Annotated in this window: 43 protein-coding genes and 1 pseudogene; 21 read left to right on the forward strand and 23 right to left on the reverse strand. The window is 65.8% G+C overall.

Translation table 11 applies throughout. The features are described 5' to 3' along the window. Positions 1–710: HD-GYP domain-containing protein (locus DTS01S_RS29880; protein WP_156493780.1), on the forward strand; the 710-nt coding region annotated here is incomplete at its 5' end. A 42-nt stretch (positions 711–752) separates the two neighbouring features. Here DTS01S_RS29880 and DTS01S_RS30625 read toward each other — a convergent pair. Continuing rightward, complete coding sequence (locus tag DTS01S_RS30625) at positions 753–1,280, reverse strand: hypothetical protein (RefSeq protein ID WP_139223887.1); 528 nt, start codon at positions 1,278–1,280, stop codon at positions 753–755. A gap of 130 nt (positions 1,281–1,410) precedes the next feature. Between DTS01S_RS30625 and DTS01S_RS21165 the strand changes: the two genes are divergently transcribed. Further along, positions 1,411–1,689, forward strand: a complete 279-nt coding sequence (locus DTS01S_RS21165; RefSeq protein ID WP_017405049.1) for a hypothetical protein — start codon at positions 1,411–1,413, stop codon at positions 1,687–1,689. Positions 1,690–1,749: 60 nt separating this feature from the next. Here the strand turns inward: DTS01S_RS21165 and DTS01S_RS29885 are convergent, their stop codons facing one another. Both DTS01S_RS29885 and DTS01S_RS31515 read right to left on the reverse strand, forming a co-directional pair. Then, entirely contained in the window at positions 1,750–3,066 is a 1,317-nt protein-coding gene (locus DTS01S_RS29885) for an IPTL-CTERM sorting domain-containing protein (RefSeq protein ID WP_254788047.1), read from the reverse strand. Between the two features lie 207 nt (positions 3,067–3,273). Then, a pseudogene (locus DTS01S_RS31515) lies at positions 3,274–3,684 on the reverse strand (hypothetical protein); the annotation flags it as partial. 188 nt (positions 3,685–3,872) lie between these two features. On the opposite strand from DTS01S_RS31515, the gene DTS01S_RS21175 reads away from it, so the two are divergent. Together DTS01S_RS21175 and DTS01S_RS21180 are read left to right on the forward strand one after the other, a co-directional pair. Next, positions 3,873–4,217 carry a hypothetical protein gene (locus DTS01S_RS21175; protein WP_017405051.1) on the forward strand — a complete coding sequence of 115 codons (345 nt, stop codon included), beginning with the start codon at positions 3,873–3,875 and terminating at the stop codon, positions 4,215–4,217. Between the two features lie 199 nt (positions 4,218–4,416). After that, on the forward strand, positions 4,417–5,556 hold the full coding sequence (locus tag DTS01S_RS21180; RefSeq protein ID WP_017405052.1) for an SH2 domain-containing protein: 1,140 nt from the start codon (positions 4,417–4,419) through the stop codon (positions 5,554–5,556). 212 nt (positions 5,557–5,768) lie between these two features. Here the strand turns inward: DTS01S_RS21180 and DTS01S_RS21185 are convergent, their stop codons facing one another. The 7 genes from DTS01S_RS21185 to DTS01S_RS30630 form a co-directional block, all read right to left on the reverse strand. Then, positions 5,769–6,458, reverse strand: coding sequence for an ANTAR domain-containing response regulator (locus tag DTS01S_RS21185; protein WP_017405053.1), 690 nt, complete (start codon positions 6,456–6,458; stop codon positions 5,769–5,771). Between the two features lie 2 nt (positions 6,459–6,460). After that, positions 6,461–7,609, reverse strand: a complete 1,149-nt coding sequence (locus DTS01S_RS21190; protein WP_016445955.1) for a transporter substrate-binding domain-containing protein — start codon at positions 7,607–7,609, stop codon at positions 6,461–6,463. 80 nt (positions 7,610–7,689) lie between these two features. Beyond that, on the reverse strand, positions 7,690–9,420 hold the full coding sequence (locus DTS01S_RS21195) for a nitric oxide reductase activation protein NorD (RefSeq protein ID WP_061288694.1): 1,731 nt from the start codon (positions 9,418–9,420) through the stop codon (positions 7,690–7,692). A gap of 12 nt (positions 9,421–9,432) precedes the next feature. Further along, on the reverse strand, positions 9,433–10,290 hold the full coding sequence (locus tag DTS01S_RS21200) for a CbbQ/NirQ/NorQ/GpvN family protein (RefSeq protein WP_061288696.1): 858 nt from the start codon (positions 10,288–10,290) through the stop codon (positions 9,433–9,435). A 72-nt stretch (positions 10,291–10,362) separates the two neighbouring features. Further along, positions 10,363–11,400 carry an aliphatic amidase gene (locus DTS01S_RS21205; protein WP_012205469.1) on the reverse strand — a complete coding sequence of 346 codons (1,038 nt, stop codon included), beginning with the start codon at positions 11,398–11,400 and terminating at the stop codon, positions 10,363–10,365. A 307-nt stretch (positions 11,401–11,707) separates the two neighbouring features. Beyond that, positions 11,708–13,117 (reverse strand): GntP family permease, encoded by a 1,410-nt coding sequence (locus DTS01S_RS21210; RefSeq protein ID WP_013802523.1) that lies wholly within the window; start codon positions 13,115–13,117, stop codon positions 11,708–11,710. A 21-nt stretch (positions 13,118–13,138) separates the two neighbouring features. Beyond that, the gene (locus DTS01S_RS30630) at positions 13,139–13,651 is read right to left on the reverse strand and encodes a hypothetical protein (RefSeq protein WP_139223886.1); all 513 of its coding nucleotides are present in this window, start codon (positions 13,649–13,651) and stop codon (positions 13,139–13,141) included. 110 nt (positions 13,652–13,761) lie between these two features. On the opposite strand from DTS01S_RS30630, the gene DTS01S_RS21215 reads away from it, so the two are divergent. Next, positions 13,762–15,996, forward strand: coding sequence for an NADP-dependent isocitrate dehydrogenase (locus DTS01S_RS21215; RefSeq protein WP_016454629.1), 2,235 nt, complete (start codon positions 13,762–13,764; stop codon positions 15,994–15,996). A gap of 155 nt (positions 15,997–16,151) precedes the next feature. Here DTS01S_RS21215 and DTS01S_RS21220 read toward each other — a convergent pair whose 3' ends face one another. Together DTS01S_RS21220 and DTS01S_RS21225 are read right to left on the reverse strand one after the other, a co-directional pair. After that, positions 16,152–16,499 carry an RNA recognition motif domain-containing protein gene (locus tag DTS01S_RS21220; RefSeq protein ID WP_016445960.1) on the reverse strand — a complete coding sequence of 116 codons (348 nt, stop codon included), beginning with the start codon at positions 16,497–16,499 and terminating at the stop codon, positions 16,152–16,154. 111 nt (positions 16,500–16,610) lie between these two features. Continuing rightward, a complete protein-coding gene (locus tag DTS01S_RS21225; protein ID WP_016445961.1) occupies positions 16,611–16,820 on the reverse strand; it encodes a hypothetical protein in 210 nt (69 codons plus the stop codon). 315 nt (positions 16,821–17,135) lie between these two features. Here DTS01S_RS21225 and DTS01S_RS21230 point away from each other — a divergent pair, with 315 nt between their 5' ends. From DTS01S_RS21230 to fur, 6 genes are all read left to right on the forward strand, one after another. Then, positions 17,136–17,579, forward strand: a complete 444-nt coding sequence (locus DTS01S_RS21230) for a Fur family transcriptional regulator (protein ID WP_017405058.1) — start codon at positions 17,136–17,138, stop codon at positions 17,577–17,579. 66 nt (positions 17,580–17,645) lie between these two features. Next, positions 17,646–18,866 carry a zinc metallochaperone GTPase ZigA gene (zigA, locus tag DTS01S_RS21235; RefSeq protein WP_026062298.1) on the forward strand — a complete coding sequence of 407 codons (1,221 nt, stop codon included), beginning with the start codon at positions 17,646–17,648 and terminating at the stop codon, positions 18,864–18,866. Between the two features lie 95 nt (positions 18,867–18,961). Continuing rightward, complete coding sequence (gene folE2, locus DTS01S_RS21240) at positions 18,962–19,852, forward strand: GTP cyclohydrolase FolE2 (protein ID WP_016445964.1); 891 nt, start codon at positions 18,962–18,964, stop codon at positions 19,850–19,852. A gap of 44 nt (positions 19,853–19,896) precedes the next feature. After that, a complete protein-coding gene (gene ykgO / locus DTS01S_RS21245) occupies positions 19,897–20,046 on the forward strand; it encodes a type B 50S ribosomal protein L36 (protein WP_013802515.1) in 150 nt (49 codons plus the stop codon). After that, entirely contained in the window at positions 20,043–20,603 is a 561-nt protein-coding gene (locus tag DTS01S_RS21250; protein WP_016445965.1) for a gamma carbonic anhydrase family protein, read from the forward strand. Before ykgO ends, DTS01S_RS21250 begins: the two co-directional genes overlap by 4 nt. A gap of 17 nt (positions 20,604–20,620) precedes the next feature. Beyond that, positions 20,621–21,070 carry a ferric iron uptake transcriptional regulator gene (gene fur, locus DTS01S_RS21255; protein WP_016454632.1) on the forward strand — a complete coding sequence of 150 codons (450 nt, stop codon included), beginning with the start codon at positions 20,621–20,623 and terminating at the stop codon, positions 21,068–21,070. Here fur and DTS01S_RS21260 read toward each other — a convergent pair. From DTS01S_RS21260 to DTS01S_RS21290, 7 genes are all read right to left on the reverse strand, one after another. Further along, a complete protein-coding gene (locus DTS01S_RS21260; protein ID WP_017405060.1) occupies positions 21,057–21,842 on the reverse strand; it encodes a DNA alkylation repair protein in 786 nt (261 codons plus the stop codon). The two genes, fur and DTS01S_RS21260, sit on opposite strands and share 14 nt — an antisense overlap. Further along, entirely contained in the window at positions 21,839–22,330 is a 492-nt protein-coding gene (locus DTS01S_RS21265; protein ID WP_016445968.1) for a MarR family winged helix-turn-helix transcriptional regulator, read from the reverse strand. The genes DTS01S_RS21260 and DTS01S_RS21265 overlap by 4 nt, the downstream gene beginning before the upstream one ends. 23 nt (positions 22,331–22,353) lie before the next feature. Further along, positions 22,354–23,886 carry a PepSY domain-containing protein gene (locus DTS01S_RS21270; RefSeq protein ID WP_017405061.1) on the reverse strand — a complete coding sequence of 511 codons (1,533 nt, stop codon included), beginning with the start codon at positions 23,884–23,886 and terminating at the stop codon, positions 22,354–22,356. A gap of 14 nt (positions 23,887–23,900) precedes the next feature. Continuing rightward, complete coding sequence (locus tag DTS01S_RS21275) at positions 23,901–26,108, reverse strand: TonB-dependent receptor (RefSeq protein ID WP_017405062.1); 2,208 nt, start codon at positions 26,106–26,108, stop codon at positions 23,901–23,903. 98 nt (positions 26,109–26,206) lie between these two features. Beyond that, positions 26,207–26,578, reverse strand: coding sequence for a DUF2946 family protein (locus DTS01S_RS21280; protein WP_013802509.1), 372 nt, complete (start codon positions 26,576–26,578; stop codon positions 26,207–26,209). Positions 26,579–26,587: 9 nt separating this feature from the next. Next, positions 26,588–27,037 carry a DUF192 domain-containing protein gene (locus tag DTS01S_RS21285; protein WP_016445971.1) on the reverse strand — a complete coding sequence of 150 codons (450 nt, stop codon included), beginning with the start codon at positions 27,035–27,037 and terminating at the stop codon, positions 26,588–26,590. A 215-nt stretch (positions 27,038–27,252) separates the two neighbouring features. Then, on the reverse strand, positions 27,253–27,474 hold the full coding sequence (locus tag DTS01S_RS21290; RefSeq protein WP_016445972.1) for a hypothetical protein: 222 nt from the start codon (positions 27,472–27,474) through the stop codon (positions 27,253–27,255). Positions 27,475–27,683: 209 nt separating this feature from the next. Between DTS01S_RS21290 and icd the strand changes: the two genes are divergently transcribed. Then, positions 27,684–28,946, forward strand: a complete 1,263-nt coding sequence (gene icd, locus DTS01S_RS21295; RefSeq protein WP_012205489.1) for an NADP-dependent isocitrate dehydrogenase — start codon at positions 27,684–27,686, stop codon at positions 28,944–28,946. A 66-nt stretch (positions 28,947–29,012) separates the two neighbouring features. Here icd and DTS01S_RS21300 read toward each other — a convergent pair whose 3' ends face one another. Continuing rightward, complete coding sequence (locus DTS01S_RS21300; protein ID WP_061288698.1) at positions 29,013–29,780, reverse strand: DsbA family protein; 768 nt, start codon at positions 29,778–29,780, stop codon at positions 29,013–29,015. Positions 29,781–29,797: 17 nt separating this feature from the next. Between DTS01S_RS21300 and DTS01S_RS21305 the strand changes: the two genes are divergently transcribed. The 3 genes from DTS01S_RS21305 (at position 29,798) to mnmH (ending at position 32,976) form a co-directional block, all read left to right on the forward strand. Further along, the gene (locus DTS01S_RS21305) at positions 29,798–30,505 is read left to right on the forward strand and encodes a retropepsin-like aspartic protease family protein (protein ID WP_061288701.1); all 708 of its coding nucleotides are present in this window, start codon (positions 29,798–29,800) and stop codon (positions 30,503–30,505) included. 47 nt (positions 30,506–30,552) lie between these two features. Beyond that, positions 30,553–31,671, forward strand: a complete 1,119-nt coding sequence (locus DTS01S_RS21310; protein WP_061288703.1) for a serine hydrolase domain-containing protein — start codon at positions 30,553–30,555, stop codon at positions 31,669–31,671. 240 nt (positions 31,672–31,911) lie between these two features. Beyond that, positions 31,912–32,976: a tRNA 2-selenouridine(34) synthase MnmH gene (gene mnmH, locus DTS01S_RS21315; protein ID WP_026062968.1), complete on the forward strand. Its 1,065-nt coding sequence runs from the start codon at positions 31,912–31,914 to the stop codon at positions 32,974–32,976. 40 nt (positions 32,977–33,016) lie between these two features. On the opposite strand, the gene DTS01S_RS21320 is transcribed toward mnmH, so the two are convergent. Beyond that, positions 33,017–33,652, reverse strand: coding sequence for a LysE family translocator (locus DTS01S_RS21320; RefSeq protein ID WP_016445977.1), 636 nt, complete (start codon positions 33,650–33,652; stop codon positions 33,017–33,019). 126 nt (positions 33,653–33,778) lie between these two features. Here DTS01S_RS21320 and DTS01S_RS21325 point away from each other — a divergent pair, with 126 nt between their 5' ends. Beyond that, complete coding sequence (locus DTS01S_RS21325; RefSeq protein ID WP_047219014.1) at positions 33,779–35,308, forward strand: aminotransferase-like domain-containing protein; 1,530 nt, start codon at positions 33,779–33,781, stop codon at positions 35,306–35,308. 112 nt (positions 35,309–35,420) lie between these two features. Beyond that, complete coding sequence (locus DTS01S_RS21330) at positions 35,421–36,218, forward strand: hypothetical protein (RefSeq protein ID WP_370671642.1); 798 nt, start codon at positions 35,421–35,423, stop codon at positions 36,216–36,218. Positions 36,219–36,229: 11 nt separating this feature from the next. Here DTS01S_RS21330 and DTS01S_RS21335 read toward each other — a convergent pair whose 3' ends face one another. Together DTS01S_RS21335 and DTS01S_RS21340 are read right to left on the reverse strand one after the other, a co-directional pair. After that, on the reverse strand, positions 36,230–36,565 hold the full coding sequence (locus DTS01S_RS21335; RefSeq protein WP_016445980.1) for a cupin domain-containing protein: 336 nt from the start codon (positions 36,563–36,565) through the stop codon (positions 36,230–36,232). 100 nt (positions 36,566–36,665) lie between these two features. Next, positions 36,666–37,118 carry an SRPBCC family protein gene (locus tag DTS01S_RS21340; protein ID WP_061288705.1) on the reverse strand — a complete coding sequence of 151 codons (453 nt, stop codon included), beginning with the start codon at positions 37,116–37,118 and terminating at the stop codon, positions 36,666–36,668. Between the two features lie 221 nt (positions 37,119–37,339). On the opposite strand from DTS01S_RS21340, the gene DTS01S_RS21345 reads away from it, so the two are divergent. The 4 genes from DTS01S_RS21345 to DTS01S_RS21360 are packed head-to-tail and all read left to right on the forward strand — an operon-like array spanning position 37,340 to position 41,240. Further along, positions 37,340–38,323: a Bug family tripartite tricarboxylate transporter substrate binding protein gene (locus DTS01S_RS21345; RefSeq protein WP_026062419.1), complete on the forward strand. Its 984-nt coding sequence runs from the start codon at positions 37,340–37,342 to the stop codon at positions 38,321–38,323. Positions 38,324–38,334: 11 nt separating this feature from the next. Then, positions 38,335–39,639: a CaiB/BaiF CoA transferase family protein gene (locus tag DTS01S_RS21350; RefSeq protein WP_017405550.1), complete on the forward strand. Its 1,305-nt coding sequence runs from the start codon at positions 38,335–38,337 to the stop codon at positions 39,637–39,639. Next, the gene (locus DTS01S_RS21355; RefSeq protein ID WP_012205502.1) at positions 39,624–40,019 is read left to right on the forward strand and encodes a cupin domain-containing protein; all 396 of its coding nucleotides are present in this window, start codon (positions 39,624–39,626) and stop codon (positions 40,017–40,019) included. Before DTS01S_RS21350 ends, DTS01S_RS21355 begins: the two co-directional genes overlap by 16 nt. Before the next feature lie 57 nt (positions 40,020–40,076). After that, complete coding sequence (locus DTS01S_RS21360; protein WP_012205503.1) at positions 40,077–41,240, forward strand: acyl-CoA dehydrogenase family protein; 1,164 nt, start codon at positions 40,077–40,079, stop codon at positions 41,238–41,240. Positions 41,241–41,267 lie beyond the last annotated feature (27 nt).

Below are 41,267 nucleotides of genomic sequence, written 5' to 3' on the forward strand. Positions count from 1 at the left end.
CCATACTTGCCGGACATTCAAGACGCGTTGCGGATCTAACCCGCCGAACCGCAAGTATTATGCAGCTAAGTGAAGCAGAGCAGCAGAATGCTTTTGTCGCTGCGCTCATTCATGATATCGCTCATATTACTCTTCCCGATGGGATGTTAAGCAAGCCCGTCCCAAGTTTAAGTCATGAGGAACTGGATAAGTATAGAAACCATAGCAGTTTGGGAGAGCAACTGCTTCTGTCGATAGATGATGCGCATCTTGTCGCTACTCTCGTCAGGTCTCACCATGAGCGATTCGATGGAGCAGGTTACCCTGATGGCCTAAAGGGGAAGGATATTCCAATAGGTGCTCGCATAATTGCGGTTGCTGATTTTTACGATGACCTGATGGTGGGGCATTTGAGCAGTAAGCCGCTAACTTGCGCAGAGGCAAGAACGCTCATTTCGCATAGTAGAGGAGCACAATTTGATCCAGAGGTTGTGGATGCTTTCTTGCAAATTGTGATTCAGGCGACCCCTGCTCCCGACCCGGCTCCAATTAATGTTCCCTGTTCAGAATTGAGGCCAGGGATGATTTTGGCTCAAGACTTCGTATCGAGGGAAGGCTTGGTCTTGCTTACAGCAGGTCGAGTTTTGACGCCAGAGTTGATACGCAGAATGCAATTGCGTGTTGATCTTGGTCGAAAGTTTCCAATTCGTGCTGTAGCGACGGCTGTTTGATTGGATTGAGTAATTATTTTGGTCTGGACTTGGTCCAGTTTTTTATAGCCTTCGCTCTCTGGTTGTTTTTGAGAATTTGAGTAGAATTTCTCCATTGGTTGTAATTGCTTGTTTTTCTGATATGTCAGCTATAAGTGAAGGCGGTACTTCTGTTGAATACAGCTTGTTTTTGCTTATTCTGTATAAAATCCTCGTTTTTCCGACTATGAATTCATCTCCTTCGATTATTCCTATATACCGGCCATTTTTTGTATAGGCTTTCCACCATCCGCCTTCGATCATTTTATGCCTCGCTGTGCTGTGATTTATTATTGGCGCCACCATGCCAATTCTTGAGCATGAAATGTTATTATGAAAGCCGCTCGATATTTCAATTGATGCAAAATTTGACAAAGTAATTGATTTTGATAATTTATTATCAAAATCACGCTTGGCAAGAGTAATATCTGGATATACGTGGAAACACGGATGGTCACTTGGCGTAAATCTCGACGTCGTGCCTACCAAGGCTGCCACCTTCGGCAGGATGAGCAAGGAGCACATGCAGGCGCCGCAGTGGGAGCGCATCAAGCGGGATTGCTGGAGCCGGTCCTCGCTGCGCGTCCGTAGGACTCTCGCCACCGGAATCTTGCCCAGGGACCGACAGCCTGCAGCCTGTTGCTGGCACACCATGACAGCTCTGAAGCAACAGGAGCAATGAATGGCGATTTCAGAAAAGATCCAGGACCTGCGCAAGTGGGATGACTCTCGCAAGGGATTCACGGGAGAGCATTGGCTTGTGCTCGGTGCCGGCCTCATGGCGCTGCGCCATGCCCGGCGCGCGGAAAGTGGCATGGGCCGCCTTGTGAGTGGTGCGCTGGGCACGGCACTGATAGCGCGCGCGGCCACGGGCCGCGACGGTGTATTGGGAACGGCAGGACGATTGGCTGCAAAGCCCACCCTGGCCGAGCGCCTGCTGATCGCCGCGCGCCGCCTGTAGACGCCCGGACAAAGGAAAGGCCCGCAGTTGCGGGCCTTGCTTTTTCAGGTCAGGCCTGCATCAGCGCTGGCGGCGCATGCGGCGCAGGCCGAATATTGCCAGCAGGGCAGACATCAGGATGGCGCCCCATTCGCTGAGCGTGGGAACGGCTGCTGCGCCGCCTGTTGGGGCTGCTGCCAGCACGGGCACGAGCGGATCGGCGATCACGCCCACGGCAGGGTTGGTGTCACCAGGGCCGTTGTCCGTGATGGTGTAGGTCACCGTGGTGCGCGCGCTGTCCACGATCACGTTCAGCGCGGTCGCAGGGTCAAACCAGCCGCCGACACCATCGGGCTTGCGGAACTGCACGCCTTCGGGGAGAGCGCTGGGATAGGTGAGAGTCATCGTCACAGATCCGGTGCAGTTTTCGGCGCTGAAAGCGAACTGTCCGCTGGGCGCTTGTAGGTTCGGTGGGGTGGAGGTCACAGGTCCGAAGCCGCCGCCAGGTTGCAGCGTGCAAGTGGTGCCGCCGCCGGACATCGTGGCAGACGGTATGCCGGTCATGCCAGGCACGCTGCCGGGCGCGCTCACCAGTTGCAGTTTGCGTGGCGTGGCTTGTGTGCTTGCAGAGGCTGCACCGGTTGTCCCGTTGGAGGCTGCGACCGTGAAGTTATAGGTGAAGCCATTGCTCAGGCCAGCCACGACGATGGGGGATGTCGTTCCTTGCTGAGTGATCACGCCAGGCGCACCGGGCACGGCCACGGGGGTCGCGATCACGGTATAGCCTGTGATGGGCGCGCCGCCATTGGAAGCAGGTGCAGTGAAGGTTACCGTAGCCTGCCCGTCGTCTGCAGCGATGTTGCCGATGGTGGGGGCTCCGGGTGCCGCTGCATTCACCATGAAGGTTTGAGACACCTGTGATGCAGGCAGGTAGCTTGCGTTACCACTTTGGTTCGCATCAACGGTGCAAGAGCCTGTGTTCACAAAAGTCAGCGTGCCGCCCGTGGTGACCGTGCACACCGCAGTTGTGTTTGCGCTGAAGGCCACCGGCAGGCTGGAGCTGGCCGTCGCGGTCAGTGTTGGCGTTGTGCCGAAAGTTTGGTCGCCGGGGTTTGGGAACGTGATGTTCTGGTTTTGCTGTCCATTCACCAGTACGCCGGTCGTGGCGCCTACGTTCGCCAAATTCAGCACAACGTTGGTGCCACCGCTCGTCATCGTGCTCCCATTGAGATCGATAGCGGTTCCTAACGACACTCCATTTGCGTCAACATCACCTGGCTGCACGGTATATATGAAGGTCAGGGCGGAGCTGTTGCTGCCACCGACGAAGTTCGCTTGCCGCAGAGTTGAACCAATCGTCAAAGGAATTGAGGGTGTGCCGCCAGCTGTGACGGTCACGGGAGCGCTGTAGGTCACAGTGAACTGCAGGTTCTGTCCAGCACTATAGGTTCCGTCGGGGGGAACACTTACTGATTGCACTGAGGCGGCAGGAGCTACAAGCGTGTAGCTCAGCGTGGTTTGGCAGGCTTTGGAGTCTGTGATGGTCACCGAATATTGACCGGGAGCCAGTCCTGTCGCGGTTGCCGCTGCGCCACCGGAGGGGGTCCATGAGTAAGCGTAGCCAGGAGTCCCCCCTGTCGCGACAACTGTTGCGCTACCGTTGTTGCCTCCAACGGGATTGATCTGCGACTGCGTGCCTGACAATGTTTCAGGCTGTCCAACGGTCGTAGACGCTGTTCCTTGCAGGCCGTTATTGTCAGTAACCGTAACTATATAGGTGCCTGCTGTGAGCCCTGTTGCGGTAGCGTTTGTGCCTCCAGAGGGGCTCCATGAGTAGCTGAAGGGCGCAACACCGTTCTGGGTGATTTGGGCAGTGGCCGTGCCGTTGTTTGCCCCGTTACAAGAGGCATCGGTGTGGGACGCGGACAAGATCAGCTGTGCGCTTGCAGAGCCGGCGTAGGTGACAAGAGCAAAGATGCCGCCTAGCACCCCTGTGCGGAAAGCCCCAGAAGACATGTTGTTCCCTTACTTTGGAGATCGGCGCAATCTCTCTAGCTCTGTTTGCTGAACTTTTGTTTGATGACCAAACGCGCTGCAAATTGTATGAATTTGTGTATATTGTGTCTATCACTGAAACTTGGTAGTTACTCCGGCTAGGCGGCCTGGCCCTGCGGTGGTCGTCCTAAGCCTGCCAGCTTCGGGGGATGAGCACGGAATACAAGCAGTTTCAGCAGTGGGAACGCATCGAGCTGGACTACAGGGCCGGCATCAAGGGCCTGAGGCAGATCGCAGCAGAGCAGAACATCAGCCAGGGGGGCGATCCGCAAGGCGCTGAGAGTGATGACTGGAGCTGGGTGCTGTCGGAGCGCATCCAGGACAAGGCCGAGCAGTCGGTACGCAAGGAGGCGGTACGCAGCGAGGTCTGCGCGGAACGCAGGGCGTCCGAGCGGCCCACGGCCCTTGTGCGCTCACTGCGACGGCCAAGAAATACGGCAGGACTGAGAGCCATTATTCGAACTCTTCGGCGCCCGAGGAATGATCGTTTCTGAATGGCAGGCTTCGCTTGAGAATAGATCCGCAGGTGGTGATGACTGGACAAAGCGTCAACTTCCGGAGGGTGCTCTGAGGCTATATTCCGTCTGCGGGAAGCTGCGTTCGTAACTTGAACGCATGCGCCTGGGAGGGCGTTTCATGCGTGCGCCTGAAGCTGTGTCAAGGCTTGCGATAAATATTCAGAGGAAATTGGCAATGGGTATCGCTTTTCGTCAGACTGAAATCAACATCAAGATTGCCAAGAAGCAAGGCAAGGAGATTTCCAAGCTTCTGCAGGACAAGGGATGGATTGCCGAGGATATGCCGTTGGATGCCGCAATGGCAGCTATTGGCTGGCATGGAAAATATCAAAAAACTCTGCTAATAATTGATGAGATTGATGTTGATAAAATAACCAAACAGGTATCCGAACAGTTTGAGGCGCTGGCTTCTTTTGTGCGAGATGGAAGCTTCGTCCGTTTTGAATCAGAGGAGAGCAGTAAAGACTACGCTCTATGTGTTTTCGAAGGGGGCAAGGCTCATGGCTATGGATGGTTGGGAACCCATGAAAAGACCGCAGTGGTTGCCGCCATCGGAACTGTGCCCAGCGGTCCATGGAATGAGTATATTCATGACGAATCGCCTTCCCGAGAAAAGCTGACAGATCACCGCTATTGGGCGGTGATGGCCTGGAAAATGGCTGAGTACATTCAGTTCATTGCTCAGAGTTCCAAGAGCTTCAGCGCTAAAGATAAGGAACAAGCTTATTGGATCATCCGCGCTGGTGAGGCCGCCAGAACCACTTTACTGGGGACGCGTCCTTTGCTCGTTCAGGATATTCAGATGTATGAGAAGGATGTGAGTCAGATTCCGCGGCTCATTGCAAGCGACTTGCATGAGGTGAAACTGCGCTGGTTAAAAGGGCCGCGTAAGAAGTTAGCGGCGTTGGATTTTGACATCAATGCTGGTGAATTGCAGGCGCTCCTCCGCTACCGTGATACATTTGCGCCGACGAAAGAGTTCTTGGTTGATGGACAGGAGGGTGTATATCAACCGGAAGTGCTTGAATTCTTAGAATGCCTGCGTGATGCGTCTTGGTTTCAGCAGCTTTGCAAGCTGGCGAAGGATGGCGATAAACGTACGGAGGTCATCCTGGAGTTTCACGGGTGGATGTCCGATGTAATGGAAACTGCCGATCTGAAGGAGCTTTTGTTTAAACTGCATTGGATTGCCTCCGCTGACAAGGGAAGCGCTGCCATCGTTCCTGGTTTGAGCAGTGAAGAGATTTCTTCGTATATGGCTGGCGAAATCTACAACGCAATGCAGAGAATCAGCCAACTGGCCGCGACAAAGTAAGGTTGCTGAGAGGCTTCTCTTGTAGGCGAAAGCACTCTGCTATCAACCGACCATGTGAAGCCTCAGTTAGCGAGCATCAGCACGTCGTGCCGAGCCCGACAGCCTCGGCGTCGGGGGCACTTTTCTTGACACGCTGCATGCGTTCAAAAGAAAGAGGACCCTGGTTCCCCGGGGCCAAACCATGGCTGCTGGCGGCAGGAGTCCTGCGTGATTTACCCGCCCACGCCCTTGCCCAGCGACAGTATTTCGCTCGCATGCACGATGGCTTGGGCAATCTCCTCCACCGAGCTGCGCCGGCTCATGGCCTGGGCGCGGATCATGTCGTAGGCCTGGTCTTCGTTGATCTGGTGGGTCTGCATGAGGATGGCCTTGGCTTCGGCCACGCGGCGCTGGCCCAGCAGCTTGGCCTGGAGCTTGGCGATGCGCTGCTGCTGCTGGCGTGATTCCTTGTGGTTTCTGCGCGCCAGCACCAGGGTGGACAGCAGGCCGAAGGAGCGGATGGGCGTGGGCAGGATGGCTTGCACCTGCAGCTCCAGCACGGCGGAGACGATGGTGGGGTTCTCGTAGTTGACCACGGCGATGGCGGTGGGCGGGCTCTCTCCCTCGCCCTGGGTCCAGGTGTAGTTCAACTGCAGGTGGTCGGGGCGAACGGCCAGGAAGACCACGTCCGTGCCTTCGGGCAGGCTGGGCTGGGGCGGCCAGATGGCCTGGACTTGGCAGCCTATGCGCTGCAGCTGCTGGGCCAGCAGGCGGCCGTCCGCGTCGTCGGGGTGGACGACGGCAATGCGCAGCTGGCGCAGTTCCTTGAGCTGGGGCGAGGTGGCGCGCAGCAGCGGCTTTCTTTCCAGCAGCGGCCGGCCTGTGGCAGCGCTGCCGGTTTCCTTGTTCGGTGCGGCATCCACGCTCAGTTCTCCAGGGCACCGAGGCTGGCGGTCCAGTCGCCCAGTGAATGGGTCACCAAATAGGGGTCGGGCGAGACGGCCCGGGTGGCCTGGCGCACGATGGTGAAGCCGCCTTGGGCATTGGCGCGGCCCACGCGCGGGTACAGCCAGGTGTGGTGGTTGCCGGGATCGAGCCGGATGCGGCCCTGGGGCGCGTCGAACTCGCTGCCCAGCAGATGGGGCAGCAGATCGCCGATGCGGTCGCTGCCGGCCTGGCGGAAGGCGTTGGCGAACAGGTGCATCTGAAAGTAGGCGGCTTCCCAGCACAGGTTGGGCCTGCAGTCGTCGCCCAGGCGCTGGCGCAGCCGGGCCAGGCAGCGCGCATTGGCCGGTGAATCGATGGACTGGAAGTAGGGCGCGGCCGTGAAGTGGCCGGCCGCCACGTCGGCACCCATCTGGGCGATCTCGGCCTCGGAGGTGGTGAGGCTGGCAATCGGCATGGTCTGCGGATTGAAGCCCGCGTCGGCATAGGCGCGGTAGAGGCTGGCCGTGGAGTCGCCGACCACGGTGGAGAAGATGAAGTCCGGCTGCCTTGCGCGGATGTCCTGCATGATGGCCGCGTAGTCGCGCTCGGTGGCGTCCAGCGGCAGGTAGTGTTCGCCCAGCTTGTCGCTGCCCGGGTGCTGCATGACCAGCTCGCCCATGATGCGGTTGGACTCGTAGGGATAGATGTAGTCCGAGCCGATGAGGTAGACCCGCGCGCCGAAGCTGCTGGTCATGTAGTCGGCCAGCTGCACGCTGTTCTGGTTGGGCGCGGCGCCGGTGTAGATGACATTGCCCGAGAACTCGAAGCCTTCGTAGAGCGTCGGATAGAACAGCAGCCGGTTCCACTTCTCGACGATGGGGATGACGGCCTTGCGGCTGCTGGACATGTAGCAGCCGAAGATGACGTTGATGCCGTCGCGCACGATGAGCTGCTCGGCCAGCGCCGCATAGCGGGCCGGCGTGGAGGCCGGGTCGTAGCGCACTGCCACCAGTTCACGCCCCAGCAGGCCGCCCGACTCGTTGATTTCGTCGATGGCCAGCTGCGCGCCCTGCAGCTGGGACTGGCCGATGGTCGATGTGGTGCCGGTGGCCGAGTAAAGAATGCCGACTCTGACGGGGTCGTTCATGGGTTCCTTGTATGCCAGGTGCTGGCGTGCGTTCTTTGCAGGCTTCAGGTTAATCGAGATTTCCGTGGCGCTTGCCGTGGTCAGCGGCCGGCTGCGAGCCTTGCGCCCATCTGGGACAGCCGCCTTGGCAGATGCCGCGCGTCGTCGGCAATGCCGTAGTTACGCCCGCCAAAGATATGGCGCACATAGCCGTCTGCCTGGCTGTCCACGGCCAGGCAACTGATGCGTATGCCTGCGGCGCGGGCCTGCTGCACGGCGTGGCGCGCGTCTTCGATCAGATAGCGGTCGTCATGCACGTCGATGTCGGCGGGTGCTCCATCGGTGATCACCAGCAGATGGCGCTGGCCGGCAGGCTCGGCCGCCAGCAGGCTGCTGGCGTGGCGCAGGGCGGCGCCCAGGCGGGTGGAATGACGCCCCTGCAGTGCCTGCAACCGGGTGGCCGCTGCTGCGGCAAAGGGTTGGCCGAAGTCCAGCAGGCGCAGGTAGCGGACCTCGGCGCGCGTGTTGGACGAGAAGGCGTGGATGGCCAGGCGGTCCACGCCGGTCCTGCGGCCTGCACGCGATTCGGCCAGCATGAGGGCAGCCTGTTTCTCCAGCTCCAGCAGGCTGGCGCCTTGGGGGCCGGGCGTGTTGACCGATTCGGAAGCGTCCATCAGCACGAGCACGCTGGTGGGGCGCGGGCCTTTGCCGGCCCGCATGAAAAGGCGAGGTTCCGGTCGCAGGTTCAGGCGGCGGTCCACCTGGACCTCGATGGCGGCATTGAAGTCCAGGTCGTCGCCTTCCCACTGGCGGCGCAGGCGCTGGCGCCGGTCCAGCTGGCGTGCGGGCGGCAGCGGCAGGGGCGGCAGTGTCTGTCTGCCGGCTTGGGAGCCTTTCCCGGCCAGAGCCTCGGCCTGCCATGCGGGCGGGGTGTCGATGACGGTGCACCAGTCCGTCTTCAGGCGCTCCGACCTGCGGTCCCATTCGGGATAGCTGTGGCGCGACAGTTCCAGGCCTAGGTCCAGCGACTGGCCTTCCTGTGCATCGGACTGCTGTCCTGCGCCGGCCGATGGAGGAGGGGCCGCGCGCGCAGCGGACTGCTGCAGCGCGAGTGTGTCTTCCTCGCCTTGAGGCGACTCCGGATGCTGCCAGAGATAGCTGTTGTCATCACGGTAGATGCTGGGCACGGCATGGTGCTGCGGGTCCATGCGCACGCGCATCTGGCCCAGGTCGTTGGCCAGGACGGACGCAATGGCCCGGAATGCGGCGTAGTCCTCCAGGCCATGGCGCGTGGCGGTGTCCTCGAACAGGTCACGGGCCTTGTGGATCCAGTGGTTGCCGTCCATGCGCTCTGGCCACAGCAGCATGCGGTCCAGCCGGGCCATGAAGGAGGCAAAGCCCAGGTCCGATGGGTCGGGCTCGGGCGCGATGCAGGCCTCGAACCAGCGGCGCACGCCGGGGTGCTGCAGGCACAGCAGCCGTTCCACGCGCGCATCCTCCAGCGCGCCCACCACGGCCTGGCCCATGGGCTTGAGGGCGCTGCTGTCCTGGCGGGCGGGCGAGAAGCGCAGATGGGCTGCGGCATGGGCCATCGTTGCTGCGTGCAGGTGTGCCTGTATGGGCAAGTTGGCGGGAATCAGCAGCCGGGCAGGCTGGCTGATCAGCACGGCGCGCGGCGGCAGGGCGTGGGCCTGGCCCGGCGCCGGGGCACTGGCCGGCGCCCTGGCCAGCGCCTGCACGGCGACAGGCTGGCGCGCGAGGCCGCTGGCCAGCAGGCCCAGCGTGTGCAGCAGACGGGACTCTTCGGGCAAGGCAGCGGAGACGATGGCCATGGCGCGCGGCCCTCAGGCGCCGAACTCGGCTTCGACCAGCTGGCGCAGCGCGGCGGCGGTGTCGGGGTCGTCGGTCAGGGCGCTGGTGATGGTCATGTCGCAGCTGTCATGCACCGGCATGCCGTCGCGCATCAGCAGGCCTGCGTAGATCAGCATGCGGGTGGAGGCGCCTTCATCCAGGCCCCGGTGGCGCAGTTCGCGCGTGCTGCGTGCCAGGCTGACCAGGCTGCGAGCGGTGGCCGGGGCAATGCCGGTCTCGTGGGCCACGATGTCCGCCTCGATCTCGGGCGCCGGGTAGTCGAAGTCCAGGGCCGCGAAGCGCTGGCGCGTCGATGGCTTCATGTCCTTGGCGCTGCTCTGGTAGCCGGGGTTGTAGGAGACCACCAGCTGGAAGTCGGGATGGGCATGCACCACCTCGCCCTTCTTGTCCAGCGGCAGGGCGCGGCGCGCATCGGTCAGCGGGTGAATGACGACCGTGGTGTCCTGGCGGGCCTCCACCACTTCGTCCAGGTAGCAGATGCCGCCGTGGCGCACGGCCAGGGTCAGCGGGCCGTCGTGCCAGGCCGTGCCGTCGGCATCCAGCAGGTAGCGGCCCACCAGGTCGGAGGCCGTCATGTCCTCGTTGCAGGCCAGCGTGACCAGGGGGCGCTTGAGCGCCCACGCCATGTACTCCACAAAGCGCGTCTTGCCGCAGCCCGTGGGGCCCTTGAGGATGAGCGGCATGCGGTGCTGGTAGGCCTGCCGGTACAGCTGCACTTCGCGGCCCGAAGGGCGGTAGAAGGGCTCTTCCTCGATGCGGTAGGCCGCCAGCGGGTCGGCGGCCTGGCTGGCAGGAGCGTGCAGCGGGCCTGTGGTTGTTGTCGTGCTCATCTTCACTCTTCACCTTTCCGTGTTCATGGGCGGGCCTGCCCCCGGGCCTGCAGGCTCGGAGGCAGGACGCTGTCAGCGGTGTTTGGGCGCCTCGTGCGGAATGCCTTCGATGGGGCATTCGGGCGTGCCTACGGTGGTGCGCGTGAAGGACTCCACCATCTCGCGTGTGCCCTCGGGATCGTTGACCCACTGGCTGTAGAAGTTGTAGGGGCAGGCGGCCACGCCCTTGTCGCCGTCGCCAGAGTTGATGGTGCCGGTGTAGCCGCGGTGCACGAGCTTGAACAGATGGTTCTGAGACTGGCCGTTCTTGCGCGCATCGCGGATCAGGTGCTTGGACAACTCGGCGTACTGGATGCCCATCTCCTCCTCGCCGGTCTCGCCCAGGGTGCGGCCGTCGAAGCCGATGATGGCCGAGTGCCCGAAGTACGAGTACACGCCGTCGAAGCCCGCCGCATTGGCCACGGCCACGTAGCAGTTGTTCATGAAGGCCATGGCCTTGGAGACCATGATCTGCTGCTCCTTGGCCGGGTACATGTAGCCCTGGCAGCGCACGACGAGCTCGGCGCCGCGCATGGCGCAGTCGCGCCAGATCTCGGGGTAGTTGCCGTCGTCGCAGATGATGAGGCTGATCTTCAGGCCCTTGGGGCCCTCGCTCACATAGGTGCAGTCGCCCGGGTACCAGCCCTCGATGGGCACCCAGGGCATGATCTTGCGGTACTTCTGCACGATCTCGCCCTGGTTGTTCATGAGGATCAGGGTGTTGTAGGGCGCCTTGTTGGGGTGCTCCTCATGGCGCTCGCCGGTCAGCGAGAACACGCCCCAGACATTGGCCCTGCGGCAGGCGTCGGCGAAGATTTCGGTCTCTTCCCCCGGTATGGCGCTGGCCGTGTCGTACATCTCCTTGGCGTCGTACATGATGCCGTGCGTGGAGTACTCGGGAAAGATCACCAGGTCCATGCCCGGCAGGCCGCGCTTCATGCCTACCAGCATGTCCGCGATCTTGCGGCAGTTGTCCAGCACCTCGGCCTTGGTGTGCAGGCGCGGCATCTTGTAGTTGACCACTGCCACGCCGACGCAATCGTTGCTGCTGGAAATATCTCCGTGTCTCATGCTGCTGCTCCTGAAGGGGTTGAGGGGGCGGCGTGCGGCATCGCTGCCCCTTCGATTCCCGGCCAACAAAAAAAGGCCCGAACCGCTCCAGGTCAGGGAGCGGTTCGGGCCTTGTTGCCCGACATCGGCGCTGGCAGCTTTGGCAGCGGATGTCGTCTTGTCGGTGATGCGGGAATGAACCGGGGCGATGCCTTATCGCCGTGCATGCATTGTTGCCATGCACCCGCCCCGCGCATATACGTCATATGCCGGTTGTGGCGGGCGCGATGCCGTGGTATTTCCCGCGCGCGCTCTGCGCCCTGGTCCCTCAGAAGGACCCGAACATGGTGCCGAGCGTGATCACCAGCACCAGGGCCAGCAGGGGCGCGCCTATGGTCATGATGGCGATGTTGCCGTACGACTGGCGGTGCGTGAGGCCGCAGATGGACAGCAGCGTGATGATGGCGCCGCTGTGCGGCAGGGTGTCGAAGCAGCCGGCCGCCATCACGGCCACGCGGTGCAGCAGCTCGGGGCTGATGCCCAGCTGGGCGGCCATGGCCAGGTAGTCCTTGCCCAGCGTGGACAGCGCAATCGACAGGCCGCCGGACGACGACCCCGTGATGCCCGCCAGCACGTTCATGGCCACGGCCTCGGAGATCAGCGGGTTGTGTGGCGCCACGTTGAGCACGGCCTCGCGGATGATGGCAAAGCCCGCCAGCCCTGCGATGACCGCGCCGTAGCCCACTTCCGAGGCGGTGTTGAAGATGGGCAGCATGGAGCCCAGCACGCCCTTGTTCACCGACTCCTTGAGATTGCGCCAGCGGCCCAGGCCCAGCAGCACCAGTGCGGCGCAGGCCACGGCCAGGGCCATGATCAGCGCCCACAGGCCCGTCTGCTTGGCCGGGTCCACGGCAGGAAAGCGTTCCTTCAGAAAGCCGAAATCCATCTGCGGGAACACACCGTAGGTCAGCAGCGCGTTGACCGCGATCACCAGCACCAGCGGCAGCAGGGCCAGCAGCAGCGGCAGGTCCCGGCGGCTGTGCAGGGCGGGGTCGCTTTCGTCATGCAGGCCCTGCTCGACAGCGTCGTCATGGTCGCCGTAGCCTTCGCCCGCCACGCGTGCCTTGGCCGCGCGCGACTGCAGCCACCACAGGCCCAGGGCCAGCATGGTCATGCCGCCGATGATGCCCAGGCCCGGCGCCGCGAACACGTTCGTGCCGTAGTAGGGAATGGGAATGGCGTTCTGGATGGACGGCGTGCCCGGCAGCGCCGTCATGGTGAAGGTGAACGAGCCCAGCGCGATGGTGGGCGGTATCAGCCGCTTGGGCACATGGGCCGCGCGGAACAGCGACTTGGCAATCGGATAGATGGCAAAGGCCACCACGAACAGCGACACGCCTCCATAGGTGAGCACGGCGCAGGCCAGCACCACCGTGAGGATGGCGTGCTTCTCGCCCAGCACGCGCATGATCCAGTGCGATATCGCGGTGGCCGCGCCCGAGTCGGCCATCAACTGGCCGAACAGCGCGCCCAGCAGGAACACGGGGAAGAACTGCAGCATGTAGTTGCCCAGGGCGCCCATGAAGGTGCTGGTGTACAGCGGCAGCATGTGGCCCAGGTCGCCGGACAGCAGCACGGCCACGGCAGCCATCAGGGGTGCCAGCAGCAGCACGGAGATGCCTCGGTAGGCCAGGAACATCAGTCCCGCCAGTGAAATCACGATTGCCAGGGTACTCAAATCGTCTCCAGTCCAGTAGTTCTAGTCAAAAAGACAGAATAAAGGCGGATGAATGACAATTTGGCGTAATTGGCGTGCTTTGTAGATGACTTGGCGCAATATGTCGCCACGTTTACCCGTGTTCCTGGGCATTGGCGTGCGATTGCTGCCCCAGACGCCGGTGCTGGCCGGGGGCGTTTCCGACCCGGCCTGTGTGTGCCGTGAACAGCGCTTGATCAGCGCCTGATCACGGGGTTTTCGCCGGGGGAGCTTGCCCGCCGCTTCGCGCACGATGAATCGTTGTGGATGTATCGGCTCTGGGTGTGGCCCGGTGCTCTGCCATGCTTGCGTGTCCGTCACGCCACAGCATTTTTTGCATGGCAGAAAACGCAGGGGCTCCAAGCCGTTTCCCTGTGAAAACAGGGCCTGAATGCCGCTGTAAAACCCTAAGTCTTCTACAAGACTTAAAAAATCCGGCAGGTTCCGCTTAGAATTTTGTATTGTGGGATCGCATTGCAGAAAACGCCGGGGCAGCATGCTGGCGCGACGGGGCATTGCGTGACGGTCCTACAGCGTCAGGCTGCACCGGCCCGTTTCCCCTAGCGGATGCCCGGTTCGACGGCCTGCGGCGCGACCCCTACCTTTTTCACTACCTGAGACAAGAGATGAGCACGCAGCAACCCACCATCATCTACACCCTGACCGATGAGGCCCCGCGCCTGGCCACCAGTGCCTTCCTGCCTGTGGTGCGCGCCTTTGCAGCACCCGCCGGCGTGAATGTCGAGACCGCCGACATCTCCGTGGCCCACCGCATCCTGGGTGAGTTCTCCGAATTCCTGGCCGAAGACCAGCGCGTGGCCCACACCCTGTCCGAGCTCGGCAAGAAGACGCTGGAGCCCGATGTCAACATCATCAAGCTGCCCAATATCAGCGCCTCCGTGGCCCAGCTGACGGCTGCCATCAAGGAGCTGCAGGGCAAGGGCTACGCACTGCCCGACTACCCCGAGAACCCGTCCAACGACCAGGAAAAGGACATCAAGGCGCGCTACGGCAAGTGCCTGGGCTCGGCCGTGAACCCCGTGCTGCGTGAAGGCAACTCCGACCGCCGCGCTCCCGCCGCCGTCAAGAACTACGCCAAGAAGCACCCGCACTCCATGGGCGAGTGGAAGCAGTGGTCGCAAACCCATGTCTCGCACATGGAGCACGGCGACTTCTACCACGGCGAAAAGTCCATGACCCTGGACAAGGCCCGCGACGTCAAGATGGAGCTGACCACCAAGAGCGGCAAGACCGTGGTGCTCAAGCCCAAGGTCGCGCTGCAGGCCGGCGAGATCATCGACTCCATGTTCATGAGCAAGAAGGCGCTGTGCGACTTCTACGAAAAGGAACTGGACGACTGCCGCGACGCCGGCATCCTGTTCTCGCTGCACGTCAAGGCCACGATGATGAAGGTCTCGCACCCCATCGTGTTCGGCCACTGCGTGAAGATCTACTACAAGGAAGCCTTCGAGAAGCACGGCAAGCTGTTCGACGAGCTGGGCGTCAACGTCAACAACGGCATGTCCACGCTGTACGAGAAGATCGAGACGCTGCCCGCCTCGCTGCGCGAAGAGATCATCCGTGACCTGCACGCCTGCCAGGAACACCGTCCCGCGCTGGCCATGGTGGACTCCGCCAAGGGCATCACCAACTTCCACTCGCCCAACGACGTGATCGTCGATGCGTCCATGCCCGCCATGATCCGCCAGGGCGGCAAGATGTGGGGCGCCGACGGCAAGCCCTACGACTGCAAGGCCGTGATGCCCGAGTCCACCTTTGCCCGCATCTACCAGGAGATGATCAACTTCTGCAAGTGGCACGGCAACTTCGACCCCAAGACCATGGGCACCGTGCCCAACGTGGGTCTGATGGCGCAAAAGGCCGAAGAGTACGGCTCGCACGACAAGACCTTCGAGATCGAGGAAGACGGCGTTGCCAACATCGTCGACCTGGCCACCGGTGAAGTGCTGATGAGCCAGAACGTGGAGCAGGGCGACATCTGGCGCATGTGCCAGGTCAAGGATGCGCCCATCCGCGACTGGGTCAAGCTGGCCGTCACGCGTGCCCGCAACTCCGGCATGCCTGCCGTGTTCTGGCTGGACCCCTACCGTCCGCACGAGGCCGAGCTGATCAAGAAGGTCAACACCTACCTCAAGGACTACGACACCACGGGCCTGGAAATCCACATCCTGTCGCAGGTCCGCGCCATGCGCTACACGCTGGAGCGCGTGGCCCGCGGCCTGGACACCATCTCGGTGACCGGCAACATCCTGCGCGACTACCTGACCGACCTGTTCCCCATCATGGAACTGGGCACGTCCGCCAAGATGCTGTCCATCGTGCCGCTGATGGCCGGTGGCGGCATGTACGAAACCGGTGCCGGCGGCTCCGCTCCCAAGCACGTGCAGCAGCTGGTGGAAGAAAACCACCTGCGCTGGGATTCGCTGGGCGAGTTCCTGGCACTGGCCGTGTCGCTGGAAGACCTGGGCATCAAGAACGGCAACGACAGCGCCAAGCTGCTGGCCAAGACCCTGGACGAAGCCACCGGCAGGCTGCTGGACGAGGACAAGTCGCCTTCGCGCCGCACCGGCGAGCTGGACAACCGCGGCAGCCAGTTCTACATCGCCCTGTACTGGGCGCAGGCCCTGGCTGCCCAGACCGAGAACGCCGAGCTGGCCGCCAAGTTCGCTCCCCTGGCCAAGCAGCTGGCGGACAACGAGTCCAAGATCATCGAAGAGCTGCGCGCCGTGCAGGGCAAGGCCGTGGACATCGGTGGCTACTACCAGCCCGACGTGGCCAAGATGGACGCCGTGATGCGCCCCAGCGCCACCTTCAACGCCGCCATCGACGCGCTGCGGTAAGCCACTTCGCCTTTGCCGGGGCCAGACCCCGGCAGACTTGAAGCATGACCGGCCGGCCCGCAAGGGCGGCCGGTTTTTTCATGCCGACATCGGCGGAAAACCGCAGGCGAAAAAAAACCGGCCCAAAGAGCCGGTTTTCTTGGAATTGGACGCTATCAGTAGCGACCGCCGCCGTGGCCGCCATTGCCATAGCCGACGTCGGCACGCTTGCCTGCATAGCCTTGCGGGCTGTAGCCACCCGAGCTGCGGCCTTCTTCTCGAGGACGCGCCAGGTTCACGACAATCGAGCGTCCGTCCACGGACATGCCGTGCAGGCCGGTGATGGCGGCCTGGGCGACTTCGGCAGAAGCCATCTCCACAAAACCGAAGCCCTTGGAGCGGCCGGTTTCGCGGTCCATCATGACCTTGGCGGAAGCCACGCTGCCGAATTCGGCGAAGTTGCTTTCCAGGCTGGAGTCGGTCACGGAGTAGGGCAGATTGCCCACGTAGATTTTGGTGGTCATAGGAAAACCTCTTTGCTTAGATGTGCGCAAACGGGCGCACCGTTGGAATGCAGGCGGAGGACTGTGCAATCCGCCGCAGGAAATGGATAGGGGTTCGCAGCAAGCGGGCCATCAGCACGCAGGCGGGTGCTGCATGCAGGTCTGAAGCCAGCCTTGGGTGACGGCAAACAGCCGTGCCGCTTCGCTGGAGGCGAATGCCTTGTCGAAACGGAATACGCGGCAGTAGCTGCCGTTGCCCTGGGAGCGATGGACCGAGAAGGAGGCACGGAAGCGGCCGCAGTCGGTCGGGTGTGTCGAGGGCGAGACGACGTACTTGCCCATGGGAATGCCGGTGTTTGAAATGTGGTTCAGTCAGGTTCGCAGCCTTGAAAAGGCCTGCGTGAGCATCTAGGAACTCGGTTGGCTGCAGCTCTACAGACCAACTGGGCGACAAAGGTCGCGAAACACATCCTGCAGGAAGCGGCTGGCAAGCCGTTGCGCGGGAGATGTGGTTGCCGACTCAGGTACTGGGTACGGGTCTCGACAACGGTGCTGACTATATCCTGTTGAATATTTAAACGCAACTTAATATTCTTTTTAATTGTAAAAACCTGCCTGACAGCCGTTGTTTTGTTATGTTATAACGTCACAATTCTGATGTGGCGCAACATCGCCAACCGTTTTCTGGAACAGGAAATCACCATGCCCACCCCTTTGACCGCCAACCAGCAACGGGTGCTCGACGCCCTGCGCCAGGCCGGTGCGCCGCGCACGGCCTATGCACTGCTCGACCAGCTGCGTGACCACGGGCTGAGCGCCCCCACGCAGGTCTACCGCGCGCTGGACAAGCTGGCCGAGCAGGGCGTGGTCCACCGCCTGGAGTCGTTGAACGCCTATGTGTGCTGCTCGCACCCGGATGAGGGCAGCCATGACTTCTCGGCCTTTGCGATCTGCGACAGCTGCGGGCAGGTGGACGAGTTTGTCGACGACGCGCTCAACCGCTGCCTGGGCAGCTGGGCGCATGGCCATGCATTTGCGCTGGCCCATTCGAACATCGAGCTGCATGGCAAGTGCTCTGCCTGCACTGCGCTGCATGCCTGAGGCCCTGCCTGCCGCACGCGGCTGCAGTGCCAGCAGCGTGCTCCCTTTCCCTGCTTGAGAGATTCCATGATGCATACCGTAGCGCCGGTTCAGCCGCCGCATGCCCGATTGCCGGTGACCGTACTGTCGGGCTTTCTGGGCGCGGGCAAGACCACCTTGCTCAACCACATCCTGCACAACCGCGAAGGTCGGCGCGTGGCCGTCATCGTCAACGACATGTCCGAGGTCAACATCGACGCGGCCCTGGTGCGTGATGGCGGGGCCGACCTGTCGCGCACCGACGAAAAACTGGTGGAGATGAGCAACGGCTGCATCTGCTGCACGCTGCGCGAGGACCTGCTGGTGGAGGTGGCGCGGCTGGCGGGCGAGGGCCGCTTCGACCAGCTGGTCATCGAGTCCACGGGCATCTCCGAGCCGCTGCCGGTGGCCGAGACCTTCACCTTCGCGGGCGAGGACGGACGCAGCCTGGGCGATGTGGCGCGGCTGGACACCATGGTGACCGTGGTCGATGCCTTCAACTTTCTGCACGACTATGGCTCGCGTGACAGCCTGCGCTCGCGCGGCGAATCGCTGGGCGAGGAGGACCGCCGCACCGTGGTCGATCTGCTGATCGAGCAGGTGGAGTTCTGCGATGTGATCGTGCTCAACAAGATCGACCTGGTCACCGACGAGGACTGCAGCCGGCTCATGGCCATCCTGCGCGGGCTCAACCCGCGTGCCAGGCTGGAGATCGCGTCCTTCGGCCAGCTGCCGCTGGATCGCGTGCTCGATACGGGGCTGTTCGATTTCGAGGAGGCCTCCAGGGCGCCGGGCTGGCTGCAGCAATTGCGTGGCACGCACCAGCCCGAGACCGAGGCCTATGGCGTTGCCAGCTTTGTCTACCGCGCCCGCCGCCCCTTTCATCCCCGGCGCTTCTTCGGCCTGGTGCAAAGCGAATGGCCCGGAGTGGTGCGCTCCAAGGGATTTTTCTGGCTGGCCAGCCATCCGGCGCTGGCCGGCTCCTGGTCGCAGGCCGGCGCCGTGGCCCGCCATGGGCCGGCCGGGCACTGGTGGGCCGCCGTGGAGGCCGAGCGCTGGCCGCGCGACCCCGAAAGCGTGCAGCGCATCCTGGACAAATGGGTCGATGGCGTGGGCGACGCGCGCCAGGAACTGGTGCTGATCGGCATGGGCATGGACGAGCAGGCGCTGCGCGCACTCCTGGACGAATGCCTGCTGACCGATGCGGAAATGGCCATGGGCCCGCAGGCCTGGACGCAGTGGGACAACCCCTTTCCCGGATGGAACTGATGCCCGGCCGGTACCGAGCCGGCCCTGAGTCGGCCCTGAGCCGACATTGAACGCTTGCCGCGCCGCCCTCGCGGGCGTGGCCCCTGGAGCCCCGAATGCTTGCACCTCTTCCCGATGTTTCCCTGACCGATCCCGCGCCCAGCCTCAGCCCGCTGCAATGGGTGGGCATGCAGGGCATAGACCTGCCCGTGACCGTGGCCGAGCCCGGCTACTGGCGCGAGCTGCATGCGCGTGCCGATGTGCAGGTCGATCTTCCTGCGGCCCATGTCAAGGGCATACACATGTCCCGGCTGTACCGGCAACTGGACAGCCTGGCCGAGGAATCCGCGCTGTCTGCCCTGGCGCTGCGCCATGCGCTGCAGGCCATGATCGACAGCCACCTGGACTGCCAAAGCCGCAGCGCCCGGCTGCGCCTGTCGCTGGACCTGCTGACCCAGCGGCCCGCCCTGGTCACCCACGATCTGTCGGGCTGGAAGTCCTATCCCGTGCGCCTGGACGCCACGCTGGCGCAGGGCGTGTTCCAGCTGCGGCTGCAGGTGGGCGTGGGCTATTCCTCGACCTGCCCCTGCTCGGCGGCACTGTCGCGCCAGTTGCTGGAGCAGGGCTTTTTGCAGGCCTTTGCGGGCGAGCCGCTGGTGGAGCCGGACCAGGTGGCTTCCTGGCTGCGCCGGCACGGCACGCTGGCCACGGCACACAGCCAGCGCAGCGAGGCCCAGGTCAGCGTGGACCTGGCCTGTGATGCGCCCGACCTGGGCATCCTGCCCCTGATCGCCCGCGTGGAGCAGGCGCTGGGCACGCCCGTGCAGACCGCCGTCAAGCGCGCCGACGAGCAGGCCTTTGCCGCGCTCAACGGCCGCAACCTGATGTTTGTCGAGGATGCGGCGCGCCGCATACAGGCCGCGCTGGAAGGCAGCTACGCCCAGCCGCGCGTGCATGTGCGCCACATGGAGAGCCTGCATCCGCACGACGCCGTGTCCTGGGCATGACCGGCGAGCCGGCCCCCGTTTGTCTACAACCCAAGGAGTTTTCCATGCAAGTGCTCTCGTCCCTCAAGGAAGCCAAGCTGCGCCATCGAGACTGCCAGGTGGTGCGCCGCCGCGGCCGCATCTACGTCATCTGCAAGAGCAACCCGCGCTTCAAGGCCCGCCAGGGCGGCGCAAAGAACAGGCGCAAGGGATGATCCGCAAGAACCCGCGCGGCGACCTGCCGCGCATCCATGCCAGCGCCTTCGTGGACCCCACGGCCATCCTGTGCGGACTGGTGATCGTGGAGGAGAACGTCTTCATCGGCCCCTATGCGGTGATCCGTGCCGACGAGATGGATGCGGACGGCCACATCGATCCCATCGTGATCGGTGCCCACTCCAACATCCAGGACGGGGTGGTGATCCACTCCAAGTCGGGCGCGCGCGTCAGCGTGGGGCAGCACACCTCGATCGCCCATCGCGCCATCGTCCACGGACCCTGCACCGTGGGCAATGGCGTGTTCATCGGCTTCAACAGCGTGCTGTTCAACTGCGTGGTCGATGACGGCTGCGTGGTGCGCTACAACGCCGTGGTCGATGGATGCCACCTGCCGCCAGGCTTTTATGTGCCGTCCACCGCGCGCATAGGCCCGGAGACCGACCTGTCCACGCTGGCCCAGGTGCCCGCCGACGCCAGCGATTTCTCCGAGGACGTGGTCCGCACCAACAACGAACTGGTGCGCGGCTACAAGGCCATCCACAATGAGTTCTGACCGGCCGGGAGGGCTGCATGTCCGATTCCGCTGACCTCAAGAACCTGGGGCTGAAGGCCACGCTGGCGCGACTGTGGGTGCTGGACATCTTTCGCCACGGGGACCAGCGGCATCTGGCGGCGGAGGAGGTCTATCGCCAGCTGCATGACCAGGGCCGGGGCACCAGCCTGGCCACGGTCTACCGCGTGCTGGCGCAGCTGGAGCAGGCCGGGCTGCTGCGGCACCAGCGCTTTGCGGCGGGCAAGGCGGTCTATGAACTCGATGACGGCGAGCACCATGACCACCTGATCTGCACACGCTGCGGCCTGGTGCAGGAGTTCCACGATGCGGTGATCGAGCAGCGCCAGAAGCTGCTGGCGCGCTCGCATGGCTTTGCCATCGTGGAGCACTCCCACATCCTCTACGGGCGCTGCGTCAAGCCCGACTGCGAGCGGCTGGCGGGCCGGCAGGCACCTACCGCTCCTTGAGGCTGCGCTGCGCACGCTCGCAGATGCGGCGCGTGGCGGGCACGGGCGATTCCTGGAGCCATTGCGCACACAGGGCGCGCACCCAGTCAGGCCGGCTCTTGGCCGCGTCGTTGAGCCAGTTGGCCACCGAGTCCTGCACATAGGGCGAGGCATCGGCGCGCAGCCGCTGCAAAAGGGGCAGGGCGATCTCCGGCTGCTGCTTGAGCGCCGCGATATGGCTGCACCAGACGCCGCGCGGCCGCAGGGCCTCGCTGGCGAAGCGGCGCAGGCGGTCGGAGGGCCGCCTTGTCCACCGGGACAACTCGGCCACAGCCTGCGGCAGATCGCTGGCCAGATGCGGGCGCACGCCCATCCACGACCATTCGCGCACGCCGAAATGCGGGTCATCGGCCAGCGGCTGCACCAGCTCCAGGCGTTGGCTCAGGGTCAGGCCCGGCTGCGCACCGGCCATGAAGCAGGCCCAGCCGCGCACCGTGTCAGAGCGGTGCGTGAGGCAGCGCTGCCAGCCGGCCTGGCCCAGCGCCTGCCACAGCAGGCCGCCAATGCACTCCATGCGTTTGAGAATGCCAAGCTGGCCCAGCGCCTGCGCCGTGTCCTCCAGTTGCGGCCACGCGTCGGGAAAGACGGCCTGCAGCAGCCGGGCCTGGTCCACGGCCAGGCTTTCGGTCAGCGTGGCGGTCTCGATCTCGCCCAGGGACAGGGCCTGCAGCAGTTCGGGAGTGATATCGACTTTGCGGTTGGCGCCCTTGCGCCGGGGGGCGGGCGCCTTCATGCGCTGGCCTCCAAGCCTGCGGCGGCCTTGGCCAGCAGCTTTCCCAACTGGCCGCGTTCGGCGGGCGACAGGTTGGAAAACAGGCCGGCGATCCATTGGCTGTGCCGGGCAAACAGCTTGCGCGCCAGCTGGCGGCCCTTGGCGGTGAGCTGCACGCGCAGCGCGCGGCGGTCGGCCGGGTCGGGCAGGCGCTCGGCCAGGGCCTCGCGTTCCAGGCCGTCCAGCAGGCCGGTCACGGTGGCGCGGGTGATGCCGGCCTGCTCGGCCAGGTGGTTGGGGGCCAGCCCTTCGCTGGCGGATTCCAGCAGGAACAGCAGCACGAAGCGCCCTTCGGACAGGCCATGGGGCGCCAGCAGCGCGGCGCAGTCACGGTCGATGCGCGCAGCCAGGGACAGGGTCTGGAAGCACAGCCGCATGCTGTCCACGTCGTCCAGCTTGCGGCGCTCGGCCTCGGCCAGCAGGGCCTGGTATTTCTGTTCGAGTTGCATGTGGCAAGCATACAGTATGGTGGCTAACCATGTGCGCCCGCCTTGGCCGTTGCCGGCATCCGGGCTCCGTGGCTGCGCTTTTTGCGCAGCCGGCGCAGGCCGATGACCACGCCCGTGGCGCTCATCAGCAGGCCGCCCAGGCTGAAGGCCAGCAGCAGCGCATCCCACAGCGGCCGGCGCTGCAGCAGCGGCAGCCAGTCCCAGCTGTGCAGCATGGCGAACAGCCAGCGCTTGAGGCGCTGGATGCCGTCCAGCCGGCCCAGCACCTGGCCCGTGTGCGGGTCGATGTGCACCCAGCTGGCCGCGGCATCGCCAAAGACCACGCGCAGAACGGGCAGGGGCTTGTCATGGCCGCCCATCATGGTGTGCTCGGCGCGCTCGTACCAGTACAGGTCGTGCGCGGTCAGCCATTCACTGCGCAGCACGGGTGCGTCGATCAGCACGGCTGCGCGGTCCAGTAGGGCCTCGCGCGAATGGGCTGCGGGCGCGGCGCTGGCGCTGTCCAGCACCAGGGGTGTGCCGGCTGCGGGCTGGGCCAGCACCTCGGTGCGGCCTGCGGTGCGCAGCCAGCGCAGTTCGCGCACGGGACCGCCCGCCGCGGCGATCAGCGACTGCGGCGTGGCGTCGTCCCCGGTCAGGCGCAGCGGGCCCTGTTGCCACCGGGCCATGTGCAGTGGCGGCGTGCCCGTGTCGAACAGGCGCCAGGGGTTCATGGACATCAGGCCGCTGAAGATCCAGGCCAGCGTGGTCAGCGCGAACAGCAGGCCCGCCACATGGTGCCAGCGCATGGCGCGGCCCGGGTAGGGCGTGCGCAGGCCGCTGCGGTAGGGCTGCCTGAACCGCCAGCGCATCACCCCGACCACGGTGCCGGTGATGGCCACGGCAATGCCGACCAGCGACAGCACGTTGACGATGTCGGCCCAGGCGCCATCAAAGGCATTGCCCCGGAACATGTACAGCCAGTGCAGCCAGGCGCCCAGGTAGTTCCAGCCGCGCTCGGTGCGCGTGGCATCGCGCACCACCTCGGCCGTCCGGCCGGAGATGTAGAGCAGCGTGCCCTGGGCATCGTCCATCTGCACGCGGTGCAGGGGGCGGTGAATGTCCAGGGCGCGCGAGTGGCTGAAGGCATCCTCATCCACCGTGCCCAGGTAGTGCAGGCCCGTGCCGTCCCCCGCGAAGGCGCGGGCACTGGCCAGGGCCTGCGCCTGGCTGGTGGCGGGCAGCACCTGGCCGCTGGCCGCATCGATGGCCACGGGCTGGCGCCGCCCCTCGGGCGTGACCAGATAGCTGGCACGGCCGGCGCTGCCGGCATGCAGGCGCAGGTCCTTGAGCGGGCCGTCGATGCCGGCCGCGCGCAGCGCCTCGGCGGGCGCGAGCAGGGCGGCGTTGCCATCGAGCGCCGGCAGGTGGCGCAGCCGCTCGGCCTGCGTGAGCTTGGGGTAGCCCACGTACATCATCACCATGCCCGAGACAAACCACAGCGCAAAGAACAGGCACAGGGCAATGCCCAGCCAGCGGTGCAGCAGGAACAGCCAGCGTTTGAGGTGAAGGCGCATGGTGCGTCTCCTGCTCAGAAGGCCACGCGCAGCGAAATGTCTGCCGTGCGCGGCGCGCCCAGGTAGGCCATGGTGCTGGTCAGGCTGGCGGCGTAGACGCGGTCCGTGGCATTGCGCAGCCGTGCAACCACGGTCATGCGCGGGTCGATGCGGTAGCTCAGGCCCAGGTCCAGCAGGGTGTAGGCGGGCCAGGACAGCGTGTTGGCCGCATCGGCATAGATGCCTCCCACGCGGCGCAGCCCGGCATTGACCTCCAGCGCCGGCGTGATGCGGTAGCTGGTCCAGAGGTTGAGCACGCTGGCGGGCGTGTTCGTGGGTCGCTTGCCCGCCAGGGACACGCCGCCTTGCTGGTAGTTGTCATAGCGCGCGTCCACATGGCTCCAGTTGCCCTGGATGGACCATCGCGGCGTGGGCGCCAGGCCCATGGACAGCTCCACCCCGCGCGAGGACTGCTGGCCCACCAGCACCGTGCGCGTGCTGTCCTGCGGGTCCTGGGTGGAGATGTTGCGGCGCGTGATGCGATAGACCGCCAGCGCCGCCGTTCCCTTGCCCTGCCAGAACGACAGCTTGCTGCCCGCCTCCACCTGGCGGCCCGTGGTCAGCCCGGTGTTGTTGATGGCATCGGCAAACGAGGCGCCCATCAGCATGCCCGACGGCGGATCGGCCGCCGTGGAGAACTGCGCGTAGAGATTGGCCTCGGGCGTGGCATCCCAGACCAGGCCCACGCGCCCGGTCGTCGGGCTATAGCTGCGGCTGTAGCTGGCGGGCAGCGCGGGCGTCACATCGCGCCGGTTGGTCAGGTCCACATCGATGCGTTCATGGCGCAGGGCCGTCAGCAGATGCAGGGCAGGAGTGAGGGCCGTGCGGTTTTCCAGGTACAGGGCGGTCGTGGTGACCTTGTTGTCGCGGTCAGGCCTGAAGCCGGGCGCCATGCCGGGAATGTCGTAGAAGTTCTCTGTCGTGAAATCGTAGGGATTGACCGTGCTCACCGTGCCCGACAGGCTGTTCGGAAAGCGCGTCTGCCGGTTCACGCTCACATCCAGCCCAAAAGCCCATTCGCTGCGCCGGCCGGCCAGCTCGCCCAGGTAGCTGCCTTCGATGCGGTCGCCCACCATGCGCTGGTCATGGCGCTGCAGCAGCGCCGCCGAGCGCACCACCGCGGTGTTCTCGGGCGTGAAGCGGTAGGTCTCCACGTTGCGGTAGTCGCGCAGCGCGTCATAGGCGTAGAAGGTGTTGCTCAGCTTGAGCCGGTCGCTGGCCCGCCATTCGGTGATGGAGCGCAGCCACTGCACGCGCTGGGCGTACAGGCCGTCGGCGCTGTTGTAGTTCTTGCCGAGGGTCGGCTCGTCAATGCGCGCCTGGCCGCGCAGCGGGTTGAGCAGCGGCGTGCCCCAGTAGGGGCGGTCCACGCGCTCATGCTGGGCCTCGTAGGCCAGGGTATGCGTCAGGCCGCCACCCAGGTCGGACAGCAGCGAGGTCGCCAGCTGCGTGGAGCGCGACTGCGTGCCGCCCACCCAGCTGCCGGCGTCGCGGTGGTTGAGGTCCAGGCGCAGGTAATGGGTGGTGCCCTGGCTGTCAGTGGCATCGCCCAGGCGGCGGTTCAGCCCGACGGAGGCTTCCTTCAGCCCGTAGCTGCCCAGGCGCAGCTGGCCTTCGGTGAAGCTGTCGCGCTGGGCCAGCTTGGTGATGTAGTTCAGCGTGCCGCCCACGCCGCCTGCGCCATAGAGAAAGCCGGAGGCGCCGCCCACGGCCTCCACCCGGTCGTAGATCCAGCTGTCCACGGGCCGGGCCGCAATGGAGTACTGCAGGTTGATGCCGTTGAACAGCTGGCTGACCGACCCCGTGCCGAAGCCCCGGTAGCTGATGCCGATGTTGCCGGGCGGGCTGTAGGCCGTGACGCCCGGAATGGAGCGCAGGATCTCCTGCGTGTCCTGGGCGCCACGCGCCTCGATGGCTGTGCGGTCCACGATGTGCACCGAGGCCGGCGTCTCGCGCGCCGTCAGGCCCAGGCGGCTGGCCGTGCCCACGGTCTTGTTCAGCGGCAGCAGGCCGTTGGCGTCGGCCGTGGCCTGGTCGGAGACTTCGACGGCGGGCAGTGCCGCCTCGGCCAGGGCCTGCGCGTGCGCGGCAGGCGTCCAGGCCGTGCCCAGCGCGCAGCACAGCGCTACGGCCAGGGGATGGGGGCGAAAGAGGGGTGCAGGCAGGCGCAGCGGCGCTGCCATCGCGGGGAAGGGGAGGGAATTCACGAACTGACTCCGGGTCTTGCGCCGCGCATGCGGCGCAGGCGGGCCGGGCGCGCATCAGCAGGCCCGGCGGCGATTCAAGAGAACACGGCAGTCAGCGGGGGAGGGCCGCGCGCCGGCAGCGGCGCGCGTGTGACGGAGGCAATGTGCGCCGCCACCAGCGGCAGCAGCGCGTGGGCCAGCGGCTGCTGGTGGGGCACGGCCATCTGCGGCAGGGCCGGCGGCGGTGCGCCAGCGGGCAGGCACATGGGGCAGTCGAGCTGGTGGTGGCCCATGCCCGGGGCTGCGCTGTCGCCCAGCGCCACCAGCTTGACGTCGCCGCTGGCCGTGCAGACCAGCTCGAATCCCTGGGGATGGACCAGGGGCGAAGCCACGGCAACGCCCAGCGTCACGGCAAACCAGGCCAATATCAGCCGGGTGAGCCAGAACGAGGAGCGAAGCGCTTGCATGGGCCGTGATTATGGCTTGGCGGGCGCGGGCGTGAACAGGCTGCCGCCCAGCTTGACGCCGGCCTTCAGGCCGCGCTTGGCGAACCAGCCCTGGTTCATCTCCAGCACATAGCGCACGGGCTTGGCCGAGCAGTGCGAGTCCTCGGTCATGGGCTTCATGTCGGCCAGGTTCACGATGGTGCCGTCATCGGCCACGAAGGCGGCGGTCAGCGGCAGCAGGGTGTTGCGCATCCAGAAGCACTGCACGGCAGGCACCTCGAAGACGAAGATCATGCCCTCCTGCTGGGGCATGTCCTGGCGGAACATCAGGCCGATGGCGCGCTCGCGGTCCGAGGCGGCCACCTGGGCATCGATGCGGTGGATTCCGGCCGTCAACTCCACGCGGCGCAGGTTCATCTGGGGGCTGCCCTGGGGCTGTGCGCCTGCCGATACGGCGGCGCCGGCCAGGCAGGCAGCCATGAGCAACCGCTGCAGCGCGCGGCGGGAAAGGGATGTGTGGAGGGGTGTCGAAGGCTTCGTCATCTTGCACATTCTGTCGCAGGGGGCGCGTGGCCGGACGCAAAAATCGGCCCGGCCGGGCCATCATGGCCGGGCGGGCGGCAAAAAGCCCGCAGTGCATTGCTGACTTGCGGGCTTTTTTTGAGGGGATGCCAGCGGGCATCCCGGCGCCTGGATCAGGCCACGGCCTTGTGTGCCTTCTTGGTGGAACGCTTGGCGTGCTTCTTGCCGGAATGCTTGCCGCTCTTGGCAACCTTGGCCTTCTTGGCTGTGTGAGCGGGAGCAGCTGCGGAAGCGGCCGTGGGAGCCGACATCGGCGTTTCGGGTGCTGCGGCGGCCTGTGCGAAGGCGCCTGCGGCAAACGAACCGGCGACCAGGACAGCGAGGAGTTTTTTCATATATGCCATTTCCTAGAAAAGCGGTAGAAGCCAAGTTGAACCAGACAGCGGTGCGAAATTGTTGATGCACCGCAGATGCTCAACGCACTGACTGTATCGCCGTTGACAGGAAGGCGACCCGATTGTCGTTAGAATTTTCTGCACCAAATTTGTGCCCATTCCGGGCATTCACTCTTGCCTCGTGCACCAGCCAACGGAGACCCGTCCCCATGAACCGCTTCCAGCACATCCAGGTGCCGGCCGAGGGCCAGAAGATCACTGTCAACGCCGACATGTCGTTGAACGTGCCAGACCAGCCCATCATTCCTTTCATCGAAGGCGACGGCACCGGCGTGGACATCACGCCCGTGATGATCAAGGTGGTGGATGCCGCCGTGGCCAGGGCCTATGGCGGCAAGCGCAAGATCCAGTGGATGGAGGTCTTCGCGGGCGAGAAATCCACGCGCATCTACGGCCCCGATGTCTGGCTGCCCGAGGAAACCATGCAGGCCCTGCGCGAGTACGTGGTCTCCATCAAGGGCCCGCTGACCACGCCCGTGGGCGGCGGCATCCGCTCGCTGAACGTGGCGCTGCGCCAGGAGCTGGACCTCTACGTCTGCCTGCGCCCCGTGCAGTATTTCAAGGGCGTGCCCTCGCCGCTGAAGGAGCCCGAGAAGACCAACATGGTCATCTTCCGCGAGAACTCCGAGGACATCTACGCGGGCATCGAGTACGAGGCCCGCAGCGACAACGCCAAGAAGCTCATCGACTTCCTGGTCAAGGAAATGGGTGTCAAGAAGATCCGCTTCCCCGAGACCTCGGGCATCGGCGTCAAGCCCGTGTCCATCGAGGGCACGGAGCGCCTGGTGCGCAAGGCCATCCAGTACGCCATCGACAATGACAAGCCCAGCGTGACCCTGGTCCACAAGGGCAACATCATGAAGTTCACCGAAGGGGGCTTCCGCGACTGGGGCTACGCGCTGGCCGCGCGCGAGTTCGGCGCCCAGCCCATCGACGGCGGACCCTGGCTCAAGTTCAAGAACCCGCGCACGGGCCGCGACATCGTCATCAAGGACTCGATTGCCGACGCCTTCCTGCAGCAGATCCTGCTGCGCCCGGCCGAGTACTCGGTGGTGGCCACGCTCAACCTCAACGGCGACTACATCTCGGACGCGCTGGCGGCCCAGGTCGGCGGCATCGGCATTGCGCCCGGCGCCAACATGTCCGACTCCGTGGCCTGCTTCGAGGCCACGCACGGCACGGCCCCCAAGTACGCGGGCAAGGACTATGTGAACCCGGGCTCCGAAATCCTCTCGGCCGAGATGATGCTGCGCCACATGGGCTGGCGCGAGGCGGCCGACCTGGTCATCAGCGCGCTGGAAAAGGCCATCCAGAGCAAGCAGGTGACCTACGACTTCGCCCGCCTGATGGACGGCGCCACCCAGGTGTCATGCTCCGGCTTTGGCGAGGTGATGATCTCCAAGATGGATTGACGGGAGCCCGCGCTCCATGAAAAAACCGCGCCAGGGCGCGGTTTTTCTTTGACGGGCGTTGACGGGTCAGCTCTTGGGCAGCGCACAGCCATCGGGCCCGCAATCCTCGCCTTGGGGCGCGGTCTGCTCGCCGGCGGTGATGGCCGCCACCTGCTGCACCCACTCGCCCAGCTGCGTTGCCCATCCCTGTGCATCTCCCAGCCAGGGACCGATGTCGATGCGCTGGATGGCGCGCTGGCCCGGCTGCTCGGCCTCGGGGTGGTCGAACTCCAGCGCGAAGGTCGGGAAACCCTGGCCCTGTGCCAGGTTCAGCCATTCGCGCGCCTGGGTGATATGCGCCTGGGTGGCAGCGCCGGACAAGCGCTGGAAGGCCTGGGCAAAGGCCTCGCCGTCCAGTCCCAGGTCACGGGCCAGTTCCTGCAGCACGGCGGGGTCGCTGATGCGGCGGCCTTCCACGTAGTGGGCCTGCTGCTGGCGCGCCAGCATGTCCAGGCCCCGGCCCGCCAGTTCCTCGGCGGCCAGCAGGGCCGTGGTGGGCGGCTCCGAGTCCAGCACGGCGCCCAGGTCGTTGAGCAGGCCATCGAAGTAGGCAGGGCCGAACGGCTGGCCCGTCATCTCGGCAATGCGCTGGTCGTGCGGCATCACATGGCCGCGCCAGTCGGCCGTGATGGTGCGGGTGTGGGCGCCCGTGAGCATGCCGCCGCCATGCCATCGCAGCGTGACGCCGGGCACGCTGCGCGCGGCCTTGACCAGGGGCGCGGCGGCATAGCACCAGCCGCACAGCGGGTCAAAGATGTAGTGAAGGACAAAGGGCGGCTGCGCGGTCGTGGTCATGGCAGGAGCGGGCTGTGATGAAGGCGCCCACTGTAGCGGCTATTGGCTTGCCCGTGACGGGGCAGGGCCGCAGGCAGAATGGGCGACTGCCGCCGTGCAGCCACCGTGCTGCCATCGTCGATCCCGTCTGCATTGCCATGCGCCTCAAGTCCACGCCGCCTCCGTCCGATCCGTCCGACCCGTCCGCTTCCTCTGCACCGGCCGCCGAGCCCAGTGTCCAGTCCGTCGCCCGGCGCGGCATGCTGGGTTTTCTGCTGTTCTGGCTCCTGGTCATGGGAGTGCTGTACTGGGCCATGCAGATGTACCTGAAGCCGGCCGGCGTCAAGGTCCAGGCCGATGGCACGGTGGCCATTGCGCGTGACCGTGACGGGCATTTCCGCGTGGAAGGGGCCGTCAACGGGCAGCCCGTGCTGTTCCTGGTGGACACGGGCGCCAGCATGGTCGGCGTGACCGAGCCGCTGGCCGAGCGCGCAGGCCTGGACGGCGGCGAGCCGGTTCGCTTTCGCACCGCCAATGGCGAGCGCGACGGCCGCATGGTGGTGGCCGATCAGGTGCGCGTGGCCTCCCTGGTGGTCAGCGGCCTGCGCGTGGGCACGGGCTATACGGGCAGCACGGACAGGGATGCGCTGCTGGGCCAGAACTTCCTGCGCCAGTTCGATGTGGAAATACGCGGCGACCGCATGCTGATCCATCCGCGCGGCAGCGGGTCTTCGCCCAGGCAGTAAGTACGTAAGCAACTAAGTAACTAACTAGCTAAGCAAGGGAGAGGGACATGACAAACAACGGCTTTCGCACCGACAGGCGCAGGTGGCTGCAGACGGGCGCAGCCCTGGCGACGCTGGGCTGCACGGCCTGTGCCAGCGTGGGGCAGGGCGGTGCCTTTTCCACCGGCACCGGCACCGGCCTGGCCGAGGACCTGGGCGAACGCCTGGACCAGGGCGTGCAGAGCGGAGAACTGGCGAACCTGCACGCTGTCGTCGTGATGCGCCACGGCCGGCTGGCGCTGGAGCGCTATTTCGAGGGCGAGGACGAACGCTGGGGGGAGCCGCTGGGCAAGGTGGCCTTCAACGCCGACTCCCTGCACGATGTGCGCTCGGTCAGCAAGAGCATCGTCGGCCTGCTGTACGGCATGGCCTTGGCCGAGGGCAAGGTGCCCGCGCTGGACACGCCCCTTGTCCAGTCTTTTCCCGCCTACGGCGATCTGGCGGCCGATGGGCGCCGGCGCGCCATCCTCATCTCCCACGCCCTGGGCATGACCATGGGCCTGCAATGGGACGAGGACCTTCCGTATTCCGACCCGCGCAACAGCGAAATCGCCATGGAGCGCAGCAGCGACCGCTACCGCTACGTGCTGGAGCAGCCCATCGTCGCCCCGCCCGGCGAACGCTGGTGCTACAGCGGCGGGGCGACGGCCCTGCTGGGCCATCTGATCGCGCAGGGCAGCGGCATGCCGCTGCTGGACTATGCGCGGCACAAGCTGTTTGCTCCGCTGGGCATCGACAAGGCCGAGTGGACGCCTGGCACCAACGGCGAGGCGGCCGCCGCCTCCGGCCTGCGCCTGCGGGCGCGGGACCTGGCCCGCATCGGCCAGCTGGTGCTGCAGCAGGGTGAATGGCAGGGACGGGCGCTGGTGCCCCGGCATTGGATTGTGCAATCCATGCAGCCGCGCGTGGACGCCTGGCCCGGCCTGCGCTACGGCCACCACTGGTACGTGGGGCAGACCCGCGCCGGCCTGGCGTACTACATGGCCATCGGCCTGGGCGGCCAGCGGCTGGTGGTCGTGCCCCAGCATTCGCTGGTGTATGCCGTCTTCATGGGCAACTACGACAGCCCCCAGCAGGTGCAGCGCGTGGCCGCCGTGCAGGGCCTGATCGCCGCTGCCTTGCGTTGACTGCCTGGCGTTGACAGCCTTGCCCTGACAGCCGAGCGCGGGCACGTCGGGCGTGCGAGAATCCCGGCTTCCAAGGTCGGCCGCATGCCCGGCTCGCGCAAGCAGGGCGCGAAGCGGGGCGGGCCGGTGCGTGTCGAGGCTCGATCCACTTTCCTGGTTCCGGTGCCGGCCCATGAGCCCCTGAGGCCATGGCGCCGGTTGTTTCTGCCTCCCGCATGATCGCCAGATCACCGTTTGCCCGTGTCCCACCGCCAGCCCATCCGCATCGCCGACCGCCACCAATTCGACACCCTGATCGACGCCCGCTCGCCTGCCGAATTCGCGCAGGACCACATTCCCGGCGCCATCAACTGCCCCGTGCTCGACAACGAGGAGCGCGCCCGGATCGGCACCATCTACAAGCAGGTCAGCCCCTTCGAGGCCAAGCGCCTGGGAGCGGCCATGGTCTCGGCCAATCTGGCGCGCCATCTGCAGGAAACCTTCGCCGACAAACCCGCCAACTGGAAGCCGCTGGTCTACTGCTGGCGCGGTGGCCTGCGCAGTGGTTCCATGGTCACCTGGCTGCGCCTGGTCGGCTGGGATGCCCAGCAACTGGCCAACGGCTACAAGTCCTATCGCGGCCATGTGATCGAGCTGATCGACCGCCTGGTGCCCCAGCTGCGCCTGCAGGTGCTGTGCGGCGCCACCGGCAGCGCCAAGACCCGCGTGCTGCATGCCCTGGCCGAGGCCGGCGAGCAGGTGCTGGACCTGGAGGGCTATGCCAGCCACAAGGGCTCCTTGCTGGGCAACCTGCCCGGCGTGGAGCAGCCCAGCCAGAAATACTTCGAGACGCTGCTGGCCCAGCAGCTGGAGAGTTTCGACACCGCACGCACCGTGTACGTGGAAGGCGAGAGCGCCAAGATCGGCCGCGTGTCCCTGCCGCTGGTGCTGGTCGAGCACATGCGCCAGTCGCCCGTGATTGCGCTCGATGCCACGCCCGAGGCGCGCCTGGCCTACCTGCTGCGCGACTACGCCTACCTGGGCGACGATCCGCAGATGCTGGCCGACAAGCTGGGCTGGCTCAAGGAGCTGCAGGGCAAGGAGACCATCTCGCGCTGGCAGGCCTGGGCGCATGAGCGCAGCCTCTCGCCGCTGTTCTCCGAGCTCATGGTCCAGCACTACGACCCGCACTACGAGCGCTCGCAGGAGCGGCATTTCACGCAGTGGCGCACGCGCCGCAGGGTGCAGGCCGACGACCTCAGCGAGGCCGGCATCACCGCGCTGGCGCGCCAGATACTGGCGCTGGATGGGGCATCGGCCGCATGAAGCAGCCGCATGAAGCAGCCGCGTGGATCAGGCGTTTGAATCAGCCGTGTGAGTCGGCCAGCACCGGATACAGCGACAGCAGCAGCAGGGCCGCCATGCACCAGTTGAAGCGGCGCAGTGCCTGCGGCGAGCGCAGCGCGCGCCCCACGGCGCTGCCGAACAGCGTCCAGACGCTGACGCTGGGATAGTTCACGATGCCCAGCACCAGGGCGGCCAGCACCAGGTTGATGAAGAAATCCTCGCGCGGCGTGTAGGTGGCAATCACGCCGATGGCCATGATCCAGGCCTTGGGGTTGACCCACTGGAAGGCCGCCGCCTGCCAGAACCCGAAGGGCCGGGCACCCGCGTTGCCGCCGTCGATGCCGCCGCTGCCCGCGATCTTCCAGGCCAGCCAGACCAGATAGGCCGCGCCCAGGTACTTGAGCGCGGTGTAGATCACCGGCAGGCGCTCGAAAACCGCGCCCAGGCCCGCGCCCACCAGCAGCACCATGACCACCACGCCCACGGTGATGCCCAGCATGTGGGGCACCGTGCGGCGATAGCCGAAGGTGGCGCCCGAGGCCGTCAACATCACATTGTTGGGGCCGGGCGTGACGGAGCTGACGAAGGAGAACATGGCCAGTGGCAGCAGGAACGAGGTGTGGGCGGTATCGAAGGGCATGGTGGCAACAGGCATGACAGGGCATCCGGCGCCCTGTCTGCGCATGCCGCAGGCCGCGGCGCCGTCAGGCCATGCTAATGGCAGTGTTCGGTACAGTAGCAGTACACTTTGCCAGAACAATTTGCCAACTGGCCTGCCCACATGACCCTGACACTTGATCCCGCAGCCACGCCGAAGCAAGCGCAGGCACAGCAGACACCGCAGACATCGAGTGCATCCTCCGCTACGGCTTTCCAGGCCGCTGCGCCCTGGCGTCCGCTGCGCTCCTCCGATCTCTCGCTGGTCGAGCAGCTCGTGGACCACTACGGCAGCCTCATCCGCCACCATGGCCTGCGCGCGGGCTCGCGGCTGCCCTCGGTGCGCGCGCTGGCGCAGCAGGCCGGCGTCAGCCGCGATACCGTGGTCCAGGCCTACGACCGGCTGGCCGCCCAGGGCCTGGTGCATTCGCGGCGCGGCTCGGGCGTCTTCGTCAGCGCCCGGCGCGCGGCCCAGGCCTTGCCGCGCGCCAGCCAGGGCCTGCCCACGCTGGAGCAGGGCGCAGCATTCGATACCGCCTTTCTGTTGCGCAGCATGTTCCGCGAAGGCACGGAGCATTCGGGCGACGCCGGCATGCTGCCGCCGGAATGGCTGGACCAGGAGATGCTGGCCTCGGCCCTGCGCGCCGTCGGCCGCAGCACGGGCACCAGCCTGCTGACCTATGGCGTGCCCCAGGGCTATCTGCCGCTGCGCCAGCAGATCGCCTCGGTGCTGCAGGCCCAGGACGTGCCAGCCCACCCCGAGGCCCACCTGATGACCGTGGCCGGTGTCACGCAGGGGCTGGACCTCATCGTGCGCAGCCTGGTGCGCCCTGGCGATACCGTGCTGGTGGAAGACCCCGGCTGGTTTCTCATCTTCGGCCGGCTCAACGCCCTGGGGGTGAACGTGGTCGGCGTGCCCCGCCTGCCCGGCGGCCCCGACGTGGAGGCGCTGGAGCGGCTGGCCCGCCAGCACCAGCCCCGGCTTTTCATCCTGAACACGGCCGTGCACAACCCCACGGGCCAGACCCTGTCGGCCGGCGTGGCCCATGAGGTGCTGCGCATTGCCGAGCGCCACGACTTCTACCTGGCCGAGGACGACACCTACTCCGACTTCCTGCCCGGCGTGCCCGTGCGCCTGGCCGCCATGGACCGGCTGCAGCGCGTGCTCCTGGTGGGCGGCTACTCCAAGACCCTGGCCGGCAGCCTGCGCGTGGGTTATGTCGCGGCACACACCGACCTGATACGGCGGCTGACCGACCTCAAGCTGCTGGGCGGCCTGACCACGGCGCTGCCGGGCGAGCAGGTGGTGCACCGCGTGCTGGCCGACGGCCAGTACCGCAAGCATGTGGACCGCCTGCGCGAGCGCGTGGACCGCGCGCGCAACCGCTGCCTGCGCATGCTCGAAGCCCTGGACTGCCGCGCCCCGCACGAACCGCAGGCCGGCATGTTCGCCTGGGTGGACTGCGGCGTGGACTCGGAGGTGCTGGCCCGCCATGCCGCGCCGCAGGGCCTGCTGCTGGCGCCGGGCCTGCTGTTTTCGCCCAGGCAGGCCGCGGGCAGCATGCTGCGCATTCCAGTGCCCATGGTGGAGCAGCCCCAGACCTGGAAGATCCTTGGCCACCTGCTGGCGCAGCACCGGGGCGGTGGTGGATGAGTGGACGGTGCAGCAACACTGCCTGACGGGAGGTTGACGCTGCCGGCGCCAGGGCGTGTAAGACACGGCATCGGGCCTCGGGGCCCCGGTAGTGCGCTGCTATCGTTCCGGGATGACTATTGAGCTTGTCTTGCCAGGGGAGGCTGGCCGCAGAGCCGGGGTGAATGACAGCCGGCCCCGACCGGGAGGCGGTGCGGCGCGCCGCCTGGCGCCCGTGCTGGCGCTGCTGCTGACGGCGGGCTGCGCCGACACGCCCGCGCCGCGCGGCAAGGTGGAGGGCGCCTCGTTCGAGCCCAGCGAAATCGTGCAGTCCGACAGCAACCGCATGGCCACGCTGGCCATGAAGGAGAACCTGGACAGCCTGATGCGCATCATGGACAAGCTCTACCTGCGTAACCCCGCCGAGTGGAAGAAAACCGCCGAAAGCCGCGAGGCCGCATCCGCCTACGTGCGCATCGCCATCACCGAGCGCCAGCCCTGGGCCGACCTGCGCGGCGCCCAGGACGTGGCCTCGCTCTCGCTGGCGCTGCAGCCCGACTTCAAGGGCGACCGCGTGGCCGCCTTCGTCCATGCGCTGGCCGACACCATCATCACGGCCCACGGCGGGCGCACCAGCTTCACCCTGGTCCATGGGCTGGACCCGCAGCTGATCTACAACGCCGCGCGCAACGTGGAAGTGGCCAACTGGATACTCAACTCACGGCGCAATGCCGCTGGCGGGCCGCTGCTGCTGTCCAACCACCTGGGCGACGACGCGCGCAACCTGAGCTTCGAGCGCGAGATGGGCAAGATCATCGGCCGGCTGGACCTGATCGCCAACTACACCACCGAGCGCTACAGGCGCTCCTTCATCGGCTACGGGCAGGGACTGGTGGCGGGACCCTTCATGCAGTTCCTGCCCGTGCGCTGAGGCGGCAGGCGTCAGGACTCGTCACACAGAACGATGGTGACCAGAGCGGAGGTGTCTTCGATGGCGCGTACCGCATGCGCCATGTTGGCCGGCAGGTGCATCAGCTGGCCGGCCTGCAGGGACTGGCGGCTTTCGCCGAGCATCACCTCCAGCTCGCCTTCCAGGCAATGCAGGCTGACGCTGCCAGGCACCTTGTGCGGCGGCAGCGACTGGCTGGCGCGCAGCACCACGCGGATGACCTCCATGTCCTGGGACTTGAACAGGGCACAGGTCCGGGCGCCCGCCAGCCGCGCACCAAACGGCAGGACATCGATGGCTTGAGCGGTCAGTGCAAAGGGGGTGGCCATGGCGGACCTCCAGGCGTTGGCGGGCAATACTGCCATTGTCCTCCGAAGCACCGCAATCCATCAACCGCAGCTGTGTGACAGCAGGGGCTTGTGCAGGGTTTCAGCCCGGCACGCTGGCCTCCACCAGCAGGGTCAGCAACTGCAGCGACTCCTGCCAGCCCAGGTGACAGGCCTCGGCGGGAATGACGGCGGGCACGCCTTCCTGGGTCACATCCATTTCAGTGCCGCAAAACACCTCGCGCAGCGTGATGGTGGTGATAATCTCGCCAGGCAGTTGCGGGTCGTCGAAGCGGTCGGTATGGCGTACCAGCCGGCCAGGCTCCAGGTCCAGGAACTCCCCGCCGAAGCCGCTGCGCCCGCCCGTGGACAGATTGACGAAGGCCATGCGGTAGCGCCCGCCGACCCGGGCGTCGAACTCGGGCACCTCGCAGATGTAGCCGTGGGGCGGCAGCCATTTTGCAAGGGCAGCGGCCGTGGTGAAGGCCTGGTACACGCGCTGCGGCGGCGCCTTGAGGACGCGGTGCAGCCGGATGGTGTGGACGGTGTGTGACATGCGGAACTCCTTGGCGTGGTGTCGTGCAAGGCTGCCAGCCTCGCACCGATGCAGTCCGTGTGCAAGAGGCGGGATCTGGAGGCTGAAGAGGGATTCAATGATTCATAAATCGAATCCTTGCTTGGTTTTAAAGAATTGGACTTGAATCATTGACGCCCGCACCATGGCGGCGAGCGCTGGATACACAGCGCCGTTTTCCATAGGAAACAGGAGACAAGCAAATGAAGCATTCCCCGTTGCGCAGGGCCCTGGCCCTTGGCGCTCTCAGTGCCATGGCCGTCGTTGCAGCGCCCGCTGCGCAGGCCCAGGGCAGCTATCCCTCCAACCCCATCACCCTGGTCGTGCCGTTCGCGGCCGGCAGTGGAACCGATGCCGTGGCGCGCGTGGTGGCTACCCGGCTGGGCGAGCGGCTCAAGCAGCCCGTGATCGTGGACAACAAGGCTGGTGCCAATGCCCAGATCGCCGCCAACCATGTCGCCAAGGCCAAGCCGGACGGCTACACGCTGTTCATGACCACCAACACCTCGCACTCGGCCAACCCCTGGCTGGTCAAGGGCCTGAAGTACGACCCCGTCAAGGATTTCACGCCCGTGGCGCGCGTGGGCGAGCTGCCGTTCGCGCTGCTGGTCCACCCCTCCGTTCCGGCCAAGACCGTGCAGGAACTCATCGACTACGCCAAGGCCAATCCCGACCGCCTGTCCTACGGCACGCCCAACAGCACCTCGCTGGTCGCCTCGGAAACCTTCAAGTACGTCACGCGCGCCCAGATCACTTCGGTGCCGTACAAGTCCAGCCCGCAGGCGCTGACCGACCTCATGGGCAACCAGATCCAGGTCTACGTGGCCGACCTGGGCTCGGCCTGGGGCACGATCAAGACCGACCGCGTTCGCACCCTGGCCGTCACGGCGGCCAAGGGTTCCACCTTGCTGCCCAATGTGCCGGCCATCGGCAAGACGCTGCCGGGCTTCGACATCACCTCATGGAACGGCATCTTCGGCCCGGCCGGGATGCCGGCCGAGATCACCGAGCGGCTGAACACCGAGCTGCAGGCCATCCTCAAGGACAAGGCCGTGCAGGAGCAACTGGCCCAGGTCGGCTTCGAGGTCTGGCCCACGGCCACGCCCGCCGAGTTCGCCACCTATGTGAAGGACCAGATGGCCCGCTGGGGGCAACTGGTCAAGCAGGCCGGCATCGAGGCGCAGTGAGGGAGACCGGCATGCAAGAAGCGCAGCAGGGACAGCAAGGGCAGCAAGGCCCTCTTGCCGGCGTGAAGGTGCTGGACATGACCTCGGTGGTCATGGGCCCCTTTGCCACCCAGATCCTTGCGGGCCTGGGGGCCGAGGTGATCAAGGTCGAATCGCCCGAGGGCGACAACATGCGCCACGTCGGCCCCATGCGCAACCCCGCCATGGGCCACATCTTCCTGCAGGCCAACCAGGGCAAGCGCTCCGTGGTGCTGGACCTCAAGCAGGGCGCCGCGCGCGAGGCCCTGCTGCGCCTGGCCGAAGGCTGCGACGTGCTGGTCAGCAACGTGCGGCCCCAGGCCATGGCGCGCCTGGGCCTGGCCTACGAGGACGTGGCAGCGCGCAACCCGCGCATCATCCACGTGAGCTGCTGCGGCTTCGACCAGCGCGGCCCCTACGCGGCCCGGCCCGCCTATGACGACCTCATCCAGGGCGCCACCGGCGTGCCCTGGTTGGCGCAGCAATACGGTGGCGGCGAGCCGGCCTATGCCCCCATGACCCTGGGCGACCGCGTCACCGGCCTGCACGCGGTCTACGCCGTCACGGCCGCCCTCTATGCGCGCGAGAAGACCGGCAGGGGCCAGGCCGTGGTCGTGCCCATGTTCGAGGCCATGACCCAGTTCATCCTGGGCGACCACATGGCGGGCCTGTCGTTCGAGCCGCAGCTGGGCGGCCCCGGCTATGCGCGCCTGCTCACGGCCCACCGCAGGCCCTATCGCACCAGCGACGGCCACCTGTGCGTTCTCATCTACAACGACAAGCACTGGCACAGCTTCTTCAACGCCATAGGCCAGCCCGAGCGCATGGCCGAGCCCATCTTCGCCACCCACAGCCAGCGCGCGCTGCACATCGATGCCGTCTACGCCGAAGTCTCGCGGCTGATGGCAGGGCGCACCACCGCCGAATGGCGCACGCTACTGGACGCGGCCGACGTGCCCAACATGCCCATGGCCTCGCCCGAGGACCTGATCGCCGACCCCCAGCACCAGGCCACCGGCTTCGTGCATGAGATAGACCACCCCAGCGAAGGCCGGCTGCGCACCACGGCCAGCCCCACGCGCTGGAGCGCCACGCCGCCCGCAGAACGCGCCGCCCCCGCGCCGCGCCTGGGCGAACACACCCTGCAGGTGCTGCGCGACGCGGGCCTGACCGAGGCCGAACTGGCCGCCCTGCAGGCCAGCCGCGCCTGCAGCCAGGCTGCCGCGCTGCAAGACGCCCCACCACAAACACAAGCACAAACACAAACAGAAGGAAACCGCCCATGCCCCGCTACCTGATCCGTGAACAAGACGTGCCCGGCTACAGCCCCGCCAACCACCACGGCACCGTCAACCGGCGCCTGGTCAGTGCCGCCAACGTGGGCGCGCGCCACATGGAGCTGGTGCTGGGCACGCTGGAGCAGGGCGGCGGCGCGCTGCCCCATGCCCACCCCGGCATGGAGCAGGCCTGCTACCTGCTGGCCGGAACGGCCGAAGTGGAAATCGACACCCCGGACGGCAAGGAACGCTTTGCCATGCAGCCCGGCGACACCTGCTTCTTCCCCGAGGACTGCATGCACATCTTCCGCGTGACCAGCGCCGAGCCCGTGCGCCTGCTGGTCTTCTACAGCCCGCCGTACGGCGAGAACCCCGAGCGCGTGCGCCGGCCGGCAGCCTGAGCGCCGTCACCCCACAGACACAACAAGCGAACAGCTACAAGCAACGGAGAACACACCATGGACTTTCTGTGGAACGAAGAACAGGAACAGATACGCGACGCCGTCGAGCGCGCCTGCGCACCCTTCGATGCCGACTACTGGCTGCGCAAGGACCATGAAGGCGGCTTCCCGCACGACTTCCACAAGGCCCTGGCCGACGCGGGCTGGCTGGGCATTGCCATGCCCGAAGAGTTTGGCGGCGCAGGCCTGGGCATCAGCGAAGCGGCGCTGATGATGCACACCATCTCGGCCACGGGCGCGGGCCTGTCGGGCGCCTCGGCCGTGCACATGAACATCTTCGGCCTGCACCCCGTCGTCGTCTTCGGCACGGACGAGCAAAAGCGCCGCTGGCTGCCCCCGCTGATCGCGGGCACGGACAAGGCCTGCTTCGGCGTCACCGAGCCCAATGCGGGCCTCAACACCCTCAAGCTGCAGACCCGCGCCGTGCGCGATGGCGACGTCTACGTGGTCCATGGCCAGAAAGTCTTCATCTCCACCGCCCAGGTCGCCAACAAGATCCTGCTGCTGGTACGCACCAAGCCCGTGGAAGAGTGCAAGGGCACGGAAGGCCTGAGCCTGTTCTACACCGACCTGGACCGCGAACGCATCGAAGTGCGCGAGATCGACAAGCTGGGCCGCAAATGCGTGGACACCAACCAGCTGTTCATCGACGGCCTGCGCATCCCCGCCGAGGACCGTATCGGCGAAGAGGGCAAGGGCTTCTCGTACATCCTGCACGGCCTCAACCCCGAGCGCATCCTCATCGCGGCCGAGGCCGTGGGCCTGGGCCGCGCCGCCCTGGCGCGCGCCACCCAGTACGCCAAGGAGCGCGTGGTCTTCGACCGCCCCATCGGCCAGAACCAGGGCATACAGCACCCGCTGGCCCAGGCCTGGATGGGGCTTGAGGCGGCCCACCTCATGGTGCAAAAGGCCGCCTTCCTCTACGACAGGGGCCTGCCCTGCGGCGCCGAGGCCAACGCCGCCAAGTACCTGGCAGCCGAAGCCTGCGCCAAGGCCTGCGAAACCGCCATCTTCACGCACGGCGGCATGGGCTACGCCAAGGAATACCACGTGGAGCGCTACATGCGCGAATCCTGGATCCCCCGCCTGGCGCCCGTCAGCCCGCAGCTCATCATGTGCTTCATCGCCGAAAAGGTATTGGGCTTGCCTAAATCGTATTGACCCCTTGGTCGCTTCGCGCCTTCCCCC

Source organism: Delftia tsuruhatensis NBRC 16741, assembly GCF_001571325.1.
GTDB classification, from domain to species: Bacteria; Pseudomonadota; Gammaproteobacteria; order Burkholderiales; family Burkholderiaceae_C; genus Comamonas; species Comamonas tsuruhatensis.

What these genes read in the sequence shown, in the direction of transcription:
- DTS01S_RS21165 (WP_017405049.1), top strand. Translation starts at nt 1,411, where the DNA reads ATGGCGATTTCAGAAAAGATCCAGGACCTGCGCAAGTGGGATGACTCT.
- DTS01S_RS21175 (WP_017405051.1), top strand. Translation starts at nt 3,873, where the DNA reads ATGAGCACGGAATACAAGCAGTTTCAGCAGTGGGAACGCATCGAGCTG.
- DTS01S_RS21180 (WP_017405052.1), top strand. Translation starts at nt 4,417, where the DNA reads ATGGGTATCGCTTTTCGTCAGACTGAAATCAACATCAAGATTGCCAAG.
- DTS01S_RS21190 (WP_016445955.1), bottom strand. Translation starts at nt 7,609, where the DNA reads ATGAACGACCCCGTCAGAGTCGGCATTCTTTACTCGGCCACCGGCACC.
- DTS01S_RS21195 (WP_061288694.1), bottom strand. Translation starts at nt 9,420, where the DNA reads ATGGCCATCGTCTCCGCTGCCTTGCCCGAAGAGTCCCGTCTGCTGCAC.
- DTS01S_RS21200 (WP_061288696.1), bottom strand. Translation starts at nt 10,290, where the DNA reads ATGAGCACGACAACAACCACAGGCCCGCTGCACGCTCCTGCCAGCCAG.
- DTS01S_RS21205 (WP_012205469.1), bottom strand. Translation starts at nt 11,400, where the DNA reads ATGAGACACGGAGATATTTCCAGCAGCAACGATTGCGTCGGCGTGGCA.
- DTS01S_RS30630 (WP_139223886.1), bottom strand. Translation starts at nt 13,651, where the DNA reads ATGCCCCGTCGCGCCAGCATGCTGCCCCGGCGTTTTCTGCAATGCGAT.
- DTS01S_RS21215 (WP_016454629.1), top strand. Translation starts at nt 13,762, where the DNA reads ATGAGCACGCAGCAACCCACCATCATCTACACCCTGACCGATGAGGCC.
- DTS01S_RS21220 (WP_016445960.1), bottom strand. Translation starts at nt 16,499, where the DNA reads ATGACCACCAAAATCTACGTGGGCAATCTGCCCTACTCCGTGACCGAC.
- DTS01S_RS21225 (WP_016445961.1), bottom strand. Translation starts at nt 16,820, where the DNA reads ATGGGCAAGTACGTCGTCTCGCCCTCGACACACCCGACCGACTGCGGC.
- DTS01S_RS21230 (WP_017405058.1), top strand. Translation starts at nt 17,136, where the DNA reads ATGTGGCGCAACATCGCCAACCGTTTTCTGGAACAGGAAATCACCATG.
- zigA (WP_026062298.1), top strand. Translation starts at nt 17,646, where the DNA reads ATGATGCATACCGTAGCGCCGGTTCAGCCGCCGCATGCCCGATTGCCG.
- folE2 (WP_016445964.1), top strand. Translation starts at nt 18,962, where the DNA reads ATGCTTGCACCTCTTCCCGATGTTTCCCTGACCGATCCCGCGCCCAGC.
- ykgO (WP_013802515.1), top strand. Translation starts at nt 19,897, where the DNA reads ATGCAAGTGCTCTCGTCCCTCAAGGAAGCCAAGCTGCGCCATCGAGAC.
- DTS01S_RS21250 (WP_016445965.1), top strand. Translation starts at nt 20,043, where the DNA reads ATGATCCGCAAGAACCCGCGCGGCGACCTGCCGCGCATCCATGCCAGC.
- fur (WP_016454632.1), top strand. Translation starts at nt 20,621, where the DNA reads ATGTCCGATTCCGCTGACCTCAAGAACCTGGGGCTGAAGGCCACGCTG.
- DTS01S_RS21260 (WP_017405060.1), bottom strand. Translation starts at nt 21,842, where the DNA reads ATGAAGGCGCCCGCCCCCCGGCGCAAGGGCGCCAACCGCAAAGTCGAT.
- DTS01S_RS21265 (WP_016445968.1), bottom strand. Translation starts at nt 22,330, where the DNA reads ATGCAACTCGAACAGAAATACCAGGCCCTGCTGGCCGAGGCCGAGCGC.
- DTS01S_RS21270 (WP_017405061.1), bottom strand. Translation starts at nt 23,886, where the DNA reads ATGCGCCTTCACCTCAAACGCTGGCTGTTCCTGCTGCACCGCTGGCTG.
- DTS01S_RS21275 (WP_017405062.1), bottom strand. Translation starts at nt 26,108, where the DNA reads ATGGCAGCGCCGCTGCGCCTGCCTGCACCCCTCTTTCGCCCCCATCCC.
- DTS01S_RS21280 (WP_013802509.1), bottom strand. Translation starts at nt 26,578, where the DNA reads ATGCAAGCGCTTCGCTCCTCGTTCTGGCTCACCCGGCTGATATTGGCC.
- DTS01S_RS21285 (WP_016445971.1), bottom strand. Translation starts at nt 27,037, where the DNA reads ATGGCTGCCTGCCTGGCCGGCGCCGCCGTATCGGCAGGCGCACAGCCC.
- DTS01S_RS21290 (WP_016445972.1), bottom strand. Translation starts at nt 27,474, where the DNA reads ATGAAAAAACTCCTCGCTGTCCTGGTCGCCGGTTCGTTTGCCGCAGGC.
- icd (WP_012205489.1), top strand. Translation starts at nt 27,684, where the DNA reads ATGAACCGCTTCCAGCACATCCAGGTGCCGGCCGAGGGCCAGAAGATC.
- DTS01S_RS21300 (WP_061288698.1), bottom strand. Translation starts at nt 29,780, where the DNA reads ATGACCACGACCGCGCAGCCGCCCTTTGTCCTTCACTACATCTTTGAC.
- DTS01S_RS21305 (WP_061288701.1), top strand. Translation starts at nt 29,798, where the DNA reads ATGAAGGCGCCCACTGTAGCGGCTATTGGCTTGCCCGTGACGGGGCAG.
- DTS01S_RS21310 (WP_061288703.1), top strand. Translation starts at nt 30,553, where the DNA reads ATGACAAACAACGGCTTTCGCACCGACAGGCGCAGGTGGCTGCAGACG.
- DTS01S_RS21320 (WP_016445977.1), bottom strand. Translation starts at nt 33,652, where the DNA reads ATGCCTGTTGCCACCATGCCCTTCGATACCGCCCACACCTCGTTCCTG.
- DTS01S_RS21325 (WP_047219014.1), top strand. Translation starts at nt 33,779, where the DNA reads ATGACCCTGACACTTGATCCCGCAGCCACGCCGAAGCAAGCGCAGGCA.
- DTS01S_RS21330 (WP_370671642.1), top strand. Translation starts at nt 35,421, where the DNA reads ATGACTATTGAGCTTGTCTTGCCAGGGGAGGCTGGCCGCAGAGCCGGG.
- DTS01S_RS21335 (WP_016445980.1), bottom strand. Translation starts at nt 36,565, where the DNA reads ATGGCCACCCCCTTTGCACTGACCGCTCAAGCCATCGATGTCCTGCCG.
- DTS01S_RS21340 (WP_061288705.1), bottom strand. Translation starts at nt 37,118, where the DNA reads ATGTCACACACCGTCCACACCATCCGGCTGCACCGCGTCCTCAAGGCG.
- DTS01S_RS21345 (WP_026062419.1), top strand. Translation starts at nt 37,340, where the DNA reads ATGAAGCATTCCCCGTTGCGCAGGGCCCTGGCCCTTGGCGCTCTCAGT.
- DTS01S_RS21350 (WP_017405550.1), top strand. Translation starts at nt 38,335, where the DNA reads ATGCAAGAAGCGCAGCAGGGACAGCAAGGGCAGCAAGGCCCTCTTGCC.
- DTS01S_RS21355 (WP_012205502.1), top strand. Translation starts at nt 39,624, where the DNA reads ATGCCCCGCTACCTGATCCGTGAACAAGACGTGCCCGGCTACAGCCCC.
- DTS01S_RS21360 (WP_012205503.1), top strand. Translation starts at nt 40,077, where the DNA reads ATGGACTTTCTGTGGAACGAAGAACAGGAACAGATACGCGACGCCGTC.